At 45.9% G+C, this 57,671-nt stretch carries 54 protein-coding genes, 1 tRNA gene and 1 pseudogene (2 of these 56 cut by a window edge); 17 read left to right on the top strand and 39 right to left on the bottom strand.

Translation table 11 applies throughout. The features are described from left to right. Positions 1 to 439 carry the 3' end of a GerAB/ArcD/ProY family transporter gene (locus tag NSQ50_RS06630; RefSeq protein WP_036675894.1) on the top strand. 665 nt of this gene lie to the left of the window's left edge, so only the last 439 of its 1,104 coding nucleotides appear in the window; the start codon falls outside the window, past its left edge; its stop codon occupies positions 437 to 439. Positions 440 to 995: 556 nt separating this feature from the next. Here the strand turns inward: NSQ50_RS06630 and NSQ50_RS06625 are convergent. Then, positions 996 to 1,409: a zinc ribbon domain-containing protein gene (locus NSQ50_RS06625; protein WP_036679993.1), complete on the bottom strand. Its 414-nt coding sequence runs from the start codon at positions 1,407 to 1,409 to the stop codon at positions 996 to 998. Positions 1,410 to 1,695: 286 nt separating this feature from the next. Here NSQ50_RS06625 and NSQ50_RS06620 point away from each other — a divergent pair, with 286 nt between their 5' ends. Further along, positions 1,696 to 1,914 carry a PspC domain-containing protein gene (locus NSQ50_RS06620; protein ID WP_038569266.1) on the top strand — a complete coding sequence of 73 codons (219 nt, stop codon included), beginning with the start codon at positions 1,696 to 1,698 and terminating at the stop codon, positions 1,912 to 1,914. 60 nt (positions 1,915 to 1,974) lie between these two features. After that, positions 1,975 to 2,667, top strand: coding sequence for a PspA/IM30 family protein (locus tag NSQ50_RS06615; RefSeq protein WP_076224222.1), 693 nt, complete (start codon positions 1,975 to 1,977; stop codon positions 2,665 to 2,667). A gap of 28 nt (positions 2,668 to 2,695) precedes the next feature. Here NSQ50_RS06615 and NSQ50_RS06610 read toward each other — a convergent pair whose 3' ends face one another. The 4 genes and pseudogenes from NSQ50_RS06610 to NSQ50_RS06595 all read right to left on the bottom strand — a co-directional run. Beyond that, entirely contained in the window at positions 2,696 to 3,406 is a 711-nt protein-coding gene (locus tag NSQ50_RS06610) for a DNA alkylation repair protein (protein ID WP_036679998.1), read from the bottom strand. Positions 3,407 to 3,428: 22 nt separating this feature from the next. Continuing rightward, complete coding sequence (locus NSQ50_RS06605) at positions 3,429 to 4,046, bottom strand: DNA-3-methyladenine glycosylase family protein (protein WP_076224224.1); 618 nt, start codon at positions 4,044 to 4,046, stop codon at positions 3,429 to 3,431. 183 nt (positions 4,047 to 4,229) lie between these two features. Continuing rightward, the gene (locus NSQ50_RS06600) at positions 4,230 to 4,901 is read right to left on the bottom strand and encodes a vWA domain-containing protein (protein WP_256717063.1); all 672 of its coding nucleotides are present in this window, start codon (positions 4,899 to 4,901) and stop codon (positions 4,230 to 4,232) included. A gap of 111 nt (positions 4,902 to 5,012) precedes the next feature. Next, a pseudogene (locus tag NSQ50_RS06595) lies at positions 5,013 to 5,528 on the bottom strand (TerD family protein); the annotation flags it as partial. A 111-nt stretch (positions 5,529 to 5,639) separates the two neighbouring features. Here NSQ50_RS06595 and NSQ50_RS06590 point away from each other — a divergent pair. Further along, the gene (locus NSQ50_RS06590) at positions 5,640 to 6,296 is read left to right on the top strand and encodes a 3'-5' exonuclease (protein WP_036680002.1); all 657 of its coding nucleotides are present in this window, start codon (positions 5,640 to 5,642) and stop codon (positions 6,294 to 6,296) included. 70 nt (positions 6,297 to 6,366) lie between these two features. On the opposite strand, the gene NSQ50_RS06585 is transcribed toward NSQ50_RS06590, so the two are convergent. Then, the gene (locus NSQ50_RS06585) at positions 6,367 to 7,323 is read right to left on the bottom strand and encodes a 3'-5' exoribonuclease YhaM family protein (RefSeq protein ID WP_036680004.1); all 957 of its coding nucleotides are present in this window, start codon (positions 7,321 to 7,323) and stop codon (positions 6,367 to 6,369) included. A gap of 197 nt (positions 7,324 to 7,520) precedes the next feature. After that, positions 7,521 to 9,818: an FMN-binding protein gene (locus NSQ50_RS06580; RefSeq protein WP_076224229.1), complete on the bottom strand. Its 2,298-nt coding sequence runs from the start codon at positions 9,816 to 9,818 to the stop codon at positions 7,521 to 7,523. A 454-nt stretch (positions 9,819 to 10,272) separates the two neighbouring features. On the opposite strand from NSQ50_RS06580, the gene hemH reads away from it, so the two are divergent. Beyond that, a complete protein-coding gene (hemH, locus tag NSQ50_RS06575; protein ID WP_036680010.1) occupies positions 10,273 to 11,286 on the top strand; it encodes a ferrochelatase in 1,014 nt (337 codons plus the stop codon). A gap of 91 nt (positions 11,287 to 11,377) precedes the next feature. On the opposite strand, the gene NSQ50_RS06570 is transcribed toward hemH, so the two are convergent. The 18 genes from NSQ50_RS06570 to NSQ50_RS06485 form a co-directional block, all read right to left on the bottom strand. Then, positions 11,378 to 11,830 carry an IDEAL domain-containing protein gene (locus NSQ50_RS06570; RefSeq protein WP_036680123.1) on the bottom strand — a complete coding sequence of 151 codons (453 nt, stop codon included), beginning with the start codon at positions 11,828 to 11,830 and terminating at the stop codon, positions 11,378 to 11,380. Positions 11,831 to 12,188: 358 nt separating this feature from the next. Further along, on the bottom strand, positions 12,189 to 14,006 hold the full coding sequence (ade, locus tag NSQ50_RS06565) for an adenine deaminase (protein WP_076224241.1): 1,818 nt from the start codon (positions 14,004 to 14,006) through the stop codon (positions 12,189 to 12,191). Positions 14,007 to 14,240: 234 nt separating this feature from the next. Beyond that, the gene (locus NSQ50_RS06560; protein WP_036680013.1) at positions 14,241 to 15,473 is read right to left on the bottom strand and encodes a pyridoxal-phosphate-dependent aminotransferase family protein; all 1,233 of its coding nucleotides are present in this window, start codon (positions 15,471 to 15,473) and stop codon (positions 14,241 to 14,243) included. Positions 15,474 to 15,507: 34 nt separating this feature from the next. Continuing rightward, positions 15,508 to 16,764, bottom strand: coding sequence for a Zn-dependent hydrolase (locus NSQ50_RS06555; protein ID WP_036680016.1), 1,257 nt, complete (start codon positions 16,762 to 16,764; stop codon positions 15,508 to 15,510). After that, positions 16,761 to 18,155: an allantoinase gene (locus NSQ50_RS06550; RefSeq protein ID WP_036680019.1), complete on the bottom strand. Its 1,395-nt coding sequence runs from the start codon at positions 18,153 to 18,155 to the stop codon at positions 16,761 to 16,763. Before NSQ50_RS06550 ends, NSQ50_RS06555 begins: the two co-directional genes overlap by 4 nt. A 33-nt stretch (positions 18,156 to 18,188) precedes the next feature. Continuing rightward, a complete protein-coding gene (gene uraH / locus NSQ50_RS06545) occupies positions 18,189 to 18,593 on the bottom strand; it encodes a hydroxyisourate hydrolase (protein WP_036680022.1) in 405 nt (134 codons plus the stop codon). Next, on the bottom strand, positions 18,593 to 19,543 hold the full coding sequence (gene pucL, locus NSQ50_RS06540) for a factor-independent urate hydroxylase (RefSeq protein WP_036680024.1): 951 nt from the start codon (positions 19,541 to 19,543) through the stop codon (positions 18,593 to 18,595). The genes uraH and pucL overlap by 1 nt, the downstream gene beginning before the upstream one ends. A gap of 39 nt (positions 19,544 to 19,582) precedes the next feature. After that, the gene (gene uraD / locus NSQ50_RS06535) at positions 19,583 to 20,095 is read right to left on the bottom strand and encodes a 2-oxo-4-hydroxy-4-carboxy-5-ureidoimidazoline decarboxylase (RefSeq protein WP_036680026.1); all 513 of its coding nucleotides are present in this window, start codon (positions 20,093 to 20,095) and stop codon (positions 19,583 to 19,585) included. Between the two features lie 4 nt (positions 20,096 to 20,099). Continuing rightward, on the bottom strand, positions 20,100 to 20,636 hold the full coding sequence (locus NSQ50_RS06530) for a (2Fe-2S)-binding protein (protein ID WP_081382493.1): 537 nt from the start codon (positions 20,634 to 20,636) through the stop codon (positions 20,100 to 20,102). After that, positions 20,623 to 22,917 (bottom strand): xanthine dehydrogenase subunit D, encoded by a 2,295-nt coding sequence (gene pucD / locus NSQ50_RS06525; RefSeq protein WP_036680028.1) that lies wholly within the window; start codon positions 22,915 to 22,917, stop codon positions 20,623 to 20,625. Before pucD ends, NSQ50_RS06530 begins: the two co-directional genes overlap by 14 nt. Then, positions 22,904 to 23,851: an FAD binding domain-containing protein gene (locus tag NSQ50_RS06520; protein WP_076144444.1), complete on the bottom strand. Its 948-nt coding sequence runs from the start codon at positions 23,849 to 23,851 to the stop codon at positions 22,904 to 22,906. Before NSQ50_RS06520 ends, pucD begins: the two co-directional genes overlap by 14 nt. Positions 23,852 to 23,909: 58 nt before the next feature. Then, entirely contained in the window at positions 23,910 to 24,839 is a 930-nt protein-coding gene (locus tag NSQ50_RS06515) for an ABC transporter permease (protein ID WP_076144442.1), read from the bottom strand. 3 nt (positions 24,840 to 24,842) lie between these two features. Then, positions 24,843 to 25,985, bottom strand: coding sequence for an ABC transporter permease (locus NSQ50_RS06510; RefSeq protein ID WP_076144441.1), 1,143 nt, complete (start codon positions 25,983 to 25,985; stop codon positions 24,843 to 24,845). Further along, the gene (locus tag NSQ50_RS06505; protein ID WP_076144439.1) at positions 25,982 to 27,514 is read right to left on the bottom strand and encodes an ABC transporter ATP-binding protein; all 1,533 of its coding nucleotides are present in this window, start codon (positions 27,512 to 27,514) and stop codon (positions 25,982 to 25,984) included. Before NSQ50_RS06505 ends, NSQ50_RS06510 begins: the two co-directional genes overlap by 4 nt. A 109-nt stretch (positions 27,515 to 27,623) precedes the next feature. Continuing rightward, positions 27,624 to 28,784 carry a BMP family ABC transporter substrate-binding protein gene (locus NSQ50_RS06500; RefSeq protein WP_076144437.1) on the bottom strand — a complete coding sequence of 387 codons (1,161 nt, stop codon included), beginning with the start codon at positions 28,782 to 28,784 and terminating at the stop codon, positions 27,624 to 27,626. Between the two features lie 242 nt (positions 28,785 to 29,026). Further along, positions 29,027 to 29,605, bottom strand: a complete 579-nt coding sequence (locus NSQ50_RS06495) for an NTP transferase domain-containing protein (RefSeq protein ID WP_063829796.1) — start codon at positions 29,603 to 29,605, stop codon at positions 29,027 to 29,029. Then, positions 29,541 to 30,665, bottom strand: coding sequence for an XdhC family protein (locus NSQ50_RS06490; protein ID WP_052096844.1), 1,125 nt, complete (start codon positions 30,663 to 30,665; stop codon positions 29,541 to 29,543). The genes NSQ50_RS06495 and NSQ50_RS06490 overlap by 65 nt, the downstream gene beginning before the upstream one ends. A gap of 81 nt (positions 30,666 to 30,746) precedes the next feature. After that, positions 30,747 to 32,321 carry a PucR family transcriptional regulator gene (locus NSQ50_RS06485; protein ID WP_076224231.1) on the bottom strand — a complete coding sequence of 525 codons (1,575 nt, stop codon included), beginning with the start codon at positions 32,319 to 32,321 and terminating at the stop codon, positions 30,747 to 30,749. Between the two features lie 520 nt (positions 32,322 to 32,841). Here NSQ50_RS06485 and NSQ50_RS06480 point away from each other — a divergent pair. The 3 genes from NSQ50_RS06480 to NSQ50_RS06470 are packed head-to-tail and all read left to right on the top strand — an operon-like array spanning position 32,842 to position 34,480. Next, a complete protein-coding gene (locus NSQ50_RS06480) occupies positions 32,842 to 33,246 on the top strand; it encodes a hypothetical protein (RefSeq protein ID WP_340949314.1) in 405 nt (134 codons plus the stop codon). A gap of 41 nt (positions 33,247 to 33,287) precedes the next feature. Further along, entirely contained in the window at positions 33,288 to 33,605 is a 318-nt protein-coding gene (locus NSQ50_RS06475) for a transposase (RefSeq protein WP_036683594.1), read from the top strand. Next, positions 33,554 to 34,480: an IS3 family transposase gene (locus NSQ50_RS06470; RefSeq protein WP_143766314.1), complete on the top strand. Its 927-nt coding sequence runs from the start codon at positions 33,554 to 33,556 to the stop codon at positions 34,478 to 34,480. The genes NSQ50_RS06475 and NSQ50_RS06470 overlap by 52 nt, the downstream gene beginning before the upstream one ends. 28 nt (positions 34,481 to 34,508) lie before the next feature. On the opposite strand, the gene NSQ50_RS06465 is transcribed toward NSQ50_RS06470, so the two are convergent. From NSQ50_RS06465 to NSQ50_RS06450, 4 genes are all read right to left on the bottom strand, one after another. Continuing rightward, positions 34,509 to 34,730, bottom strand: coding sequence for a hypothetical protein (locus NSQ50_RS06465; RefSeq protein ID WP_340949313.1), 222 nt, complete (start codon positions 34,728 to 34,730; stop codon positions 34,509 to 34,511). A 765-nt stretch (positions 34,731 to 35,495) separates the two neighbouring features. Further along, entirely contained in the window at positions 35,496 to 36,932 is a 1,437-nt protein-coding gene (locus NSQ50_RS06460; RefSeq protein WP_370511397.1) for an amidase family protein, read from the bottom strand. A gap of 318 nt (positions 36,933 to 37,250) precedes the next feature. Continuing rightward, the gene (gene ggt / locus NSQ50_RS06455) at positions 37,251 to 38,828 is read right to left on the bottom strand and encodes a gamma-glutamyltransferase (RefSeq protein WP_076141108.1); all 1,578 of its coding nucleotides are present in this window, start codon (positions 38,826 to 38,828) and stop codon (positions 37,251 to 37,253) included. Between the two features lie 578 nt (positions 38,829 to 39,406). Then, entirely contained in the window at positions 39,407 to 39,784 is a 378-nt protein-coding gene (locus NSQ50_RS06450; RefSeq protein ID WP_036680049.1) for a PH domain-containing protein, read from the bottom strand. Positions 39,785 to 39,962: 178 nt separating this feature from the next. On the opposite strand from NSQ50_RS06450, the gene NSQ50_RS06445 reads away from it, so the two are divergent. The 3 genes from NSQ50_RS06445 to NSQ50_RS06435 all read left to right on the top strand — a co-directional run bounded on the left by NSQ50_RS06445 (position 39,963) and on the right by NSQ50_RS06435 (position 42,709). Further along, on the top strand, positions 39,963 to 40,130 hold the full coding sequence (locus tag NSQ50_RS06445) for a hypothetical protein (protein ID WP_162636617.1): 168 nt from the start codon (positions 39,963 to 39,965) through the stop codon (positions 40,128 to 40,130). A gap of 120 nt (positions 40,131 to 40,250) precedes the next feature. Then, on the top strand, positions 40,251 to 42,212 hold the full coding sequence (locus NSQ50_RS06440) for an ABC-F family ATP-binding cassette domain-containing protein (protein WP_076100964.1): 1,962 nt from the start codon (positions 40,251 to 40,253) through the stop codon (positions 42,210 to 42,212). A 29-nt stretch (positions 42,213 to 42,241) separates the two neighbouring features. Beyond that, positions 42,242 to 42,709 (top strand): ASCH domain-containing protein, encoded by a 468-nt coding sequence (locus NSQ50_RS06435; RefSeq protein ID WP_076147565.1) that lies wholly within the window; start codon positions 42,242 to 42,244, stop codon positions 42,707 to 42,709. Positions 42,710 to 42,810: 101 nt separating this feature from the next. Here the strand turns inward: NSQ50_RS06435 and NSQ50_RS06430 are convergent, their stop codons facing one another. The 4 genes from NSQ50_RS06430 to NSQ50_RS06415 form a co-directional block, all read right to left on the bottom strand. Further along, positions 42,811 to 42,963, bottom strand: a complete 153-nt coding sequence (locus NSQ50_RS06430) for a hypothetical protein (protein ID WP_155288093.1) — start codon at positions 42,961 to 42,963, stop codon at positions 42,811 to 42,813. 202 nt (positions 42,964 to 43,165) lie between these two features. Next, positions 43,166 to 43,783: an NUDIX hydrolase gene (locus NSQ50_RS06425; RefSeq protein ID WP_076147563.1), complete on the bottom strand. Its 618-nt coding sequence runs from the start codon at positions 43,781 to 43,783 to the stop codon at positions 43,166 to 43,168. A gap of 33 nt (positions 43,784 to 43,816) precedes the next feature. Next, on the bottom strand, positions 43,817 to 44,770 hold the full coding sequence (locus NSQ50_RS06420; RefSeq protein WP_076100966.1) for a TRM11 family SAM-dependent methyltransferase: 954 nt from the start codon (positions 44,768 to 44,770) through the stop codon (positions 43,817 to 43,819). 42 nt (positions 44,771 to 44,812) lie between these two features. Beyond that, positions 44,813 to 45,208 carry a winged helix-turn-helix transcriptional regulator gene (locus NSQ50_RS06415; RefSeq protein ID WP_244886429.1) on the bottom strand — a complete coding sequence of 132 codons (396 nt, stop codon included), beginning with the start codon at positions 45,206 to 45,208 and terminating at the stop codon, positions 44,813 to 44,815. A 115-nt stretch (positions 45,209 to 45,323) separates the two neighbouring features. Here NSQ50_RS06415 and NSQ50_RS06410 point away from each other — a divergent pair, with 115 nt between their 5' ends. Both NSQ50_RS06410 and NSQ50_RS06405 read left to right on the top strand, forming a co-directional pair. Then, a complete protein-coding gene (locus NSQ50_RS06410) occupies positions 45,324 to 46,007 on the top strand; it encodes an SDR family NAD(P)-dependent oxidoreductase (RefSeq protein WP_076147560.1) in 684 nt (227 codons plus the stop codon). 158 nt (positions 46,008 to 46,165) lie between these two features. Next, positions 46,166 to 47,521 carry a dipeptidase gene (locus NSQ50_RS06405; RefSeq protein WP_076147558.1) on the top strand — a complete coding sequence of 452 codons (1,356 nt, stop codon included), beginning with the start codon at positions 46,166 to 46,168 and terminating at the stop codon, positions 47,519 to 47,521. A 132-nt stretch (positions 47,522 to 47,653) separates the two neighbouring features. On the opposite strand, the gene NSQ50_RS06400 is transcribed toward NSQ50_RS06405, so the two are convergent. From NSQ50_RS06400 to NSQ50_RS06385, 4 genes are all read right to left on the bottom strand, one after another. Continuing rightward, positions 47,654 to 48,544 (bottom strand): cation diffusion facilitator family transporter, encoded by an 891-nt coding sequence (locus NSQ50_RS06400; protein ID WP_076141107.1) that lies wholly within the window; start codon positions 48,542 to 48,544, stop codon positions 47,654 to 47,656. A gap of 147 nt (positions 48,545 to 48,691) precedes the next feature. Next, a tRNA-Gly gene (locus tag NSQ50_RS06395) sits at positions 48,692 to 48,765 on the bottom strand. 64 nt (positions 48,766 to 48,829) lie between these two features. Further along, entirely contained in the window at positions 48,830 to 50,956 is a 2,127-nt protein-coding gene (locus NSQ50_RS06390) for a putative bifunctional diguanylate cyclase/phosphodiesterase (protein ID WP_076141106.1), read from the bottom strand. Between the two features lie 244 nt (positions 50,957 to 51,200). Continuing rightward, a complete protein-coding gene (locus NSQ50_RS06385; protein ID WP_170914180.1) occupies positions 51,201 to 52,160 on the bottom strand; it encodes an aldolase catalytic domain-containing protein in 960 nt (319 codons plus the stop codon). A gap of 238 nt (positions 52,161 to 52,398) precedes the next feature. On the opposite strand from NSQ50_RS06385, the gene NSQ50_RS06380 reads away from it, so the two are divergent. The 4 genes from NSQ50_RS06380 to NSQ50_RS06365 all read left to right on the top strand — a co-directional run bounded on the left by NSQ50_RS06380 (position 52,399) and on the right by NSQ50_RS06365 (position 55,124). Then, positions 52,399 to 52,641 carry a FeoA family protein gene (locus NSQ50_RS06380; RefSeq protein ID WP_036680093.1) on the top strand — a complete coding sequence of 81 codons (243 nt, stop codon included), beginning with the start codon at positions 52,399 to 52,401 and terminating at the stop codon, positions 52,639 to 52,641. Then, a complete protein-coding gene (gene feoB / locus NSQ50_RS06375) occupies positions 52,638 to 54,650 on the top strand; it encodes a ferrous iron transport protein B (protein WP_076141105.1) in 2,013 nt (670 codons plus the stop codon). Before NSQ50_RS06380 ends, feoB begins: the two co-directional genes overlap by 4 nt. A 44-nt stretch (positions 54,651 to 54,694) precedes the next feature. Then, positions 54,695 to 54,874 (top strand): FeoB-associated Cys-rich membrane protein, encoded by a 180-nt coding sequence (locus NSQ50_RS06370; RefSeq protein WP_038569228.1) that lies wholly within the window; start codon positions 54,695 to 54,697, stop codon positions 54,872 to 54,874. Between the two features lie 103 nt (positions 54,875 to 54,977). Further along, positions 54,978 to 55,124 (top strand): hypothetical protein, encoded by a 147-nt coding sequence (locus tag NSQ50_RS06365; RefSeq protein WP_169744741.1) that lies wholly within the window; start codon positions 54,978 to 54,980, stop codon positions 55,122 to 55,124. Between the two features lie 98 nt (positions 55,125 to 55,222). Here the strand turns inward: NSQ50_RS06365 and NSQ50_RS06360 are convergent, their stop codons facing one another. Next, on the bottom strand, positions 55,223 to 56,728 hold the full coding sequence (locus NSQ50_RS06360; protein WP_170914179.1) for a leucyl aminopeptidase: 1,506 nt from the start codon (positions 56,726 to 56,728) through the stop codon (positions 55,223 to 55,225). A gap of 106 nt (positions 56,729 to 56,834) precedes the next feature. Next, positions 56,835 to 57,671, bottom strand: partial view of an ATP-binding protein gene (locus NSQ50_RS06355; protein ID WP_038569226.1) — the 3' portion only. It continues 267 nt past the right edge of the window; 837 of the gene's 1,104 nt are visible here — the last part of the coding sequence; the start codon falls outside the window, past its right edge; its stop codon occupies positions 56,835 to 56,837.

Genomic DNA, 57,671 nt, shown 5'->3' with positions numbered 1-57,671 from the left:
CTTGATCATCGGAGCTCTGGGCCTTAACCTCATCTTATTGTTTTCCCTTACCGTTCTAGGTGTTTACGCTTCTGAACATCAATTTTATGCCGCTTATATTCTTGCTCAAAAAATTAATATTGCTAATTCTCTGCAACGTATTGAAGCGCTTATGGCTACAGCATGGATTATCAGCACGTACTTCAAAACAGCAGTTTATTACTATGCTTTAACCTTAGGTACAGCCCAATTATTTAAACTCAAAAGCCACCGTCCTCTGATCATACCCACTGGATTTTTGTTATTCGGTATGTCACAGCTGATTGCCAAAGACATCATTTTCTATGTGAAGGAGATCCCCGCCTACTGGGTAGATTGGGATTTCACCTGTGCATTTGTTCTGCCGCTTATGTTGCTAGTTGTGTATAAATTTAAGAAACGCCATGCTTCTAAGGTTTAAACGACACTAGATTATGGACAAGTGAAATTAAGATTGTAGATACGAATCCCACTTAAAGATCTAATTAAGCTCCGCTAAAATAATTGGGGAATTTCTCCCTGAAATTCTGGGATTTTCGTTCATTAGACTAATGATCAGGGAAAACCTCCCTAAATTTCAGCTAATTCGTTAGCAATTAAAGAAATTCCCCTTATTATTAGGGAGGAATTCCCTAAATTCGTTCATTTAGAGCGAATATTGGTTATTTCCAGGGAGTTTTTCCCTAATTAGTTTTAGGCCGGCTTCGCACACTCATAAACGCAGACAACACAAACGGCCCCCGCATACTGCTTATCGCACCGTCCAATAGATATCGTCCCCAACAGGTATCACACAAAATGAATATTCCGCCGCCCAACCTAATGGCATAGAATACTTTGTGTGCGTAGCCCATAGTCTATTGGCTACAGCAAGAATCCGCTTATAGCCTTTTTACTAAAAAGAAGCTGCCTCATAAGTAGTATTCACTACTTTTGAGACAGCCTCTTTATTCATAAGTTTCTTGTATGAAGTAAATCTATTCCTTCTTATCCAAAGAAATCGAGGACGGAGTTACATCACTGACAGGTTCTTTTGCCACTTCAAAAGTGGATCCGCAGGCCGGACAAAAGCGTGCCTCGATCGCCACATTCCCACCGCATGCTTTGCAATGCTTTACATCGGACAACTCAGCAATTTGCTGAAGGTTCGTCTCAATCTCAGCCTTCAATTCGAGAATACGATTGATATTAGTCTCGATTTGCTCACTTGGCAGTGGTCCTGCACCTTGAGTTACGGCTTCAAATAACAGTTTGCCCATAACCTGATACTGCTGGTCAATATCATTTTGCTTACCGTTATTTTGCAGCTTCAACCGGTTAATCTCCACCACTGTTTTTGCTTTATTCCCAGCCTCGCTTACCCCTGCTTTTACTTTGTTAAAAAAACTCATATTCAGCCCCCAATTCCGTAGTAGTCATATATAAGCATATTTCGACACCGCCAGAAGTATTCCTTTCTTTATTGTACCTAACTTCGTCCATGGTTTGTAGCCTATAACCGATTTACTAACCCTTTCCCCGCCTTCCTGCGGGAACGAACCTCGACTCAGGTCTGGTATACAAAACCGCCTCCAGGCCGTTTTTTCGCATGCAAAAAGATATTAGAATGAGTACATAAGCAAACGGGTTGCAGGATTCAATAACAATCACACCCATACGAGAGGAAGAAAACAATAAATGAAAAAATTATATCGTTCCCAAAGTGATCAGAAGATAAGTGGCTTGTGCGGAGGTCTTGCTCGTTGGTCTGGTATTGATGCTACAGTAATCCGTCTCGTTGCTGTTGCCGCAGCATTGTTCAGCTTCGGAACAGTACTTATCTTCTACGTCATCGCTAGTATCATCGTTCCTAAAGAACCTTTTAACAGCTTTTCAGATGGACATGATTTCTATTAATAAATCGTCGTTTAATACAAACTAACCCTAATCCAACCATAAAAAAAGGAGAGATAGAACATGAGTCTATTAAAAAGAATTTCCACAATTACTAAAGCAGCCCTACACGAAGGTTTAAACAAATTAGAAAACCCGGTGTTGCTGACAGGTCAGTATTTACGTGATCTTGAAAATGATATCGCTAAGGCGGAACGCAATGAGCGTGATCTGCAAGTTACAGCAAGTGTGTTGGAACGCCGTAAGCAAGAATATACTCTGTTAGTAGAGCAAAGTGAAGCCGAAGCCGTTCAAGCAGTTGAACAAGGAAATGAAGAAAGAGCTCGTCTGGCACTCATAGCCAAGTTACGGTACGTAGAACAGTTGGAAGAGTCCATAAATAGCCAAGTACAAACTAAGCAATCCCTTGCAGAGCTTGAGATCAATATCGCTAGAGCAAAAGAAGAGCGTGAACATCTCAAAGCGAAAAGAACTGAACTTATCGCTCGCGCTCAACAAGCGACAGAAACACTCAACTCTGCTCCACGTTCTTCTACGAAAGGTCTAAATGTAGGATCAGCTTCACAAGGTTTCGAACGAATGGAAGAAAAGATTTTCGAGTGGGAAGCATTGGCGGAAAACTCCAAAAATAAATTCAATACAGGCACAGGAATAAGTCCTTCCATCGATCCTAACCTGCGTAGCGCCGTTGACATCGAAATCGAGCGAATCCGCAACCGTAAAACCAACACTGAAGTAAACACTGAGAAAAAATAAATAGGACAACAAGCCTCTTACTACTCAGCTATTGAGCTGAATAAGGGGCTTGTTTTTTACTTCTTTTCATCCCGCGAATCCATTTTTTCGTTTCTGGATCCACACGATAAGACTCAGTGATTTTCTGCAAAGCTTTGTTGTAAGTGAAATCATCTAAGCTGTTGTTTCTCAAATAACTCATCGTAGGCTCTGGCAATTTCACATAACAAATCGAAAGCGCCCAAGAAACCGCCATTTTTACATAATAGCCTTCATGACTGACCTTATCGAGCAATTGTAAAATCCGGCTGATATACGCCTCTTCAATAAAGAAATTAAGCATCATTACCACAGCAAAACGGATTTCATATTCTTGATCTGACAATAGGTAAGGCATTATAAACTCCCACACCCGTTCTTTATTCTTTACGGTAAACTTCAGGCCTGTGCAAAAGCTATCGCATACGGACCAGTTATCAATTCTGGGAATAAAGTCTGCGATATAACGTAGGATTTCTTCAAGATCTGTCTTCACGTAGCCAAGCACCATACCTTGCAGCATCACTTCTTCAAAATAATCTGTCTCGGCATGCTCCAAATAGGCTCTCCAATCACCCTTTGCAATGATTTTGGCAAGCTTGCGCAGTTCCGGTAGCCTGACGCCTATAACATTATCTATCGTCGGAATTAAGGCCGCAGAAAACTTCTGGTAGTCCACCTCTGCCAAATTCAATAGCTGTTCTCTTATTGTTTTTTCCATAGTAGTACCCCTTACCTGTCCATTATTCAAATGAAATTTCCCATAAATATATAGAAGCTACAGAACCCAAAGGAGAATAGTTCAGCCGGTAATGTTCAAATTGATCTTTGGTAAGCTTATCAAGTCCATATAGCTTCATCATCCCCCGACGAATCGCAATATCTCCCCAGCTGACCACATCCCGTCGTTCCATAGAATGGATTAACATCATTTCTGCCGTCCACTTGCCAATGCCCTTTAACGTCATAAGTTTTTGTATAACCTCTTGATCTGATAACCCAGGCAATTCCTCCAGCTTAAAATCACCCTGAGCGACCAAATTGGAAATCTCATGGATACATAGTGCCTTTTTCATCGTCATCCCACAGCTTTGAATCTCATCCGCCGTATGTAACGCTAACTGCTGCGGAGTGATGTCTCCGAACTGAGCCAACATTCTGTTCCAAATGGTCCGAACCGCTTTTACTGAAATAAGCTGTCCTACTATAGCATAGATAAGCGCAGTAAAAAGATCCGGTATAATTACACGTTCCACTCTGCCCATCCGTGCCATAGCTGCGCCAAGTACTGGATCCACACTTCGGAGATAATCTATGTCTTCTTGCCCATAATCAAAAAACTTAGTAATTACGCTGCTCAAAGTGTTTCCTCCCGTATCTGATAGTGATGACCCTAATCCTAATATACAATACCTATTTGGCAGTGTACGGATTGTTGAATAGAATAGCAAGATAGCGAAACTGGAAAAAGCCATAACATCCCTAAGATAGGTGGTTATGGCTTATTGTAGCGCATAGGCTTATTCATTCTGAATAATGTATTTTTATGCTCGCAGGATTCTTTTTTCTTTCGCTGCCCTTAGCCACATGGGGAATTCATTCAGTAGCTGATCATACAGATCTTCATCAGTCACCTTTTCAATTTGGTCCAGATGAAAAAAATTGGCGTTATCCACCAAACGTCCCTTCATCGTATCAAGTTGCTTCAATACTTCAAAATCCGAGTTACCGATTCCGACAAACTGCCAAAAAATTGGTTGGACCGAAGCAGCCATAATCACATTTTTAGTGGATTTCACTACACCACCATCGTTAATAAATATGATAAATACCGGTGTAGAATCGGGTTCTTCCTCCGTATATTTTTTAATGATATCCTCCATTACTGGCGGTTCATTATTGCGGCCAAACTTATGAATGGTACGATTATTTAAAATATGTGTAAACACATATCTTCCTAAATCCTGCTCTGTCACAGGTGGCAGCCGGCTAAACTCCGTATCGTACACCCACACATCTAACGATTGGTTATCATCAAATTTGCAGGCAACGGCTAATATACGCTCAACTACTTCTTGAACGGTTCCATTATTATAAAGATTTCTCATAGATCCTGTAATATCCAGGACAACGCCTACCCTTGCGATGACTCCTGTCAGATTCTTTTTTTCTAAGGTGATCTGAACAATTTTTTTACGTAAATCAATAGAGGACAGTACATTCTTCTCTTCATAACGGATCGTCTCTAAAGGCAGGGTTAACTCAGCTGTGGCCGCTACCTCAAGGTTTCCTTCGTCTTCTTCAATAACGAGCCCATAGTTTGTACATAAAGCAGCCAATCCTCCCTCAAAGCCACTACCAATCGCACTGAATTTCCACTCTGAACCATAGCGATATAGCTCTCCAACCACAATAGCCGAATCCGTCGACAGGTCAGAGCCATACTCGAAAACGAATAATTCCTCACCGCTAGCAGCATCCACTAAGCGCAGATAAGGAGAGGTTACTTGCTTCATAGAGTGTCCTAATTTTTCTCCTTCATAGATCGTTAAAGTTAAAGCTATTCTAGTAATATCCTTAGGAAGTCGAGAAAGCGTAATGGCGATAGCCTCTTTATCCCCTTGTTGTAAGACAGAATGAGTTACAGCTTCGTCTATAGACAACGGATTGCCATAAAAGATAAAGTTCTCATCGCGTTCGCAACGGTTCTGTTCTGACAGTAAAAAAGCAGCAGAGTCTATGCCAATCCTAATATCAGCAGTCATCCACCCAAATTTCAGCAAAAGCTTGTTCACGTTTCTCCCTTTCGTAATATCCACCTTTTGCCCCTTTATAAGCCGCACTCTACCATCTCCTTATTTTTACTGAACAGCTCATTGTGATTCACTAGATTGTATTTATCATTTTACTACTTTAATATGAAACGTATATATGATAGATAAGGAGCTTTACGAATGGACTTTATAGCAATTGACTTTGAGACCGCGAACTCCAGTCGATCCAGCGCATGTGCCTTGGGACTTGTGGAAGTTAAAGCTGGAAATATAACCGCAGAGCATTCTTGGCTAATTGACCCGCAGCAGCGGTTTGATGGCATGAACATTTCGATACACGGCATCACACCATCAATGGTAATCGGCCAACCTACTTTTCAAGAGCTATGGCCCACCGTTGAACCTTTACTACACGGACAAATCGTCGTGGCGCATAATGCTGCTTTTGATATGAGCGTCCTGCGTTATTGTCTCGATGGAATGTCCCTGAGCTACCCAAGCTTTCAATACTTATGTACCTATTTATTAGGCAAAAAAATGCTGCCCGACCTGCCCTCCCATAAACTTAATGTAGTCTCCGATTTTTTCGGCATTACGCTAAAGCACCATGATGCCTTGGATGACGCACGCGCAGCCGCTGCAATTCTAGTAAAACTTATGGAGCAGGAGGAGCACTATGATCCTCTATTGCTCTCTGCCAGTCAAGGATATACTAGCGGAACGATGTTTGCCGGTGGGTATACCCCATTTTCGACTCGCGCGAAAAAGCCTGCTAAGAAACAAGGCACTAAACATAAACCCTCCATTTATAGCAGCCGCGCCACTTTGTCCAAATAACCAAAGAACATCAAAAACCCCCAACCAGCTCCTTTCTGCTGATTGGGGGTTTGGTTTTACAGAACATCACTTAAATCTTCAAACGATACACAGCCTTATTCTCTAGACCTCTGATGAACGGTGTCCATTCCTCGGTCTCCGGTGTGGTATCCAAAGCATCCTCCACCATTTGCAGCTTCGCATCCATCGCATCGATATGATGCAGAGCGACTGCCTCAGCTGTCTGTGGCTGAACAGGACTACCCCATTCGCCCAGATTATGATGTGACAATACGAGATGCTGTAACGCCATAACCTTTTCCGAATTCAAATCAATATCTAAACGGATAGCCGCTTCCGTGATCCAATTAGACGCCATCGAGATATGGCCAATTAATTTGCCCTGAACGCTGTATTCCGAGACAATCCCAAGCTGGGAGACCATCTCCTCCGGCTTCGCGATATCATGCAGAATGATCCCGGCCTTCATTAGATCTGGATTCAAGAACGGACGCTGCTTGCACAGAAAATCACCGATTTCCAGCATACGCACCATATGATAAGCAAGTCCGGCAAAATAAGCATGATGATGTGTTTTGGCTGCCGGATAATGCATCAATTTCTCTTCCACTTTACCCACACAAAAAGAGACAATTGAAGCAATTTCCGGATCCGAAATACTTGCCATAACCCCTTTAATCGTATGAATAAGGTCTACTGGACGAATTGGGGCAGAACGGATGAAATCCGTAAGTGCAACGCCATCCTCATCGTTAACCAACCTGATTTTAGTAATTTTTATTTGTAATTTCTCACGATAAGTATGAGCAATCCCGCGTACCTTCACAAGCGCCATAGGAAAAAAAGTTTCTTTATCAGTTGTGCTGGCATCCCAATATTTCGCGGATAATTGTCCAGTGGAATCCCCCAGGACGATGTCAAAATAATCTTTTGGAGGAGTGCCGTTCGTTTGTTTAATTGCCAGCTCTCTTAAAAGATAAAAGCCAACAAATTCATCTTGTGGAGCGAGCTGTTTAATTTGTGTCATGTTGGAGCCTCCTATTAATAACAGGCTTTCGGCCTGCTCTCTATATTAAACTTTAGACACTCACCTCCAAAATCCCTTTAAATCACTATACGATCTATTTTCATATTTATGTACAAGCCAAGAATATTTGAAAAAGGAGGCTACTCCCCGGCCATATTCTGGCACTGGAATATCCTCCTTTTATTATAAAACGATAATTATTTACCAGCCGATTCAAGTGCTGATTTAATAGCTTCTACCGCTTTAGCGGATATTTCTTTCTCTGCATCATTTTTTCCGAAGACTGCTGGACGGTAACCATATTTGTGCAGGCTATATCCGGTCGATGTCGACTCGATTTCACCTTTCACTGCCAGCTCCGCGTCCGTTAACTGATTGATTGTTCTTACACTTCCGTTTTTATCCAAATAATAAACAAGCATTTTGACAGGAACACCGTACTCTACATTCACCATAACATTTACAAGCTTATCGGCACTTACACCAATGAAGATTCCATCGAAATAAGCCGCTTTATTAGCTTCTACAACCTCAGCTTTTCCGTATGCTCTATCCACCGCAGTCTTTAAAGCCACGCTGCTGCTAGTTGCACCGGACACAGCATCTACTTCCTGCACGCCTTCTCTAGTACCTGCTGCGAGGAAGCTAGCCGTCAACTGAGGAATTGCTTTTACCACCTCAGGGTAAGCAGCGTTCCCTCTATCTACAAGGTTCATTCCTACACGATACAATGCTACATTTACGATTTTGCCGTTACGCAGGGTAACGTCCGCTCTGTTCGTTCCTTTATCATAAGCATCACCAAATGCAGTAAAGGTTCCGTCTTTATAGGTTCCTTGGACTTTGGATGCATTGGTCAAAGCATCTGTCAGTGCTGCTTTAGCTGCTGCCGACAATGCTTCTTGGCCTGTAATATCGGCCATTTGCACACCTTTTTCTAACAGCCCGGATGTGAGTGTAGCTACCCATCCTTTTTGTTCTGCACTCAGTTTATCGTCAGCAATCAGCTTGCCGTCAGCTCCAAACAGACTTACTTTAATGCCTGTTACCGCATCTGCATCAACATCAACTAGCAGCAGCACTTTAGATTGATTATCTACTCCGGCAAATTTGCCGTCAAAATATTGACCTTCAGCAGGAACCTTTAGCGCTTTCTCAAATGCTCTTTCTACAGCTTGGTTCCAGCTGTGACTACTTTCCGTAGCTCCGGAAATTCCGTCAACCTTTTCATCATAGTTAGCGATATATGAACCATTCGCTAGCAGCTTAGCTGTCATAGGAGCATTTGCTTTTACTACTTCCGCATAAGCTGTTGCCCCTCTGTCAATCAGGTTATTGCCAAGTCTAAACAGCTTCACATCAACCAACTTACCGTTGCGAATCACGATGTCAGCTCTTTCAACGCCAACACTTCTTGCCGTACCATAAGAGGAATAGAATCCGTCTACATAAGCAGATGTATTGTTGATTATTGCATTCTGCTCAGCATCCCAGAAAGCGTTAATCGCTGCTTTAAAGTCGGCTTCAAGACCTGCAACAGGTTGTGCCTCTGTTCCTTTGGCCAGCAAGGCCGGAGCTATAGCTGCAACCGCTGCCGCTTGCTCAGCTGTGTAAGCTTTCTCCTCAATGAAATCACCAGCGCTGTTCATAGGATACACTTTAACATCTGTGAGCTTGTTGGATTCGTAGGTCGCAAATACAGAATATTTACCTGTAGGATCTACGCCCATATGAACTCCATCAAAGTAAACGGCATTTGTATCTTTCACTGTTAGAGCTCTTTCAAACGCTCTATCTACAGACAATTTCCAGCCATTACTGGAGCGGGTAGCTCCCGAAACAGCATCAACTGCCGCTGCTCCATCTCTTGTTTTGCCAAGCAATCTATCCTTCATCAATCCATAAGCTTGCCATAAAGCACTATAATTGTTACGGGCATCTCTATCAATCAGCTTAGGACTGGTTCTCAAAAGCTCAATGCTAGTAATTTTGCCATCTTTAATTTCGATCTTGGCACCTTCCGTGCCTTTGGAGTATGCATCGCCATAAGCTACGTAAACTCCATCTTGGTATACGTTTTCATTAACTGTAACAGGCTTTGCTGTAGCCACAGGCTTAACAGTTTCTGCTGGTACTACTGTCGCTGCTGGTGCAGCGGTTGCTTTTGGGGTTGCTACTGGTGCTGCTGTAGCTTTTGGGGTTGCTGCTGGTTTGGCTGTTGCCTTTGGCGTTGCTGTTGGTTTTGCCGTTGGCTTTGGCGTTGCTGTTGGTTTTGCTGTTGGCTTTGGTGTTGCTACTGGTTTTGCCGTTGCATTTGGTGTTGCTGCTGGTTTTGCCGTTGGTTTTGCTGTTGGTTTTGCTGCCGGTGCATCCGCTTCTTCGGAGGCTGCCGATACTGCATCCACCTTCAAGTTTACAGCAGGCACATTAAGTGTGTAAGCAAACGGCGCTAACAATATAGCCGCGCTAACCGTTAAAGAAATTAGTTTTTTCAATGAAAATTCTCCTTTACCAAACCCCAGTGATATGTAGCTTTTTGTTAACCAAACCTTTTTCGTACGATGCGCCCCTTCTCTTCTTATGAAGCATAACTTCTCTCTTCATAAGAACTCATCCCCCCTCTCATGCTTTTGCACGCTCGATTTTCAATAAAAAAAATATCTTGAATCTATTTCACTTCTTCCTTTTAACACAAAGCTGCATAAAAGGTGAAATAATTCACATAAGTTATTATAAAAACACTTACACCCGTTTTCCATCAATTTCTGGTTTGATACTACCAGACCTTTCTGCGGTTCTTCTGTATCGAAAATCACACACCCTATAAGAAACATCACTATTTGCGATTAAAATTAATTTATACACGCAAAGTGATCTCAATAACTGTGCATTCAAGGTTAGCTATGCTATTTTAGAACGATCTCTTATATGGGAAAGGAGTTCTGTGCTTTGAGCAAACAGCCACCTATTGGAGTTATACTCGCCCAAATCGGCACCCCTACTGCACCAACTGCAAAAGCTGTACGGCCTTATCTGAAACGTTTTTTATCAGATCGCCGAATCATAGATTATTCTCCTCTGCTGTGGCAGCCTTTGCTGCGAGGCGTGATTCTGCGTTCACGTCCACGCCGGTCCGCTGAGCTGTACAGTCAAATATGGACAACCGAAGGATCACCACTGCTCCTTCATTCTTCAGCTCAGCAATCTGGATTGCAAGAACTGCTGGGTCCAAGGTATCAGGTAGAGCTTGGATTGGCTTATAGCGAACCCAGCATGGAGCAAGCGATGGCGAAATTCGACACGGCCGGAGTTACCCGAATTATCATTGTGCCGCTGTTTCCGCAATATTCGTCCACGACTACCGCATCCGTATTCGATCAAGCCAGCTTTGCAGCCTTAGGTCGCCAAAGCTCCACTGGACCTGTAACTAAACGTCTAATTCCGGCTCTAAGATTTATTGATGCCTACTATAATGAGCCCGGTTATATTTCAGCCTTGAAGTCACACCTGCTGCGTCAAATGGAGAATCTGAGCATAGAACCTGATTATTTTGTACTGACCTTCCATGGGATTCCCAAACGGTATGCGGATACCGGTGATCCTTATCCGCAGCAATGTATGGAAACCGCACGTCTTCTTGCTTCTGCTATGAATTGGGAGCCCGAACGCTGGCAGCTTAGTTTTCAATCACGTTTCGGGCGAGAAGAATGGGTAGGACCGTCTACAGCGGATGTTCTGGGAGAGCTTGCCGGACGAGGAATACGTAGACCTCTGATTTTTTCACCGGGTCTTGTGACCGATTGTCTGGAAACGCTGCATGAGCTAGCCATAGAAGGACGAGAACAATTCGAGGCTGGTGGAGGACAAGCAGAGGAATTTATGGCAATTCCCTGTTTGAATAACCATGAGGATTGGCTTGATTTTTTGGCTGAACTTGTAGAAAAAAATGCCCAAGGGTGGTAAAACAAAAAACCGTCTTGTCCACAGATCATCTCTGTTGCAGACAAGACGGTTAGCTATATCAATTGTTAAGCATGAAGAATCGAAAGGATACTTATGCTGTAAGCTGCTTATATTTCGTAGTCAGTTCATGGAACCACTGCTTGTCCTGTAAGGTCAACGCAAAATCAATCAGCTCGGCAATCTCACTCGGCTGTAAATCTGCTGAGTCATTAAAGGATACTTCAGCCATAGCTGTAGCTGCGCCATTCCCATCCTCTGCGTAATCATAAGAAAAACATAACTTAATGTCACTTTCCAGAAATTCATTACGAAGGAAATATAATACCTCACACATTAACACAGGTCTAACATGATCATCAAAGACACATTCCATAACCTTTGCCCAATATTGCTGGTTGTTGAGGTGTAACTTATCATTAGTTAAGAGATATTTCTCACCCTGAAAATCGGTGACAAATCTCAGTTCAAGCGGCTTCATCTTAAAAATAGTAGCAATTTGCTTCATGCTAATATTCAAAATATCTTGCGTTTCTAGTCTGATCATCTCTCCATGCACCTCGTCCCTCTTAGTTGGGTTATTCGAAACCTGCCATTATCTATAATTCTTTATATGCCATTATTGTAAAATTAACTCCATTAATTCACTTTAATTTTATCTAATTTAACATTATTATCGTCACCTGACTATGCTTTATTTATATTTTTTTAGGATTTCGCTCAGAAAAATGTTTCATTCTCTAAAAATCCGTTTAATATTATTGTTCATTACAATAAGATGTATAAAGATTACGCATCATGTGAAGCTTTTGCTTTCTTATATTTAAACAAAAAAAACTGTTCTGAATGGTCATTACAACCTCAGAACAGTTTTTTGCATTAGGATTATACTTCAGTTAATTTACTTAAACAAACAATGGCACTAACTGTATTCCCTCGGGTGAAATCCGCACGAGTCCTTTATCTGTGATACGTAACGTTGGGATAACCGCCAAAGCAAGCAGCGATAAAGTCATAAACGCGTAATTCAAAGTACAGCCGGCATCATACAACGCTTTGCTGATCGCAGCTGATTTCTCAGCAGCAATTTCAAATGGCTCTGTAGACATTAGGCCTGCAATGGCCAACGGGAATAACGTTTCTCCACTGGCTGTGATCATGCAAACCCCACCCTGAGCGTCCGCCACCGCGTTCGCAGCTTTAGCCATTAACTCATTATCATTGCCGATGACGAGTACATTATGACTATCATGAGCAACAGTCATTGCGATAGCAGCCGGTTCTTTAAAACCGATGCCTTCCACAACAGCCACTGATTTATTTCCTGTTCCTTTATGCCGTTCGAGCACAGCGATTTTACACAGACCCTCTACAGCATTTACATCCAGCTGCCCTGCCACTACAGGTACCGAAACTATACGTTCAATGGTCTCCACATGATTTTCTCTTACTTTAATAACTCTTGTAGTAAGTTCACCTGTTTCAATTGGAGCCGCGATAATGAAATCTTCGGCGGTAGGACGCTGTGGCAAATGAACCGAAGCCAACACTTCCTCTGGATAAGTGAATTTAGCAAGCTCTGCCGTCATTACTCCGTTCTCCGCAACTACTACACCTGCGGCAATTGTCAGCACTACATTAATATCCGCCAAATTCCCGTCTAAAAGGATGATATCTGCAAAAGAACCCGGAGTAATAGATCCGATATCCCGCGCTAAACCAAAGCGTTCAGCAGTATTAATGGTAGCCATTTGGATAGCCATTATAGGCTTAACACCTTGAGCAATAGCATCACGCAGGACGAAATTCATATGCCCTTCATCTCGTAAGGATTCCGAACTACGATCATCCGTTACCAGCATCATTCGGCGTGTATCTATGCCGTGTTCTGTATGGGCCGTAATTGTTTTAGCCACATCATGCCAAGCGGAACCCCGGCGCATTTTGGCATACATCCCCAGTCGAACGCGCTCAATCACATCGTCTGCCGTCACACACTCATGATCGCCAGTCACACCTGCCGCAGCATACACGGGCAGTCTCCAGTCGCTGGAAGGCCATGTGAAATGACCATCTACAAATCTGCCTGCCCGCAGCGTAGCTTGAATCTCTCCAAGCATTTTCTCATCGCCGTAAACAACGCCAGGGAAATTCATCACTTCGCCCAGAGCAATCACATCTTTGCCCCAAGTAAAAGCTTCGGCAACTTCTTCAGGACCAATTGAGGCACCCGTTGTCTCGAATTCCGCACCTGCCGCAGGCACACAAGAAGCCACCTGCATGTAAGCAGCTAACGGCGTACCCCGCATCTCATCCAGCATCAATTGAATACCCTTCAGCCCGAATACATTAGCAATCTCATGCGCATCAAAGAAACCACCTGTTGTGCCAAGCGGCAAAACAGCGCGGGAAAATTCAGTAACGGTTAGCTGGGTGCTCTCAATATGGCAGTGGCCATCGAGCAATCCCGGAGCTATATACTTGCCGTTCGCATCAATAACTTGCGTTCCTTCGCCAATCATATGTGTCACATCTTTACCAACATAAGCAATTCGTCCACCTTGAACACCAACAGACATTCCTTCTAGAATTTCACCAGAGCATACGTTGACCAGCTTTCCACCTGTAATTACCAGTGTTGCCGGTTTATCGCCTCTTGCCGTAGCCACAAGCTCAGGTACACAATCTGCTAAAGGCTTTCTTGTAAAAGTTGTCATCTTCATCTCTCCCCCGTTAGTATCCAAGTGTTGTCTTGATGTAGTGAATAGATCCGTAATCATAGAGGATTGCCTAACTATTAAGCCTAGGATAATATAGTTGCGCAGGTCTGTATTTGTAAGAAAAAACGGCTCAATCATCCCTGTAGATGATAGCCGTTTACTTATTCCCAAAGATTGTCCAAACCATCCGGACATGCCCCTGTTTTTACTCTCCCGCCATCCGCTCTATTCCAACGATTATCTTACTTTTGCCTCATATACGTCAAGTGCTGCCTGAACCCCAAACCCGCAAGGCCCCTTAAATCCATGACGCTGTAATGCGGCTTCCAGCGCTCCAAGCAGCCGCAACACGTTATTCTCACGACAGCTAAAACCCATCGTACCGATGCGCCAGATCCTTCCCTTTAACGGTCCAAAAGAACTGGCAATTTCAATTCCGAACCGCCCCAGCAGCAGCGAACGGACAGCTTCCCCATCTATCCCCTCAGGGATCAGCACACAGGTAACAACAGTAAGCTTGCAGGAAGGATCCCCGTATAGTTCTAAACCCATAGCTGTTAATCCAGCTACAAGTGCTTTTTCATGGAGGATATGTCTGGCGAATCTGGCATCCAGTCCTTCTTCAAGGGTAAGCCGCAAGCCCTCCCGCAGTGCATAAAGCATTGAGGTCATCTCTGTATGATGATTGAGACGTTGTGGACTCCAGTAATCCTGAAGCATGCCGAGATCGAAATAATTGCTGCGGACAAAAGATAAGTCACCTGGCTGGACATCACTTGTTCTAATCCCGCGTTCTACTCGTTTTCGGGTCATGAGCTTAGCTTCAGCACGATCATTATACGTTATCGGTGCCATTCCGGAAGGGACGGCCAGGCATTTCTGTGTCCCTCCAACGACGGCATCCAACATCCAAGCATCTGTCTCGACAGGAAGGCCCCCAATGGTTGCAACTGCATCAACTATGAATAAAGCATCCATCCCGCGGCAAGCTCTACCGATTTCCGCGAGTGGCTGCACACGTCCTGTAGAGGTCTCCCCATGAACCATTGCCACCACATGTGGCTTAAAAGTCTCCATAGCTGCTATCACTTCATCCGGCTCAAACACACTCCCCCATGGCTTTTCCAGCACGAACACCTCAGCGCCACATCTTTCAGCAATCTCATGCAATAGATGTCCGAAGCGGCCAAAGATCGGAATCAGCACACGCTCACCCGGCAGGATCAAACTAACCATCACGGCTTCAATTCCAGAACGGGAGGTACCATCGATAGGGTAAGCCCATGAATTACGAGTAGCGAACAGCTCCCGCAGCATTTCCATCGTTTCATTCATAATAGAGGTGAACTCTGGATCAAACTGACCCAGCACCGGAAAAGACATCGCCCGCAGTACACGCGGATCTACCTCGACCGGACCCGGAGTCATAATACAGCGTTGGGACGGCGACAAATCTTCGTAACGCTTCATGATGATCCTCCCTTAAAAGTTCGGCGAACTCTTTTTAATAAGCTAACTCATATAACATCGCAGTCAGAACCTCAAGCCCAGCCGCGAGCTGCTCAGGGGAGGTATACTCTTCCGGAGAATGGCTGATGCCAGCTCGGCTTGGCACAAATATCATCGCAGTAGGGCAACGCGGCGCCAATAGCTGGGCATCATGTCCCGCTCCACTTACCATCGTGCGGTACGTCTTCCCCTGTAGGCGGCAGATATTTTCCAGCATTGCAGATAGCTTCATATCCATAGGCGCAGGGACTGTGTGGAGCACGGATGTAGCCTCCAGAGTTACCCCACGTTTAACGGCAATTTCATTACATTCCGCAAGAAGCTTCTCACAGAAACGTTCCAATTCGTCCTCTTCACTATGGCGGATATCTAATGTAAAAAGAACCTCACCCGGGATTACATTTGGCGTATTCGGATTCACCTCAAGCTTACCCGAGGTTGCTACAAGAGGTTCACCAGCCGTTTTAGCAGAACTTTCAAGCACGTACAGCATTTCAACCGCACTAGCCAGTGCATCCTGCCGCATAAACATCGGTGTCGTGCCCGCATGATTAGCAATACCACTAACCTTGACCACATATCGTCTCTGTCCAACAATCCCCTGAACTACGCCTATCTGAGTGTCCGTCTTCTCCAGAATAATCCCCTGCTCGATGTGCAGTTCTACAAAAGCACCAATATCATTTCTAACTCCAGTCCGCTTAGAAGCTTTCTCCTCCGTTATGTCCTGTAAGAAGCTGGATTGTGCCATTGCTGCTTTTAACGTCACGCCCTCTGCATCCATACAGGTCTCGGCCTCGCTTCCGTCATACCTTTCCGTGACATGGCCCGAACCCCAATAAGCAAGCGGAAATCGGCTCCCCTCTTCTTCACAAAAAGATACGACCTCAAGCGTCCGCTGCGGCTGGCCAAAGTTCCTCTGCAAATCTTGAAGCGCAATCATAGCCGCAGCGATCCCATAGGCACCATCATATTTTCCGCCATTGACTACAGTATCGATATGCGATCCGGTTAAAATAACCTTTTGCTGCGGATCGCGTCCACTCAATCGTCCATATACATTGCCAACCTTGTCCACGGAAACTTCTAAGCCGAGCCCAGCCATTTTTTCCTGCAAAAAAATCTGCGCCCGGCTCCATTCCTCCGTATATAGCAGTCTAGTAACTCCTGGCCCAGCTGTGCTGAATGCCGCCAGCTCCTCCAGCAGGTCCAGCAGTTTCTGAGTCGATGCTTGAACTGTGGAATCATTCATAGGCTGTACTGCTCCTTCCTAATTCGCAGCCACTGTCCACCTCCCTCACTGATCACTCCTTCTTCAGAGGTATAGACCACATTCCCGCGGCAGATCGTAGCAACTACCTTGCAGGATAAAGTTCTTCCGATGTAGGGGCTGTGCTTGTGGCGATACAATAAATCCTCCGCAGTCAGCGTATAGGTTGTGCTTGGATTAAGCAGAACTAGATCGGCATCTAGACCTAGAGCTATAGCGCCTTTGCGATGCTCTATTCCAAACCGTTTTGCGGGTTGCCCTGCGAGCAGACGAGAAATTAACGTCACAGGCAATCCCCGCACATTCACGCCTTCATGGAACATAAGCTCCAGACTGCTCTGCGCACCCGAGATCCCACCCCACGCTGCAAAAAAAGACAAGTCCGGCTTCACCTTCAATTCCGTTGGACAGGGGGAATGATCCGAAGCAATCAAATCGATTTTGCCTTGGGCCAGCATCTCCCATAACTTCTCCTGCTCCACCGCACTTCGCAGCGGAGGCGCACACTTCGCCACAGGGCCTAAAGCCTTCATGTCATTTTCAGTGAGGACCAGATAATGTGGACAGGTTTCGGCCGAAACGTCCAGACCTCGTAGCTTAGCTTCATAGATTTTCTCAATGGCGGCGGCCGTGCTGATATGAACAAAATGCAACCGGCAGCCCGTACGTTCACTGTACAGCAGCGCCCTGGACACTGCCTCCAGCTCTGCTTCAGCAGGGCGGCAAGCCGCAAAATCACTTGCGCTGGTTCTGCCATTTCGCACTGCATCTGCGGTCAACACCGCCGTGATAGCCTCACTTTCTGCATGCAGCGCCAGAATCCCGCCCAGAGAAGCGATTCGCTGCATCCCTTGATAGAGTGTATCCTCATCCACTTCACGGAATCTGCCTTCGCCCTCCCCTCCAGGATTGGAGAGAAAGGCTTTAAACCCAGTGACGCCAGCGGCTGCCAAAACTTCTAAATCATCCAGATTGCCGGGAACGAGCCCACCCCACAGCACATAATCAACGGCAGAGTTTCCAGCCGCAGCATCCACCTTTTGACGAAGTGCAGCCTCGTTCACAGTAGGTGGATTGCCGTTAAGCGGCATATCTGCATAGGTTGTGCAGCCGCCAGCTGCCAACGCCGCAGAGCCGCTGCGAAAGCCTTCCCAATGTCCAAACGTTGGTTCATTAAAGTGGACATGCATATCAATCATACCGGGGAGGACATAGAACCCATCTGCGTCGATGACTTTGGTTAGCGGCGCAAGCGAAAGTTCCTCTCCAAGTGCGACAATCTTACCCTCTGATACTGCAATATCCAGCTTGAGTACCTGATCGGGCAGCACTACATTCCCGTTCTTAATCACAAGTTCATAGGATTCCTTCATGAGCTGCCACCTCCTCCGGTCGTCAACTTTCTCCTAACTTCCCCGGTACGTACTATATCCACCAGGAGCTACTAGCAAAGGTACATGGTAGTGTTGCATGGAGCTCTCTATATGAAAGCGAATAGGTATCTGTTCTAGAAAAAAGGACATCTCACGTTGAGTATCTACTGAGCTTTCTGTTACTCCTATGCCAGCTGCTGACGCTTTGGCATCAGCTCTACGGTAGTAATCGCCAACCATAAACAGCAGCTCGTAACATCCAGCCTCCAATTCGTTTCCCTCCAGCAGCGGAGCATCCAGCCTCCCGTCACTGTTCGTGACTTCTTCACACAGTAGCTTGCTCATCCCATCCGTAAGCTTCCAGAGCTGAAGCGTCAGACCTGTAGCAGGAATCCCCCGCGACAGATCCAGCACATGGGTGGTAAGACGCCCGCTCATTACGCTGTCTCTCCGGCCAGATCTGCACGGCTGACAGAAAAGCCCTGAAAACCATAGGGTGGACGAGGTTCGGTGAAGACTCCACCTTTAGTTTCTTCAGGCTCAACAATGGTTTCCCAAGTCCGGTTATTGGACTCAAATGAAACGGTAGCCAGCTGTGGAAAACGGGACAATACGCGCAGCCCAATTTGATAAATCAACGATTGGATTGATGGACTGTTCAGCTCATGAAAAGCGCTATGGGCGATATCGCGAACCTGCTCCGCAGCCACATATTGGCCTAGATCTCCATCCAGAGCATGCTCAACACCACTGTAGGTCCAGTTAATATTCAGAAAAATATAAAGCGGACGGTCAAAGCTCTCGGGCAATGTTGTGTACTCATCACGGACAAATCCATAAAACGAGCTTCCACTCACTTTTATCAGCTGTAAATCCTTCAATCGGCATTCATGAGCGATAACCTCAGTCCCATTCTCTCCACGTTTTATAGTTAACGAAGCCGAATAAGATTCATTATTGGAGTGACGCAGTACTAAATGACTCTGTTTAAGCCCCTCACCCCCGGGGACCATCACCTGTTCAAAAGGTAACCGGTCTGCGGAAACTGAAACTGCGGTGACATGATCGTATTTATCGAGAAAACGGCTGCTTAAAAGCTGCAGTAGCCCCTCCGTTGTGCTTCCAGTGTAGTCCGCGGTATTGCGCAGGATAAAATTTTTCATAGAATCGGTAGCAACAACCATGGAATTATCCCCCTCTGAAAAAGAAGGAAGAAACGCTTCGCCCGTGACCGCGAATGTAATATTATGTGCGAATATAATGTTGTCGCAGCCCGTGAAGGAAGATTCGGGAACGGGGGTAACGGCCAGCGGTTTAGCATAGGTACGATAAGTTAGCACATCACTTTTTCCATAAAACATTGTACGTCCGTTAATTGGTTCCAGCATGGCTGACACCCTCCCCGTTTATGATGAATGAATGAATAATTAAATAATTAAATCACTTAGGCGAAATCTCGTAATTGTACCGACTTCAGAAAAGGCTTGAACCCATTCCTCCTGAGGGGAACGCTCTACTCGCACTCCAATGGCGCTGATAATGTCATCTTTGTTTTTGCCACGAACAGCTAGAATAAAAGGGAAATGAAATTTGTCCGTATACTTTCGATTCAGATCATTTAATAGATTGAACTCTTCCGTTGTTAGCCGATCCAGTCCAGCTCCCTGCTGCTCTGAGGCAGACAAAGCCGTAACTTGAAGCCTAGTCGCCAAATCTGGGTGAGCTTTTAATAGTCCCTCCATTCGGCTCCGGTCAGCACTCAGTACGGTCTGCATCATTGTGCTATGCAAATGCTCTAAAGAATGGAACGGAATCTGCTTATACGCCTCCTCTGCTACCCACGGTGAATGTTCAAAAATGCCGCCTAGATGCTTCACAAAATCCGTTATACTCATGGCATTTATCTCTTCCAACGTAAACCTGCCTTCAGAAACGACCATCCACTCAACCTCCAATAGCTTTGTTAACAGCTCGTAAAATGCCACCGTACCCCGTACAGCGACAAATGTTACCCGATAAAGCTTCTTCCACTTCAGCCGGAGTAGGATGCGGGTTCTCTTCCAGCAGAGCAACCACCGAGATAACCATCCCTGGTGTACAATAACCGCATTGGAACCCCCCCTCTTCTAAAAAAGCCCGCTGAACGGGATGCAGGCCTACTTCACTAAGACCCTCAATTGTTGTAATTTCCGCACCTGAGCATTGATAGGCCATAACCAGACATGAATTCACTGGACGTCCATCCACCAGCACCATACATGCCCCGCAGCGGCCAATCTCACAAGAACGTTTTGTGCCGGTCAGCTCCAAATCTTCACGTATGACATTTAAAAGCCGACGGGAGGGTGGAATCTCCATGGATATCGCTTTCCCATTAAGATTGCAATTAAAGGTGAACCTCTCTTCTGTGAAGGCTTCCTCAGACGAAGCTGGGATTGGGTTCTCTTCATCTAGATTGTGATCTGAATTATGACTCGGCATGGATGTTCACCACCTTTTGTGGAATAAACGGTGTAGACTGCAGCCATTCGGGATCAATGGGCAGCTTGGTTACACGCTTCCCTACAGCCTGAAATATGGCTGACACGACTGCCGGAGCTAAATTGACGGAACCCACCTCTCCAATGCCGCGAGGACCGTACGTGTCATGATCCGGCAAATCCTCTATCGGCTGCACCTGAATGCTGCCATTCATGTCGGCAATGGTCGGCACCAAATAGGTGTCTAAATTTTTGGTGACATAGCTGCCGCCTGACATCACAGCATCCTCTGACAAAGTGAAGCCTACCGCCATACTGCTGCCACCTTCGATCTGCCCGAGATAACCTTGCGGATTAGCCACCGGTCCCGCCGCTACCGCATGATATTGGTCCAGTACACGGACACGTCCAGTAAGCAGATTAACTTCCACGCGGACTGCGATTGCAGAATAGGTGTATAGGAAATGTGCCCCCACTCTTTTAAAGGGTGTGGTTGGATAAGTAAACTTTGTATTACAGACAATGGGTTCTGAAATACGCTGTGCCAAGTCCTTGTAAGTCAGAAGTAGACCGCCGTCTTTTAGCCAAATGCCGCCAGGGCCGAGCTTCATTTCATAGTTATCCAGCTCTGGCTTTATCATCGCAGCTGCCTGCAGCACTCGAGCGGTGAAGTCTGGACGCAGCCGTTTCAAGGCCATCCACATCATGCTGGTTGATCGGGAAGCCGTACTAGATCCGCTATCAGGCACAACATCCGTATCGCCAATGACGATGCTTAGATCCTCTGCCGCCAAGCCAAACTGTTCAATCAGCATTTGTTCCATTGTTGCGATTAACCCCTGACCAAACTCCTCGTAACCAAACACCGCCTCAATCTTGCCCTCTAGCGTCAAAGAGAGCCTGCCACCCGCCGGATCGGGAATACCATAACCAAGTCCTGCACCATGCATAGCTATAGCAGCACCCGTTCCAGTTACGATCCAAGGTTCCACAACACCTGAATCACTGTCTGTAGATGCGGCCTCAGTCATAAGAGGCGAACCCGCCAGCGCTTCCCACACCTGAAAGGCACCATCGGTCTGAGCAATTTCCTGACCCAGTGGCCCCAGATCTCCATATTTACGCAAATTGCGGCGGCGTATTTCCCACGGATCGATCTGCAATCGCTCAGCCAACCGATCGATTTGTCCCTCCAAAGCGAAAATCGCCTGATTGCCGCCAAACCCGCGAAATTCACCAGATACACCGTTATTGGTATATACAGCAAAACCCTTCACATCCACATGATCGATGATATAGGGGCCCATCACATGTTCTGTCGCAAAGTTGAGCACCTCCGCCCCCAGTGTTGCGTAAGCTCCCGTATCCGAAATAATTCTGACCTGATGTGCCCTGATGATTCCTTCGGGGTCGCAGCCAGTCTTCATGGTGATTTTCATGGGATGGCGTTTTAGTCCTGCACGTACCGATTCAGCTCTCGAATTATGCAGTCTTACCGGACGGAGTGTCCGCAAGGCGAGCAGCGCTCCATACGGCTGTACATTCAGCTCGTCTTTTCCTCCAAAGGACCCGCCGATAGGACTCGAGATGACGCGAATATCTTCTTGAGGAATAGCCAGAATTCTGGATAGCTGCAGGCGATCCATCAACCCATGTTGTGTAGCTGAATATACGGTAAGCCGTCCGTTATCCTCTGGGATAAACAGTCCACCTTCAGTCTCCATATAGGTGTGCATTTGGCGTGGTGTATAGTAAGTCTCCTCTACCACATGACAGCAATCCGTAAATACCGTTTCCGGCTCCCCTTTCCGATATTCCGTATGATGAAGCACGTTTCCCTCGGCATGCAGCAAAATTGCGTCCTTTTTCATCGCCTCTTCCGGATTCTCCAGCAAGGGTAGAAGCTCATAATCCACTTCGATAAGAGATAAGGCGTATTCCGCAATTTCGTCCGTCTCAGCCGCAACTGCCGCAATCGCATCGCCAGTGTAACGCACACGGTCACTGCAAAATACCGGTTGATGCGGCAAAGCTATGCCAAAGCCGTTAAGTCCGGGCACATCCTCATGAGTGATTACAGCGTGTATACCAGGGACTTCAACGGCCTTCTCAATGCGTATGGACAAAATACGAGCATGTGCCTGCTCACTGCGGAGCACGCGGCCGATCAACATTCCTTCTGCCCTCATGTCGGTCAAATACTGCAGCTTACCGGATACCTTGCCCTCTCCATCAGGTCGTGTACGCCAGCGGCTACCGCTGGATTCCTTATTCAGCAGCATTTTCCCTCTCTCCTTTCGTCGGGTTATTCACCTCTAAACTCCGTATATTCATAGCCTTCCACAGCTCAGATACAACCAAATTCCCAGCAGTCTTTTTCTTGTAAAGTTCTGTTGCAAAGGAATCACTATACGTCTCAAAGCTGTTCTCAACCCCTTCATATAAAGAAGCCAACAGCTCATCTGTATACCTCACACCTTCAAGCATAACTTCAGCCCTACTTAGTCGCTGTGGCCGCCCAGAGCCCCCACCTGCGGCGATACGCACCTCACGGAAACGGTGTTCCTCATCGATTGATGCTGAGATTGCTACCGTTACAAGTGAAGGGGTGAACGCTTCCCTGCGGCCAACCTTACGAAAAATTTCTAGCCTATCCGTTAACGGACTCTCTAAGCGAGTAGGTGAGATGCGAATCTCAGCCACAAGATCCGCCGCAGGTTTTATCCCGCTCCAGTGATTGTTTAGCCACTCTATCAAAGGTAGTGCCGTCATAAATTTGCCGTCAAAGGAGATTAACTCCGCGTCATAGACCAGTAACGCAGGTAGAATATCTCCGAAGCCAGAAGCGATATTGCCCCCGAGCGTGGCAAGATTACGCACCGACGGAGCCGCTATGCAACGTGCAGCCTCTTGCAGCGCAGGAGCTACGGCCTGCAAATGCTCATTACTGCGGCACTGGGAGAGTGGAACAAGAGCGCCCAGAGATAAGTGAAATTCCGTTAAGGTAATGTCGCCGAGATTTGTAATTTGCCGAAGATCAATCAGCTGTTTGGGCATATGAGTCGTTCCATTTTCCCACCCTGTTCTCAGCAGTGTTCCCCCTGCAACATATCGGGCACTGTCTCCAAACGCCGTTTTTCTCTCCCAAGCTTCGTGCAGGCTGCGGGGTTGAATTACTTCAGGTAGCCTTCCTTCCTCTTCCCGTATAGCTCCCATACACTCCGCCTCCCTTTTTGAGTACCAGATTGCCGCTTCCCTTCTCGTATAGCCTGCCTTAAAACCTTTGTTCCCGAATATAAGGAACTCCGAGCGCCTCCGGTGTGCCGGATGGTTTGTTGCGATTGCGGTACCCCAGGTACATCAGGACCAGAATGGTCACAAGGTACGGAATCATTTTGAGAAAATAGGGCGGAACTGCACTGCCCAGCAATTGAATACGGAAGCCAAGTGAATCCAATGCCCCAAAAAAGTAGGCGCAGAACAAGGCACGCAGCGGATTCCATCTGGCGAAAATCACCAGCCCTACCGCAATCCAGCCCCGGCCGGCTGTCAGCCCTTCATTCCAGGTTGGCGCGTAGGCCAATACCATATCCGCTCCGGCCAGGCCGATGAGAGCAGCACCGGTGATCACATAGCTGTAGCGGATAAGCTGTACACGGATCCCCATCACATCTGCGGTAGCCGGACTGTCTCCGACTGCCCGCAAATGCAGGCCCCATGAAGTGCGGTGAATTAGCAGATGCAGAGCAAGCACTAGCAGCAGGCTAAACCAGGTTAGGTAGTCCATGTTGCCGAATATTTTTCCGATGAACGGTACATTTTCCAGCCAAGCCAGATGCAGCTTAGGGGAGGTTCCCGGCAAAGGAATGCCGCTGATCGGTTTACCAAGATAAGCGCTCAACCCACTGCCAAACAGGGTCATCGCAAGACCGGACATCGTATGATTCGCCCGCAAGGTCACACAGAGAAAAGAATGCAGCAAACCAAGTACAGCCGTTATAGCTACGGTAGCCAACAGAGCCAGCAGCAGGTTTCCGGAGCGAATATACACGATACAAGTGATGACCGCTCCCATCAGCATCAGACCTTCAGCCCCAAGCTGTATAATGCCGGCTCGTTCATTTAGAATGCCTCCCAGCGTAGCCAGCAGCAGCGGGGTCCCTGCGGAAATAGCGGCAATAAGTAGCTGTGTTGTAAAATCCATTGCCTATCTCCCCCCTTTCAGCTGAACCCGGCTACGGCGAATGCGGAAACGATAGATCATATCGCCAGCAATCAAGAAAAACAGGATGGAGCCCTGCAGCATTTCTGATATCGATGAGGGCAGCCCGATGGTTTGAACACTATATCCGCCAACAATTAAGCCACCGAATAAAATAGAAGTAACGATTAGACCGAGTGGATTCAATTTGGCCAGCCAAGCCACAATAATGGCGGTGTATCCATACCCCGGTGAAATGCCCTGCATCAGCTTGTGTGTAACACCGGAGACCTCCGCCATGCCAGCGATCCCGGCAAGCCCCCCACTGATCAGCATGACGATAATAATATGGCGCTTGATAGGAACCCCCGCGTATCTGGCTGCAACAGGATTGGCCCCAATCAGCCGGAGCTCGTAACCCCACTTGGTAAAACGAATCATTAAGTAATAAATCACAACGGCGATAAGTCCAAATAACAATCCAATATGCAATCTTGTACTTCCGAGAACAGGCAGCGATTGAGCCGCAGTAAACATAGGTGATCCCGGGAAATTAAATCCTTTAGGATCTTTCCAAGGTCCGAATACCACGTAATCGAGCGCCAATAGGGCAACATAATTCAGCATTAATGAAGTGATTAGCTCATTCACTCCAAAATGTGTCCGCGGAATAGCAGTCAGCAATCCCCAAAGCGCACCCGCGGCAATCCCGAACAGCAGCATTAAGCTCAGGGACCAGAATGAAGGTAAGTCAGGAAAATAAATCGTGACCGCTGTGGCCGCCATAGCCCCAACAGTTAACTGGCCTTCTGCTCCAATATTCCATACCGAAATGCGGTAAGCCACAGCAATCCCAAGCCCACATAGAAGAAGCGGGATCGCTTTAACCATCGTTTCCGTGAGCCCATACGCAGTGCCAAATGCGCCACGGAACATTTTTTCATAGACCAGCACCGGATTCATGCCATTCGCCGCAATAAATAGGGCACACAACAATAGCGCTAAAATTATAGATACAATAGGTGTCCACCAAGGAGAACGGATGCGGCTGGCATCGTATTCGAAACGTAGAGAGAATCGTTTTCCGGAGTGGGAGGGGAGGGATTCCAGTACAGCTGCTGCGGTATTTCTTCCATTCTCCAGGCTCATACGGCGCTCTCCTCTCTATTATGAATACCAGCCATTAGTAGTCCTATGCTCTCTCGATTCGCTTCCTCATGTGTACTCTCACCAATAATTGAGCCGTTATAGATCACTAGAATCCGGTCGGACAACTGAAGCAATTCATCTAAATCCTCCGAAATTAACAACACGCCACTACCTGAACCACGCAGTTCCATAAGTAGGTCGTGAACACCAGCCGTGGCACCTACATCCAGCCCTTGTGTCGGATGAACGGCGACCATCAGCTTCGGCCGATGACTGATCTCACGTGCAAAGAGCAGCTTCTGCTGATTACCACCTGACAACTGTTGTACTGGCGTCTCCAGCTCAGGTGTTTTGACATTAAAGCGCTGGACCAGCTCCTGTGACCACAAACGGTTCTTCGCGGACTTCAAGAAACCAAATTTGGAGTGCTCCTCTGAGCGGTAAGACTTAAACAAAAGATTATCCACCGATCCGAGGCGTCCAGCTAAACCGCTCTTCATCCGGTTCTCCGGCACGTGGGAGATTCCTGAATCAATCGCCCCTCTAACCGAAGCGGATTTCACCGTCTTTCCATCAAACGTGATTTCACCACTTTTCCAGCCTCTAAGACCAGTTAACACTTCAGCCAGTTCCTTTTGCCCATTGCCAGCTACCCCAGCTACGCCTACAATCTCTCCTTTACATACGTTCAGAGAGAAGTGATCCAGTGCTTTTCGCCCGTGATCGGCATATACGTCCACATCTTTCACTTCTAATAAAGAATCCCCTTCAGTGGCTTCCCGTTCTTGACGGGTGATGGTTACTTCCTTGCCCACCATCAGACGAGCCAGCTCCAGTTCATCTGTATCTGCTGTGGTCAGCGTGGCGATCATTTTTCCTTTGCGCATGACGGAAATCCGATCGGAGGACGCCATAACCTCTTTCATTTTATGAGTAGTCATAATGACCGTTTTTCCTGCCTGCTTCATGACCCACAGCGTTTCAAATAGCTGTTCCACCTCTCCCGGGGTCAGTACAGAGGTTGGTTCATCCAGAATAATAATGTCAGCCCCGCGATACAGCGTCTTAACGATTTCAACACGCTGCTGCTCACCCACGGACAACTGCCAGATCGGGCGATCCACCGGGAAATTCAGTCCAAACCGTTCCGCTAATGCCTCGATCTCCTTGTGTTTCTTCTTCATCCACTTACGGCCGCGCCAGAAAGACGACTTTTCGCCAAGCACGATATTTTCTGCTGCTGTGAGGCTTTGCACCAGCCTAAAGTTCTGAAACACCATACCTACACCCAGCTGCGCAGCATCTTTAGGAGAACGGATCTGAGTACCTTTCCCATGAATGAAAATTTCTCCTTCGTCTGCTCTATACACCCCTGACAGCATGCTCATCACCGTGCTCTTTCCGGCCCCATTCTCCCCAAGCAACGCATGAATCTCACCCGCATTTGCCGAAAAGTCGACTTGATCACTGGCGGTTACCGAGCCGAATTTTTTCACAATCCCCCGCATTTCAACTGAAGTTCCCCGCATGGCCTGAACCCCTCCTTCCTTCAAGTTGTAGTACGGGTGGGGAAGTTTCCGCTTAACGGAACCCGCCCCACCCATAGATTGTGCACATCTTATTCCCTATTTTTAAACATTATTGCGGGATAGTTCCTTCCACACCCTTTACGAGCCAGTTCATGCCCAGCACTTCCTCCAAGGTCAGCTTCTGACCCTCCTGAACCTTCACATTCCCTTGATTATCTGAGATCGGACCTGTGAAAACCTCCAGCTCACCACTGATAATTTTGGCTTTGGCGTCTTCGACAAGCTTTTTCACATCATCTGGGATCTTGTTCCCGAAAAGAGCCAGCTCCACCATACCGTCAGCCATATCACCGGAATATTGCTCGCTCTTCCAGGTTCCATCCATAACTGCCTGCACAGCTTTTACGTAATACGGCCCCCAATTCCATACCGGGTTCGTCAAATAATTGTCCGGAGCGTATTTGCTCATATCCGAGTCATTCCCCCCGGCAAAAGCCCCTCGTTCAGCAGCAGCCTGCAGTGTTGCAGGTGAATCCTGATAGGCCAAAAGCACATCCGCACCCTTATCCAGCAAGCTGATTGCCGCTTGACGTTCAGTCGTCGGGTCATACCATGTATTCGTCCATACCACATTCACCTTTACATCAGGATTGACACTTTGTGCTCCAAGGGTAAAAGCATTCAAGTTATAAATCACTTCGCTGATCGGAAAAGCGCCCACATAACCAAGCTGATTGTTTTTGGTCATTTTTCCTGCCGCTATGCCGCTCAGATAGCTGGCCTGATAGTTTTTCCCGAAGTAGGTTCCCATGTTCTCTGCGGTTTTGTAACCCGAAGCATGCAGGAACTTCACGTTGGGGAATTTGCCCGCTACATTTAATGTAAAATCCATATATCCGAAGCTCGTTGTAAACACGATGTCGTGTGATTGTGCAAGCTCGGTGATGATTCGTTCGGCGTCAGCACTTTCAGGGACATTTTCTACAAAGTCAGCTTTAATCCCTAGCTCCTTCTCCATATACAGCCGTCCTTGATCATGTTGGTATGTGTAGCCGCCATCCCCTGGAGGTCCGATATAAACAAAAGCAACCGTCGGTTTCTTTGCAGCCGGTTCTGTTGTTGCAGTTGCCTCTGTTGCCGCTGTAGTTGTCGCTGGTGCCTCCGTTGCATTTGTAGAAGTATTATTATTGCTGCCACACCCCACCAAAGCCACCGTCATTAGAACCATTAATGCAAGACAAGATGTTATGAACTGACCCCTTTTTTTCATAATTCTCCTCCTCCAAATCATCTCTCATCATGGCTGCAACCATTAATGTACTTCTACTATACTTAGAGGTGGCCTTGGCGTAAATTTATATAACATACGTTTGTATATGAATATAAGAATCAGAACTTTTTTTGTGTGTAATGCACTAATTGGTTTTGGTATGGTGAGTTTCGTGTCATATTATATGACCAAAGGTGGAAAAGGAACACTGTTTCAGATTACTTTTCAGACTATTCTTTACTTCACTTTCCATTTCTCAGAATCCATTGCTCCTGAATCTCACCAAAATCTTCTTTTGTATCTGCGTCCATGAAATAATGGGCAGACTCAGATTCCAGAACAATCCCCTTATAATCAGGTGAACGCAATATCCCCGCCGCTCCTCGATCTCCATCTAATCCCTGTAGTGCTGGAAACAACGTCTTCGAGAACAAAGCCGGGGGCATAGCCGACCCATTGCTGACGCTAGCGACATAATCCATCTCCGGAGATTGTTCAAACGTTTGTATTAGACGGTTCACTAATGCTGTAGTAATAAATGGCTGATCCGCAAGCGCCACAACTACTGCATCGGGCTGTAAAGGTAATACCGCATTAAGGCCACAGCGCAGTGAAAAAGACAATCCTAGATGTGCGGTTAAGCAAGTTTCGGTACGTCTGGATGCTTGCGGTTCAATCGCGGGTGGCAGCCATTCCAAGTTGTCATCCGCACGCACTACCACGATTAGCGGTTCTAGATTGCAACGATCCAATTCACTAAGCGCGACGCTCCCGAGTGAGACCTCCTGCGACAATTTCAGTGAAACCTTGGACACGCCCATCCGCCTGCTCTGCCCCGCTGCCAAATATATTCCTGCTACCTTCAATACTATCCGCTCCTTTGGGCAGCTCTCGTGAGCCCACCCTTCTAATTTGAATTATTTCCGCTATAATACTGACCGCAATCTCCTCCGGACCTTCTCCTCCAATCGGCAACCCTACAGGTGCATGCAAAGATGCAGGAGCCTCAAGCCCTTCCAGTAAAAGAGATATCCGCGCCTTCGAACCGATAATCCCTATATATAGAGGAGCAAGCGGAATCACACTCTCCAGGAACTGTCTATCCCGCCCAAGTTGATGACTGCAAATCAATACATAATCCTCCCGAGCTACGCCCAATCGCTGAACAACCTCCATAGGGGAACAAATTACTTGTTCAGCTCGAGGAAACTTATTGTGTAAGCTTCCTTCACGCCAATCCGCAACCGCTACCCGAAAGCCAACTCTGTCAGCAAGTTCCGCAATAGGAACCACATCACGTCCCCCGCCAAAAATCACAAGCCGCGGTTTGGGCACGAAAGACGTATGGAATGCTGTCAATTCTGCTGGAGCGGCCATAAAGCGACCTGCCGCCAGGCTTTCTTTTGCCGAGTGGGATAATTTCGGATGTTTCTTGCTCTGCGGCAGTACAATGTCTGGATCCAGCTCCAGCTTATAGATAAAACCTTTCTCCACTGCTTCGCGGAACAAAATTAGCTTCTCTCCCCTAGCCAATCTGTCACTCGCCTGCACTAAAAGCTTGTAGAGCTGACCCTGCACGGGTTCTAGCACTACTTTGATTTTGCCTCCACAGCCGACAACCTCACCCCAGGACAGATCATCCGGAGACAGCATGTTGTATTCCACAATTTCGGGCAGCCCTCGTTCCCAGATCTCAGAAGTTCGCAGCTGCAGATCGTTTTCCAGACAACCTGGACTCAGGCTCCCAATCGTACCTTCTTCAAAAAACAACATCACCGCTCCGGCTTTACGATACGAGTGTCCCTCCACCTCTATCAGCGTTGCCAGCACCGCAGGCGCCTGATGGGTTTGAATATGCATTGCGATTTCATGTGTATTCACGAGGTTCCCCTCCTCCGTGTTTGCATTTCAACCCAGAACTTAGAACTTAGAACTTAGAACTTAGAACTTAGAACTTAGACCTTAGTCCCTTCCGAGCATCCTCCGAAACATGAATACTAACTTCAACCTCATTAGATCATTTATTTTTTTAAAATCGACGTCCAGCAGCTCACTAAGCTTCTCGATCCGGTAGGTAGCCGTGTTTCGATGAATAAACAGTTTCTTAGCCGTCTCATTAACATGACCATCGTTCTCTAGATAAACTTCCAGCGTCCGCAGCATTTCCCTGACATACTCCGGTTCTCGGTTAAGCAACCCTCTAAGACTTCCATTACAATATTTCTCCATAACCTCTGCCGGAATTTGCCCGAGTAGCAGGTTAAGCTCAAGCTGCCGGTAATGCACAACATTCCCTTTTACCCCCCCGCCCTGAAGCATTCCCATACAATCCTTTACCTCCGCAAAAGCCTCCTTCAGCCCCTCCGGCTTCGTTTTACAACTGCTTATCGCAGCTCGCGGATAATATCCCTTATCAAACTTCATGTTGTTAAAACAAGCCTGGATTATATCCCGGAATTGTTCAGGACGCTGACGATCTCCCGGATATATAGACAAAAGTCCTTGATCTATGATCACATGAATTCCCTTTACTTCCCGCAGCCCGGGATGTTCAAGATATTCTTCTTTTAGTCTGAGCAGCTCCCCTTGGCGTTCTTCCCCAGTCGCAGCTGTATCGGTCAATAAGAGACAAAATGGTGATTGAAGCAGCTCAATCTTCAAGTCGAGAGCAGCCTGCGCCAAATCTGTGTAAGATAAATTACCGCTCAAACAACGTCTCAGCAATCCGCTAAACTCCCTGTGTTCTGCCTGTTCAAAATAATCTTCGTATCCTGAATGAATATGATATGAAATAAGTTCAGCTCCCTGAACGAACAAACTTTCTTCCATTGGGAGCAATAAAGGGTCGATGGCACAAAACAATAGATATCCGGAGCACTTCTCTCCTTGCAAAAGTGGTGTACGGTAGCCCACATGATCTCCAACACGAAAGCGCTGATTCCGTTTCTGCCACGGCCACCCCTCCAGCAGCTGTGAAGGATGGTATTCAGAGTTGTTGTAGATCACACCCCCCCTTGCGCTAACCACCACAAGTGAATGGCCAATCACTTCAGACACCGAATCAAACAATGGACGGCTGCGGACAGATCTTAGGGCAAATTGCATCAGCTTTTTCTGCTTCTCCATAATGTTCTGCAGAACGTGAGTGCTGCGGCTAAGCTCGGCGCGAAACAGACCATTCATCTGATCCGAAAAAGTAAACTCGAAAGGCAGCTGGATAAGCGGGAAGTTAAGACTCTCCGCTTCTGCAACCAGTTGCTCTGGTACTTCATCCCAAAATCGCCCCAGCTTAATACCCAAGGCCGAAGATCCCCGGCGATTCAAAGTCTGCAGCAAGGCAGAGGCTTCCTCCATATTGTCCTTTATCAAATAGGCTGTCGTCAGCAGCATCTCGCCTTCTTTGATCCAATCCGAGATATCGGGGGCATCCATCACATTAATTGACTTCACAATTCGATGTTTCCCTTTAGACCCAGCGATAAGCTTCGCCTCGGACAAAGGATAAATGGACAACGCTTCTTCAACCGTAAGATGCATGCCACCCCTCCTTATTAGGATCAATAGAACCATTTCTGATTTATAATGTTATTTTATGTAACATTATAATTAAAATGAACCGTGTTGAATAGAGGGAAGTTAAATTTTCATGATTTATATGTTAATAAACTTAACACAAAATGAACATGGATCATGAATTATGAATTATTAATTATTAATTATTAATTATTAATTATTAATTATTAATTATGAATGATGAATGATGAATGATGAATGATGAATTATTAATTATTGAAATTTAGCTCATATCGTTCATGTGAACTGTATAAGGGGATTGGAAAATAGTAGGTGGAGTTGAGGGAGGGCTTTCGAGTAAAAACAAGTTTTTACGGGTTCACGCGGGAGTCGGAATAGGGAGTCGGAATAGGTGGCAGGGTATTCTCAGGCTATTCGAATTGGCCATCGGATCGAAGTCGCAGGCACACCAGCGCTGCAAGACGGGGAATTGAGCGGTGTATGAGATCCGTACGAGCAGAGATAATACCACCCCACTATAGCTGTGGCGGAGGTACAAACTATTATAGATCCACTGCTGCCGGTAGAGGTGAAAGGCACTTTTGCCCTTCTTTTTGGCTGTTTGGCCGGAATTGCCGGGATGAAGGGCCTTTTTGCCCTTCTTTTTGACTACATAGGCGTCTTCGCCACATTCTGCGGGATTTATACTGTTGTTTTTAGTTACTTATGCTACTTTCCTGGGTTCTACGGGATTTATACCGTTCTTTTCAGCTACTTGAGCCATTTCCCCGGATTCTGCGGGATTTATACCGTTCTTTTTAGTTACTTATGCCACTTTCCCAGATTCTGCGGGATTTATACCGTTCTTTTTAGCTACTTGGGCCACTTTCCCAGATTCTGCGGGATTTATACCGTTCTTTTTGAAGCTAGAATAAAAAGTGGACAGTAGTTAACAGACTGGCGATAATGAGTCCACGGAGGTGTGTTCACATGGGAGAACATCGACAACGGTATAACGAAGAATTTAAAAAACAGACAGTGCAGTTCATTCAAGAGCAAACAAAGACAGTGGGCGACTTGGCGGAAGAGCTCAACATCCCAAAAAGTACCCTGCATCAATGGATGAGCCAGTATCGAGAACTAAAGAATGAACCGGCAGCTAGCGTGGATCGAGTACGGGAACTCGAGGCACAGTTGAAAGAAATGAGCCGTCAACTTCAAGAAAAAGATAACAAGATTGCCGATGTGGAAGAGGAATTAGCGATCGTAAAAAAAGCAGTGCACATCTTCAGCAAACCAAGGAACTGAGATTCCAGTTTATTGAAAAACATCGCTCCGAGTTTCTCTTGGAGAAGATGTGCATGACCCTACATGTGTCACGGAGCGGGTACTACAAGTGGCGGACAGAAAAAAACAGTACGCATATGCTTCGTAAGGCTGCGATAATGAAGCGAATTCAGTATCATTTTGCAGACCATCAAAAGCGGTATGGGAGTCCGAAGATCACCCGCCTGTTACATCAAGAAGGTTATACCGTTACCGAACGCACGGTGAGTGTGTACATGCGACATATGAAGCTTCGCTCCATTGTCTCCAAAACGTATCGCGTACAGACCACTGACTCCAATCATGACCATCCGATTGCCCCGAATACGCTGAACCAGCAATTTAAAATACTCAAACCCAATTCAGTATGGGTTACCGACATTACGTACATTCCTTGCCGGGGAGGGCGCTTGTACCTGGCTAGTGTAATGGACCTTTGCACGCGCGAAATCGTGGGGTGGCGCTTGGAGAACCATATGGAAACTAGCTTAATTTCGGGCGCCTTACAAGATGCTTACGAAGCTAAACAACCGGAAAAGGGTCTATTACATCACTCCGATAGAGGTTCTCAATATACTTCTCATGAATACAGGCAGCAGTTGAAAGCGTATGGCATGGAGTCCAGCATGAGCCGCAGAGGTAACTGTTATGATAACGCCTGTATCGAGTCGTGGCACAGCATTTTGAAAAAGGAGCTCATTTATTGTAATCCACGATTCAAAACTAAGGAGCAAGCCTACCAGACACTTTTTCAATATATTGAGTTTTATTATAACCGCAAGCGAATGCATGGCGCGCTGGGGTATCTTTCTCCAGTTCGTTTTGCTGAGCAATTGACTAGAATGTCTGTTGCGTGACTGTCCACTTTCTTGACAGAGGTCCATTTTAGCTACTTGGGCCACTTTCCCAGATTTCTACGGGATTTATACTGTTCTTTTTAGCTACTTGGGCCACTTTCCCAGATTCTGCGGGATTTATACCGTTCTTTTTAGTTACTTGAGCCATTTCCCCAGATTCTGCGGGATTTATACTGTACTTTTTAGTTACTTGAGCCATTTCCCCAGATTCTGCGGGATTTATACCGTTCTTTTTAGCTACTTGTGCCACTTTCCTGGATTTTGCGGGATTTATACCGTTCTTTTTAGCTACTTGTGCCACTTTTCTGGATTTTGCGGGAGTTATATCGTTCTTTTTAGTTACTTAAGCACTTCCCACGATTTCTGCGGGATTTATACCGTTCTTTTTAGCTACTTGTGCCATTTCCCGGTTTCTGCGGGATTTATACCGTTCTTTTTAGCTACTTGTTCCACTTTCCTGGATTTTGCGGGATTTATACCGTTCTTTTTAGTTACTTAAGCACTTCCCCCGATTTCTGCGGGAGTTATACCGTTCTTTTCTCTCCAGCGACGTATTCACTTAATTCAACTGGTCTTACACAACACAATCGAGCGCTGAATTTATCTTTTTCACTCTACCACTCCAATATTGAGCCAACTTAAGCTACCTTAGTTTTTAAAGCAACTCCACTGGGCTCCCCGGTGTAAATAAAACTAAGAGTAGGAGGGAATGACATGTGTATTTCGTTAATTTGTGAATCAATAAGTGAGTGTGGCGTTAGAGTGTATTGCTAGAATGTAATCCTAGAGTGTAATCCTATAGTGTATTCCCAGAGTGTATTTCTAGAGTGTAATCCTAAAGCGTCTTCCTAGAATGTATTTCTAGAGTGTATTCCAAGAGAGTAATGGAGGAGTATCGGTTAACAGTAACTAGAAAAGTAACTAGAAATGTAACTAGAAAAGTGTCAAGATATGTTGTTCGTAGCTACGGTCTGTTTAGTATCGCTGCTTTTTCAAGACCACTGCACTCAGCCTCTCAAGACTGCTGCCACACTTCATTCACCCAAGAGAGTAACCGGAGATCCTGACCATGTCCGGCAATAACGGATAATCCTAGTGGCAATCCACTTGTGGAGAGCATAGGTAATGTTACCTGAGGCAAACCCGCCAACCCAGCTATGCAACTCAACATCATCGCACCACTACGATTCACCTCCAATTGGCGCAAATCCCCTCCACGCAGCGGCGCTGGTCCCGGAACTGTCGGAATCACAAGACAATTGTCCTCTCCTAGCAGCAGGCGCAAATGATTAGAAATCTCTTTTTGCTTACATTGTGCAACGCTATGATCCTCTTCCGCCAAACTGGCAGCCCACGAGAATCGCGCTGCAATATCAGGCCCAAAGACTGGTTTCTCGTTCTCAATCCAAACGCCATGAGTTTCCCAAATTTCATTCCCCTGCAATTCTCTAAAAACATCCATCCAGACCTTTAACCCCTCCAAAGCAATCTCTATCTCCATGAGATGATCTGCCCCGGATCGCAAACACCTTAATCCCTCCGATAAAATAGCTGCATTCTCCAGATTAACCAAAGCCCAGCAGTCAGTAGCAACAAATAAAGTACCCATTTTATTTTTGTCTTCCATATTCTTTTTTACCTTGTTTTCCGGGCCAATCTCTAAAATTTTCTCCGTACTCTTCTCAGTACTCTTCTCAATACGTTTCTCCAAAATCGTTTCTAAACTTTCCTTCTGGCTCTTTTCTAAATTATTTTTATCAGTCTTCACCATGTCTCCCTCTAAGTTGTTCTCTAAATTTTCCAATACATTCTTCTCTATGCTCTTCCCTACAGTTTCTTCTAGACTACTTCCTATTTTCTTCGACGTCTTTACAGATGTACTCCCAGCCACAAGTAACACTTCCCCTACCTTCTGGAGCACATCCAAGCGATCCGACACCCAGCCAACTGTATCAAAAGCCGGAGATAATGGAATAACACCTTGAAAATCCACAGCTCCATGCGTTGGCCGGAAGCCATATACTCCGCAATAAGAGGAAGGTACTCGAATTGAGCCACCGGTATCTGTTCCGAGCGCAAAATCAACACTACCAGAAGCTACCGCTACTGCCGAACCACTTGAAGATCCGCCTGGGATACGACCTACAGCACGCGGATTAATCGGCGTTCCATAATGATGGTTCTCGCCGCCCAGACTATACATCAGCTCATCCGTATGGGCAGCACCACGAAGTGTAGCACCCGACAACAGTAAACGATGTACAGCCACCGCATGCTCCGTGGACGGATGGTGGCTACGCAGCCAATCAGGATTACCTGCAGAAGAGCTGTGTCCAGTTACAGCGAATACATCTTTTACTGCAAAGGTCAGTCCATCCAATATCCCGCTTTCTAAACTCTCAACCGTAAGCTCAGGATCTATAAACGCACCATACCGATTATCCAAAACCATAATTCCCCCTCCTCCCTAGACCATTACTTTTACCCTTCCATCAGCCTTTCGGATCCCACGCTTCTCCTACGATTCCTCCAGCGTTCCTTCCAATTCCTCATCTTTCCTCCTACGACCCATCAGCAGCTTTTCCATCCATCATTCCACCTACGATTCTTCCATCAGCCTTTCGGATCCCACACCATCCCGCCTTCGATTCCTCCAGCAGTCCTTCCAATTCTCCATCTTTCCTCCTACGACCCCATCAGCAGCTTTTCCATCCATCATTCCACCTACGATTCCTTCAGAGTCCTTCCAATCCTTCCATCACACCTATACCTACCACCCAATCGCCGCACCATCGCAGCGTCGGTCCGTTCCCCCACTGCGGTATCCATTGTCATCTATCGAAATCATGTGAGCGTGACCCATAATCCCATCATAGTCATCTACTTTCCGGACAATATGACCGGCTGCGGCCAAATCTGCCAGCACCTCATCAGCTACCCTGCTCTCCACCTTTAGCTCTTGCGTAGGCTCCCCCCACGTTCTCCCCCACACAAAACGCGGCTCATTCACAGCCGTTTGTGGATTCATGCCATAATGCAGCATCCGTGTGAGCAGCAAGGTTTGAGTCTGTGGTTGACCTTCGCCACCTTGCGTCCCGTACAGAATCGCAGGTTTGCCCTCGCGGCAGGCCATCGCTGGCATCAGTGTGTGGAAGCTGCGCTTATGCGGCTCAAGCGTATTGATGTGCCCGGGGTCCAGCGAAAAAAACGAACCTCGATTCTGCAGCAGAATCCCAGTATCCCCAGCGGCCACGCCCGAACCAAATTCAAAATACAGACTCTGAATAAAAGAGACCGCATTCCCGTCCTCATCCACAACCGCAGCATAAGCTGTATCACTGCCGATAGGCTGACTTGTCAGTTGCGCAGCTTTTTGCATCGAGATAGTAGACGCTAATTGTCCTGCATAACGTTTATCCAGCAGCTGCTCCAAAGGAATAGCACTAAAATCCGGATCTGTAAGCACCCTATCCCGATCGCGGAAGCTTAGCTTCAACGCTTCAACAAGCAGGTGATAATATTCATACGAACCATGCCCGATTGCTTCAAAATTGTAATGTTCCAATAAATTAAGACTCATTAGTCCAGTGAAACCTTGAGAATTAGGCGGCACTTGATATACCGTATGCCCGTGATAATCCGTATGAATCGGCTCGACCCAATCCCCCTGATGATCCGCAAAGTCATCCCGAGTCAAATACCCGCCAGTTGCCAGCATATAGTCACAGATGTCCTCCGCAATCTTCCCCTTATAAAAAGCATCCCGCCCACCCGCCGCCAATGTCCGCAGGGTGGCCGCCAGCTGTTTTTGCTGGAATCGCGATCCAGCACAAGGAATCACGCCGCCTGGCGTGTAAATCGCTGCCGCCTCCGGCGACAGCGCAGAGCCCGCAACAGCCGTGTTATTCCGCTGATCCGGCGACAGCGGAAATCCCTCCAAAGCATAACCAATGGCAGGCTCCAGTACCTCCGCCAGCATAAAGCGGCCATACTTACTCAGTACGGCATCCCAACTGTCCGCCATCCCCGGCACCGTAATGGCGCTGCGAATCCCCCGCCGCGGGATGAAAGCTTCCCCGGCATAGCTGCTTCTGCGGACTCCGTACCCGGAGCGCCCGCTTCCGTTATAGGCCCGAACACGCGCCTCTTGCGTGTTATAGGTCAACCAAAAGGAATCTCCGCCTAGCCCCGTCATATGCGGATATACAACAGCTAGTGTCGCACTGATCGCCACCGCTGCATCAAAGGCATTCCCCCCTTTTTCCAACATACGTGCACCAGCAGCCGAGGCTAAATAATGGGGGCTAACTACCATAGTTTTTGTGCCTATTACGGGTTTCTCCGCCATGTTCCGTCCCCCTATCTTTTACGGGTTTCTCCGCTCCGCCATGTCCCAACTCCTTATTTTTTGCGGCGGGTTTCTTCAACATATTCAATCTTCCTATCTTTTGCGGCAGGTTCCTCTGCGAGCCCCCTATAACTTCTGACTTAATTAGTGTCATTTAACATTACACGAAAATCCTTTGTCAATCGGTTACGCTGAAACGCAAAATAAACCTCTTCTTTTTGTGAGCTATGCACAAATAAGAGGTCATCTTTGTTTAATCTTGTAGATTCACACCTACGAATATTATAAAATCATTTTAATTACAGGGAGCCGCATACTGCCATGGCGTACTACCGTAACCTTTTGCCGCCATATGGCTGTCTATCTCGGTTATGTCTCTAACCTATTTCCTCCAATAGCTACCTATCCCGAATATGTCTAGTCACCTTTTGCACCCAATGACTACCCATCTCGAATATGTTTAGTGACCTTTTGCCACCAATGGCTACCTATCTCAAATATGTATAGCTGCATCTAACCTTAGTAATCTTAGCCACTTTTAGAGGGGGGCTTGTGCTTTGAAACACCGAATAAACAATTTATTTTAAAATATATTGCGATAACACGGCCTGCACCTCGTAAATATTTACGGATTTATTGAAGGTCTTCTTCACCGGAAGCGTGCTGCTGGAAATGTAGATACATAGCTCCGCATCCAGGTCAAAATGCCCTGCCGTCTCCACGGAATAATGCGAGATGCTTTTGTAAGGGATCGAATGATATTCTGTTTTCTTGCCCGTCAGACCTTGTTTATCCACCAGAATAAGCCGCTTGTCCGTAAAAATGAACATATCTCTAATCAGCTTATAGGCGCGTTCGATTTTCTCCTGAGGAGCAAGAATTTGTGCGTATTCCCGCTGGACCTCCGTAAGATTTACTTGTGATGCATTGCCCATTAATCCGTCAAAAAGTGCCATATCTCTTCCTCTTTTCATCCGTTAAATTTAGCCACTTGCCCCCCACTACAGAACCATATTATTCTATTTTTCATATTCTATGCTGTGTAAAAATACTCTCTGACATCTTTTTACTTGCTTATTTTCTGATTTTTGATTACACTGTCATTAAATTTACTAAGAGAGGGGTGTGGAAGGAATGGATCACAATTGGACCAACAGTGTTATGAGTCGGCTACCTAAAGCGATAGCTGGCATTGCTCATGTAAATGGCGATAACGGGAGAAGTCTGTCCATTTGTATGAATTTAATAACACTACACAATTGTGAAATGCCTTTCCTGCCATCACCCGGACGGATCAGTTAACCGGAGAATGATAAGGCCGTGGGGAAATTTCCCTACGGTCTTTTTTTATGGTTTTTTACAGGATTTCGGAGCCATTTAGGGTACTGGCGGTGCGAAGGGCATTCTTAAAGGAGAATATATATGATCATCCAATGCCAAAATGTTCAAAAATACCACGGGGCACAACTCGTGCTGAATAGCATTACCTTCGATATCCGCCAAGGGGAAAAAATCGGCCTGATCGGCCGCAACGGCTGTGGCAAAACGACACTATTCCACCTGCTGAACGGGGAGGAACGCCCCGATGAAGGGCAAATCTCAATACGCAAAGGCAGCGTAGTAGGTCTGTTAGCTCAAATTCAAGAAGTTAACGAAAAAGAAACCGTATATGATGTTCTGCAGCGCAGCTTTGCCGAACCTTTGCAATGGCAGCACCGCCTGCGGGAGCTTGAGCTGGAAATGTCCAGCTTTAACAGCGGAACGGATGAAACCCTCTGGAATCGGCTGCTGAAAGAATATGGCAGCTTGCAGGATAAGTTCGAGGATGCCGGAGGTTACGAGATCGAATCCTCTATTCAGCGCGTAGCCTCGGGTCTCGGGATCGGAACCGGACAATACAGCCGATTGTTCGCCTCTCTTTCAGGAGGAGAAAAAACAAAAGTCGGACTAGCGGAGCTGCTGCTGCGCCGTCCAGACATCCTTCTATTGGATGAACCAACCAATCATCTCGATATGAACGCCATTGAATGGTTGGAGCAATTTTTACAGAGTTATGATGGAACAGTGCTTGCGATCTCCCATGACCGTTACTTTCTGGACGCTGTAGTCAAGAAAGTGATCGAGATTGAGGATGGCGAGGCCTTTACCTTCCATACCAACTACAGCGGCTACCAAGTGGAGAAGGAAACACGACTTCTTCAACAATTTGCCGATTATCAAGAGCAGCAGAAAAAAATAAAACAAATGCAGGAAAGCATCAAACGTCTCATTGAATTTGGCAATCGCGGGACACCTCCTAACCCTTCCTTTTACCGGAGAGCAGCATCCATGCAAAAAGCACTGGATCGTATGGTGAAGGTTAAACGTCCTATACTGGAGCGCAAATCGATGGATTTGCAGCTACAGCAAAATGACCGTTCCGGTAATCAGGTTGTCATTTTGGAGGATATCGGAAAAGCATATGGTCAGCGAAGCCTTTTCGCAGAGGCAAACGAAGTGCTTCGCTACGGAGAGACTACGGCACTCATCGGCGGTAACGGGGCAGGTAAAAGTACACTTTTAAGAATTATTTTAGGACAGGAAACCCCGGACAGCGGAAGCTGTACACTCGGCTCAAGAACTGTGGTCGGCTACCTCGCACAAGAGGCTGTTCCTGAAAATAACAAACAGTCTGTACTCCGCTACTTCCGCGAAGAAGCTGGACTTGAAGAAGGTGAAGCACGCGGGCAGCTTGCACGTTTCCTATTTTATGGTCCCGATGTATTCAAAGACATTACGAATCTGTCCGGTGGTGAATGGACCCGCCTGCGTTTCGCTGTACTAATGCATCGCAAGCCAAATCTGCTGATTCTGGATGAGCCGACCAATCATCTGGACATAGATTCTCGTGAAGCACTCGAAGAAGCATTAGAGGAATTTCCAGGCACGGTTCTGGCGGTATCTCATGACCGTTATTTCATCAATCGCCTATTTCACAAACTATGGTCCATTGAAGACGGGCGGTTTGGAGTGTTCAACGGAAACTATGAATATTACAAGGAAAAACAAGCTGAAAAAGCATTACTAGCTCCCTCTTTTGCGGATCAAGCTAAACCTGTCTCTGCAGAACGAACAAGTTCACGCCTTGATAAGCCTCAATCTAACGATTCAGGGAAAGAAACCAACGCTAAATCCACCAGTTCCCGTAGGAAAAACACCACCTTCGACTGGGAAACGGCCATTGCAGAGGTAGAGGAACGCCTTGGCGTGATCGATGCTAAGATGTTAGATCCCCTGATCAGCAGCGATGCAGCTGAACTTGCTGAGCTGCAACAAGAACGTGATGCGATACAGGAACAGTTGGATGAGCTCTATACAGGATGGATGGAGACAACTGGTCTATAGAATAGATTGATCTATAAGGAGATGAGCATATGAGCAACAAAGAGAAGATTAAGTTATTGTGGAAAGAATACACCCAGCTTCATCCACAAGCAGCGGATAACTATGACGCCTGGGCCTTTGGTGACAGTCCCCAGATGGCCGATGAGCTGCTCGATCTGGTGATTCGTGGGATCAAGACAGGAACTGCTTCAAATTATGATATATTTGAAACTTGTGACGAGACGTTTCCGCAAGTTGGCGGTCACAGTATCGTGCTGGATGGATCTGGTGATCCGCGGGCAATAATTGTTACTACAAATGTACAAATTATACCTTTTGATGAGGTTAGCGCTGAGTTTGCCTATACTGAAGGAGAAGGTGACCGGACGCTTAAGTCATGGCGTCATGATCATGAGCAGTTCTTCACCAGAGAATCCTTAAAATTCTTAAACAAACCCTTTGATCCAAAGATGAAAGTTGTTTGTGAGAACTTTAGAGTGGTATATACAAAAGACTAAGATCTTCAGAAAACGCAAAAGGCTGTCTCTTCCACAAGGAAGGGACAGCCTTTTGTGTATACTATAAAATCAACAGAATTAGATCCTCATTAATTTATGGTTTAGTGCCAAAATCCCAAAATCCAGCCAATAACAGAGATCCATAACGGAATGCTGATTAAAATACCCCAAACCAGCCCAGTGGCAATATTGCCTTCTGCAGGACGCACCACATTTTCCTGTTTCAATGGAATGCTCAATTCTTCTTGTTCCATGCGATCCCCTCCTAAAATATCTTATCGTCACAGTAGAGGAAAAAATGTAGACCGCTCGACCCAAAAAATTAAAATTTTGAATTTTGGTAGATATAAAGGCTCAGCAGCCAAACCGTTGTAAGTGCTTACATATTAGTCATTAACCAAATTTTGAATAATTAAAAACTTAAATTTGCGGAAGTCATACAGTATATGCAGATTCTTAGTCCAATATTACTACTTTTTCCGGATTTCGTAAATATTCAAACATCGTCCGAATCTGTGCCTCTGTATTCCGCTCTGCTGAAAGCTCAGGCAGTTTATCTTCAGCAAAAAACGAAACTTCGCTTGTCTCTACCCCTTCCATTGCCTCTCCGCCCACGATGCGGCATAAAATAAAGAACTTGTACACGTGATAAGGCTCCGGCGGATGGTTATGAAATTTCTTATCCAGTACAGCCAGTAAGCGAACTGCTTCTGCCTCAAAACCCGATTCCTCTTTGATTTCTTTCACAACAACTTCGCTCGGCGACAGCCCAATGTCCCCCCAGCCACCAGGAAGCGCCCAATTCCCGTCCAACTTCTCTCGAACAAGTAGAATTTTATCCTCCCGGAATACAACACCACGGACATCAACTTTTGGGGTAGCATAACCCCCTTCACCCGCAAAGGAGAGTCTAATTCTCTCCTTGCTTTCGAAGGTATAATTAGCGAGGATATCTACACTGAGCTCACGCAAAGCTTGATACCGTTCTATATCATAAACATCCTTAGCATAAGTTAATCCAGTCTGTGCGATGGCCTGAATTTCTTTGGCCCACGTTAACCATTTCTGCTCCATTGCTGCACCCCTTTTTCGGTACCTTGATTAGGATTACTGGCAAAGCATTAAATGACGCGAGAAGGCTCCTTTTTTAGCTTCACAACGGTCTATGATTGTAAATCCAGCTTCAGTGATCATCTCGTCCATCGGTTCAATCGCAACGATAACCACCCGATCTGCAATCCGGCGCGTATTCACTAGAATCGCGAACTGCTCCTCAGGTGTAATACTAGAATATAGATTATATGGCATATCTACAATGGCTACATCGTAATGATCAGTGATATCCGCAATATCCCCGAGCGTAACCTCACTGGTGAATCCAAAATGGGCAATATTTGTTCTCGCACCGATAGCAATCATAGGGTTAATATCACGTCCAACCATATCGATTCCCATTGACAAGGCTTCTACCATTACAGTTCCAATACCGCAGCAAGGATCTATAGCACGTATACCTTCAGGATTCGGAATAGCCATATTAACCGCGGCACGGGCAACACGTGTACTAAGCGCGATAGAATAGCTGCGTGGCTTCTTCATTTGGCGGAACCAAGTTGCCTTGTTTTTATGATAAGATCCGAAGTACCAGCGTCCACCCAGCGTAACAATGCCGTATACCAGCTCCGGATGGTTAACATCCGCTTCTCCTTCAATCCGCAACCCAATTTCCCGCTCGATCACTCTGCGCTCATCATACTCTATTTTGTCTGCAGGGCCCAGATCGTTGGTCTTCACAAAAATAACCTTAAACGTCTTGCCGCCAAGCTCCACCTGCTCCGTTTGATCATAAATCTCAGGCAGACTGTCCCCTTCATACATTACATCTATCCGCTCTTTAATGAAGGGACTGCGGCTGACATCCACCTCAACCTCACTCTTAAAAAGAACAGTCGGCACCTGCTCACCAAAAAGACATCGCAGCTCCATCTGACACAGCGATAACTCGTCCTCTGAACAGGTGTAAGTATAAATAAATGTGTTTGTTCCACTTTCCTTATGCAATATAATCCATCCTCTATCCCAGTGAATTGTTCTGCTGTCTTGTTACTCCTGTGTGTCGTGCTGGTGGTCATAATCTATACGCGCTTTGGCGATCTTCCCATTGTTTTTGTTGACCCAGTCCACAAGCGAGGTTAAAGGTCCCAACAATGATTCTCCTATGCTCGTCAGACCGTATTCCACAGTCAATGGGACTGTAGGCGTCGCTTTACGCCAAACTAATCCATCCCGTTCCAAATGGCGCAGGGTCTGGGTCAGCATCCGTTGTGATATCCCTCCAGAGCGCCTTTGCAACTCTTTGAACCGCAAAGCTTCAGCACCTAAATTGACTATGATCAGTACACTCCATTTATCTCCGACCCTGTCCAGAATCTGGCGGGTAATGGAGCAATCCTCCAGCATCGGCATGAACCGGGTGGGTTCTTCCTTTGAATGTTCCAACTGTGGTTACCTCCATGTAACTTAAGCATGTAATAGTGCCTTCTTGTCCCTCAAGCCTATTCAGCTTATCATGGTTACTGTTAGTAATCAACAACCGGAAAGGAACTAATAAATCATGAAAAAGACCATTGCCATCATAGGTGCTGGACCCGGCTTAGGACTCTCAATCGCCAAAAAATTCGGAGCCAACGGATTTCAAGTGGCATTAATCTCTCGAAATGAAGAGAAGCTGAACTCCCTTGTTCAGGAACTGCAAGCACTGAATATCGAGGCTGCTGCTTTTCCTGCCGACGTATACAATAAAGAACAAGTAGCCACAGCCTTCGATAATATCAAGAAAAAATACGGCTTTATCGATGTGCTCGAGTTCAGCCCGACAAGTGGAAATTACCCTCCTACTCCTGCTTCACAAGTAACAGAAGAAAATGCACAGGATGCCTTTCAGGCACTGGTTGTAGCCGCTATCCGCAGCGTAGCACAGGTCTTGCCTGAGATGCTGGAGAAACGCAGCGGCGCACTGCTGTTCACAACCGGATTGTCCTCCATCTATCCCATGCAGATGATGGGTAATGTAGGCATTGCGCTTAGCGGATTAAGAAACTACGCACTTAACCTGCATGCAGATTTGGCTCCACAAGGAATCTATGTAGGTCATTTAGCACTTGGTGTATTCATTAAACCCGGCACCGCTACAGATCCAGAACTCATCGCTAATGTTTGGTATGAGATGTATATGAACAAAAGCAAAGCTGAGGATACTTTTCCCCAAGGTGTGACACCGGCTACAATCATCTGGTGAGAGGTTTGCCCCATCGCTTTTGATCCATAGTGAGTTCTCCAGTATAATGGTTCCTATAGAATGCTAAACAAGACGGTCACGCATGGCCAATAAGCTTATGCCCAGGCGCTTACAAAGCCGGTTTTGCGCAGCAAAACTTAAGGAGGTACATACTCACTATGTCATACGAAACGTATTTTTCAACCCACCGGGATGAACATCTCGAAGAACTAAAACAATGGCTCAGAATTCCAAGTATTTCTGCCTTATCTGAACATAAGGACGATGTACTGAAGGCAGCCCATTGGCTGACAGACACCCTGAAAAAAGCCGGACTTGAGAACATTGAGTTGCATCCGACAGCGGGACATCCCGTTATATATGCCGATTATCTTCATGCTCCAGGCAAACCAACTATTCTCGTGTATGGTCACTACGATGTACAACCAGTAGATCCATTAAACCTATGGACCTCACCTCCATTTGAACCAGAGATTCGTGATGGCAAGCTTTATGCACGCGGAGCAACAGATGACAAAGGACAAGTATTCGTTCACCTCAAAGCCATTGAGGCGATCCTGAAACAAGAAGGTACTCTTCCTGTGAATCTCAAGCTTTGCATCGAAGGTGAAGAAGAAATCGGCAGTGTGAATCTGCCTCCGTTCCTTGAAGCCAATAAAGAAAAGCTCGCTGCGGATGCGGTGTTAGTCTCCGATACATCCCTATTGGAACGCGGTCGTCCTGCCATCTGCACTGGGCTACGTGGTCTAGCTTCCCTTGAAGTTGATGTAACTACCGCTTTGACAGACCTGCACTCTGGTTCTTACGGCGGTGGCGTTCCGAATGCATTGCATGCCCTAGTATCTTTGCTAAGCTCGCTTCATGACGACAAAGGACGCGTATCTGTAGACGGATTCTATGATGGCGTTCCTGAACTTTCCCCAATGCTGCGGGAAGAATTCGTGAAGCAAGGTGTGAATGAAGATAAAATCCGCGAAGGTCTTGGATTGGAATCGTTATACGGCGAAGAAGGTTATTCCTTTGTAGAACGGATTGGCGCTCGTCCTACGCTTGAGCTTAACGGCGTATACGGCGGTTTCCAAGGGGAAGGCAGTAAGACGGTTATCCCTAAAGAAGCACATGCGAAGATTACCTGCCGCTTAGTTGGCGATCAGGATCCACAGCATATCCTCGATGCCGTTGAAGCACATCTGAAGGCTAATATTCAGACCGGAGCGAAAGTGCATGTTAAGCAAATGGAGAAGGCACGTGCCTTTAACATCGATCCGTCGAATCCTATTCTGCAAACTGCAGCAGACGCATATGGCAAAGTATATGGAACCCGTGCCCTCTTCACCAAAGACGGCGGCTCCATTCCGATCATGGAGAGCTTCTCCCGTGTGCTGGAAGCACCTGTCGTTCTGATGGGCTTTGGTCTCGATGATGAGAACCTGCATGCACCGGATGAGCATTTCAACCTAGAGAACTTCGACAAGGGATTACTCACCATTGTTGAGTTCCTAAAGACTGTTTAAGCTACACAAGCTACAAACAAATAAAGCCAGGTTCCCTAAGTTGGGAGCCTGGCTTTTTAGTATGCGGCCAAACAAAAGAGCATCATTGCTTAGTCCATTTATAAAACCACCATACCATTGCTATCACAAATATTAGCCTTCATGTAATATAGGTTTGTTAGCCAACTGTTCATGTTCGGGTTCAATGTGAATCAACACCTGGGCACGTTCAAATATGCCTTGAATGGCTAGTTCAATTTCGTCGCATAATTGATGCGCAGTAGCAACACTCATTTTAGAAGGAATCACAAGGTGAAAGTCGACATACTCTTCTGGACCAGATCGGCGGGTACGAAAATCATGAAATTCAATATATCGCCCTTGAAATAACTTTATGACATGTAATATTTCATTTTCTTCTGCCTCAGTTAATCGTGCATCCAACAGCGGAGGAAATGACTCCTTTAGAAGCTTATAGGCTTCACCCATAATATACAGAGCCAACACAATCCCAATGACAGGGTCGAGTATCGTCCATCCAGTGAGGGTAACCAATAATAAACTGAATGCAACACCCAAAGAGGTGAAAACATCCGTAAGCAAATGCAGAGCATTCGATTTCATAGCCACAGAGTGAAGTTCGTCTGCCTTCTTTTTAACCTTGCGTGAAACCATATAATTGATCCCCGCTCCGACCACCATCACAATAATGCCCAAAAAGGGAAGTTCGATCGCGGTTGGATTCATTATTTTATGAACACACTCATCTATAATCCAGAATCCAGCTACAAAAATAAGCAACGTTTCAATCGTCCCTGAGATATTCTCCACTTTGCCATGACCATAAGGATGAGTTTTATCCGCAGAACGACTTGACCATCGGACCGAGAAAAAAGCAATCAACGAAGCAACTAAATCTAAGGAGGAGTGGATCGCTTCCGAGATAATTGCTACTGAACCTGTAAGTACTCCGACTATAAGCTTTAAAGAAACGATAAATGTATTGCTAAGTACAGATAGGAACGCAATCTTTGCACCATTCAAAATTTTCACAACCTTTTCTTAAAAGTACGCTATATTAAAGTTTTTCCATTAGGCAAATAGTATAAACAAAAAAAATCCCACCAACCAATATAGGCTGATGGGATATAAAAAAACCCTTGCATCGCAAGGATTTGGAAGTTTGAATTATGGAGCGGGTGATGGGAATCGAACCCACGCTATCAGCTTGGAAGGCTGAAGTTCTACCATTGAACTACACCCGCACTAGAAAGTGAATACAAGAGTTATTGTATCATCTCTACAAGTAAAAATCAACATTTTTTTAGTTTACAGGGAAGCGCCGAGGGGTGCCTTTTTTAAAAATATCGCCTCAAACTCTGCTGGTTGAATAGGTTTGCTGAACAGAAATCCTTGAGCTTCATGACAATGCTGCTCCCGCAGAAATTGCAGCTGCTCCTTGTTCTCCACACCCTCAGCCGTAACCTTCAGCTTCAAATGATGCGCCATAGAAGTGATTGTAGAGACTATAGCAGCATTGTTGCTGTCCTCCATAACCTCTGATACGAACGACCTGTCGATTTTCAATCTGTCGATCGGCATGTTCTTTAGATAATGCAGGGAGCTGTAGCCTGTACCAAAATCATCAATACTGATGAAGACACCAAGCTCTTTCAGACGTTTCAGCTGATCAAAGGCTGTTTCTTTATCCAAGGTCATACTCTCAGTAATCTCAAGGTCGACATAACACGGATCTAATCCAATGTCGGTTAAGATGGTATGAATCCTCCCTGCTAGATTGGGCTGAAGGAATTGCCGCATAGATAGGTTGATGGAGACGCAAATCGGCACATAGCCGGCCAGCTGCCATTTTTTATTCTGCAGACAAGCTGTTTTGAGTACCCATTCCCCAATCGGAACAATGAGTCCACTCTCTTCAGCTAACGGGATAAATTCCGCAGGAGAGACCAGACCACGTTTCGGATGATTCCAGCGGAGCAGAGCTTCCATTCCTACGATCTCTTCCGTCTCCAGCAAAACCTTTGGCTGATACACCAGAAAGAATTCATTGCGTTCAAGCGCTCTGCGGAGGTCATTTTCCAGCTTTAGACGTTCCTTTGCTTTCATCTGCATAGCTGGAATATACCGGCGAATCTCCACTCCCTGTTCCTTGGCATTATGTACCGCCGTATCAGCATTCTGAATTAGATGTTCCGCAGTTTCACCGTCACCGGGATAAATACTTAACCCCATACTAAGCGAAATATGGTACTCCCCCGACTCTAAGGCAATAGGTACCTCAAACAATCGATGCAGCTCCGTAGCTCGAACCAAACATTCTCCAAGACTTGCTCTCTCCATCATAAGAAAAGCGAACTCATCCGCCCCCATACTATAAAGCTCTTCAGTAGATTTAGCCTCATTCACAAGGCGCTCAGACACCAGCTTCAGTAAATGGTCTCCGGCAAAATGGCCCAGGGAGTCATTTATATTCTTGAAATGATTAATATTCATAATAGCTAACGCTGAGAATTTATCGCTCGTTTTCTTCTCTCCAGCAATAATCATCTCTTCTACACGCTGCGTCAGACGACGTCTATTGGGAAGTCCCGTTAAATCATCATGATAGGCTAAATAATTGATCCGCTCCTCAGCCAACTGCTTTTCGTAAAAGGGTTCTTCAATCGTCAGACGATATACTCCGGTAAGCAGCAAGTAGTAAGCAACTCCGCTACACACCATTCCAAAAAGATCATCTATATTGCCACTACTGAATGGACTCATAAAAAAGGCTTGGCCCAAAGAGAAAAAGATAAGTGCTCGAATAATAATAAGCAGTGAGGCTGACTTTTCACTTTTTTCAGGAAATACAATAACTGCAACACCTGCCAAGTAAACAAAAAGAACTGCTAAATCAGCAATCTGCTTCAAAGGATTCATCCAAGGCTTAGTTAATAACTGAGGCAACGCCGAGTGGCTGAGAATAAACAAAACAATGGAAAGCACAATCAGCATGAAGGCTATTCTAAACAATTTTCTTTTTTCAGAGACAGACACGGGCTTATCTTCCCTGCTAAAAATAAACAACATTCCTAAACCGCTGATTAGTCGTGAGAGGGTTCGCAGCCACAACGATTCTTCAAAAGTTATGAATGATGAAATCAACGGGATGCCCACAAAACCCAGTGTATGCAAGAAATCAATAATACATATTCCACCAAAAAGAGCAGCAGCATATAATCTTCCTTTAGATAATCTGCTAGAGAAGAATAACCAGCCCTGTGCAAATATCGCAAATCCAAAAGCAACATTACAGCAGCCGACAATGAGATAGAGAGAAGAAATAATATCCCAATCGTCCAATCGGTTAAGCGATGTATGGAAAATTTGAATTAAAAGGAACAGCAAGGCGCCTACAGCAGCTGCTTGAATTGTCTTTTTCTCTTCTTGTCTCATAAGTCCCTCGCGTCTGAAAATAATATCTATTAATTAACATTCAAGTATAGTTATGTCCTATGTATAAATATCGGCGGGATAGGACTTTTAAGTTACATTTCTTTTATGGGCATTCAAATGGAAGGCGCGTTTATAAGTTATATATTCATAAATCTTGCATAAATATAAACCATTTTCTGCTAGCAGGCAACCAAAAAAGCACTTCCCCCTACGAAAGGGTTCAGTGCTTCTAAGAAACTCAGGTTTATTTGTCACCAAAGGTTACTTCTGGTGTTGTAAGCTTATCAAAAAAATCAACGGATTTATCCTTGTCTGCAGATGCACGAAGTGCCATTGCTGAACGTGGATGCTCATCAAGTGTACCTGTGATCATATAAGGAATGATATAGCCCCACTCCTCTTTCTCACGCAAAGGAATCATCAGGCGTTCAATAATATCAAGCACAGGGCGCAAGGAGTAACGTGTATTCTTCAAATGAGTTACTAACAGCTCTGTAGGGCAATTTCCTGCAGCTCGTCCCATCCCATAACAAGAAGCATCCAGTAACTCTACACCATTCTCAGCAGCAATCAACGTGTTGGAGAACGCCAACTGAAGATTATTGTGAGTATGTACGCCTAGACGTTTGTTTGGCAGATGTGTCTTGAACTTCTCAACCAGATAATTCATGTCATTGTGATCCAAGCTGCCGTATGAATCTACAATATATACCACATCAACAACGCTCTCACGGATCATTTCAAAAGCTTCCAACAATTCATTCTCCATAACATTAGACAAAGCCATAATGTTGATCGTTGTCTCATAGCCTAGATCATGGAAAGTTTGTACCAATTGGAGGGCTTTCTCTACATCTTTGCTGTAGCATGCCACACGAATCAAATCCAGCATACTTTCGCTGCGGGGCAAAATATCATTCTCATCCACGCGGCCGATATCAACCAAAGCAGATAGCTTGGTGTGACCTTTTTGCGGAATCACTTTACGCAGGAAATCATCGTCCAGAAAACGCCATGGTCCGGCACCCTCTGCTCCTTTGAGCAATTTTGGTGAATTTTTATAACCGATTTCCATATAATCAACACCAGCTTCATTCAAGCCGGCATATAAGTTTTGTACAAATTCCACACTAAAATCCCAGTTGTTCACTAGGCCCCCATCTCGGATGGTGCAGTCAACAATCTTACATTGATTAGTCTTCATAATTATCTCCCTTCAACTATTGCAATCATTATAACCGCGAATATAGCTTTACTATGCAATTTATATCGTATAATCATACTTTAATGAAGAATAAAATGTAAAGGAATTTCATCTTCTTCTCCTTAATGCTATTACCACATCGTGTCAGCGACAATGATCACAGTAAATAAGCCCTAAAAATGCTACATTACAAGAAAATCATTGAGATTGATTATCAGTCTCTTTTGGAGGGATAAAAATGGCTTCTACCTCTTGCTCATTGCTGCGACTACAACCGGGTTCGACCGGATATATTCATAAAATAGAAGGAATCAATCCTATCCTACGCCGTCGTCTGGCTGATCTTGGAGTGTCCGAGGGTGTGAGCATTCGCCTGAAAGGAAAAGGACCTTTTTTAGGACCTATTACCTTAGAGTGCAATGGACAACTGTTCGCCATCCGCCGGAAGGAAGCTTCATTGATTGAGGTGAACGTGTCTTGAGTTCAATAGCTCTTGTAGGTAACCCCAATACAGGTAAAACCTCTCTTTTCAATACGTTAACCTCCTCATACGAATATGTTGGTAACTGGTCAGGGGTAACGGTAGAAAAGAAGATCGGCAGCCTGAAGAACGGCGCTGGCAAGCTCATTGATTTGCCAGGTATCTATTCCTTGCACCCACTCTCACGCGATGAGGGGGTTGCTGCCCAGTATCTAATAGAAGAATCTCCAGAAGCCTTAATTAATATCGTGGATGCTTCACAGCTGGAACGAAATCTGCTGCTCACGCTTCAATTACTTGAGTATGGCAAACCTACCTTACTCGGACTGAATATGATTGACGTCGCTAATGCACGTGGAATTCGCATCAATCATGAAGTCTTACAATCACGACTGGGTATAACTGTCCTCCCGCTTGTTGCAAGAACGGGAAAAGGCTGCGCACAAGTCCTCAGTATTTTAGAGAAATCCTCTGCGATTCCCGCTGTAAAGTTCAAGTTGAACTACGGTGAGATTGTAGAGCATGCAATATCTTCTATAGAAAAGGAATTACTTCCTATCAAGGACTTACCAAATCACCGCTGGATTGCTCTACAGCTTATGGAGCAGAATCCGGTTATTCTTCATTTTCTGAAGACACGTATGGACACCACTCGCCTGCTAAACATCTGTGAATCCTGTCAGAGTGAGCTACAGATCAAAAAGCTGGCCCTGACGCTCCCCCAATGGATTCGCTCACAGCGGATGGATTATATCCACTCCATTTGTGAGGTTGTACTTGATACAACAACGCAGAAACCTCATAACTTAACAGAAAGATTAGATTCCATATTGACGCATCGTTTTCTAGGACTGCCCTTATTTATCTTCTTTATGTATGCTCTCTTTAAGACCACATTTGACTGGGTCGGCGGACCTCTATCAGATCTCCTCGATGGCCTGATCTCCGGACCGATTAGTGATGGAGCCAATTCCCTGCTTCAGACGCTTGGAGCATCCAGCTTCACGCATGCCCTGATTGTCGATGGATTAATTAGCGGTGTAGGGGGCGTCCTCGTCTTTGTCCCGCAAATCTTCATTCTCTTCCTGATCATTTCCTTCTTGGAGGATTCAGGATACATGGCTCGGGTTTGCTTATTAATGGACAGCACCATGGAACGTATGGGACTAAACGGAAAAGCATTTATTCCATTCATCATTGGCTTCGGCTGTAATGTACCTGCCATAATGGCGGCGCGCAGCATCGAACAGCCCAAAGACCGCATGCTGACCACCTTGCTAATGCCGCTGATGTCCTGTTCTGCGAGACTGCCTGTTTACGCTTTATTCGCAGCTGTGTTTTTTCCGGCGCAAGAGGCCGTATCAGTTCTGTCCATGTATGTGATGGGTATTGTGTTTGCTCTGATTCTTTGTAAGGTATTCTCTAAATATTTATTCAAAAATGAATCCTCAGTTTTCATGATCGAGCTTCCACCTTATCGTATGCCGCAGATCAAGACCTTATCGCGCAGCACTTGGGAAAAGGGCAAGGGTTTCCTGCGAAAAGCTGGAACTATTATTCTTGCAGGCTCAGCAATTATTTGGTTTATGTCTTATGCCGGTCCTGGCGGGTTTGATGTGGACATGGATCACAGCTTCCTGGCTAAGTTTGGGGGTATGATCGCACCGCTACTGGCACCGCTTGGTTTCGGAACATGGCAGGCTGGCTCTACGTTGGTTCCGGGATTTTTGGCAAAAGAGGTAGTAGTCTCTACCATGAATATCATCTATCATGCACCAGATGCTGCTGGTTTAGAAAATCAAATCTCTCAAGTCTTCACACCGCTAAGTTCGATCAGCTTCATGGCCTTTATCCTGCTTTATATTCCTTGTTTGGCTACTGTAGGGGTTATCAAAAAAGAAACAGCGTCTTGGAAATGGACCTTCTTCTCCATGGGGTATTCTCTCGTTCTGGCGTATATCGTATCTTTAATTATTTTTCAAGGCGGACGGTTATTAGGATGGTCGTAGACTTGTAAATTATAAGATTCTCATGATGAAAGTGGGGTACCATTATGATAAATGTTGTGATTGTCGCCTTAATTTTCGGTTATTCTGGCTGGACCATCTATCGACATGTGCAAAAGGGAAAGCAGGGCGCTTGTGCAGGCTGTGATAAAGGAAAAAGCTGCTCGGCAGCATCGATGGATTCCCCGCTTTCTTGTTGTTCAACACCGGTTAACAACAAGAAGTAGGCTTGTAAAATGGGCAATAAATAGTGATTTATCGTTTAGCCTCCTTAACTAACGGGTATGTTTGTTATAAGCAACTACAGACAATACCAAGGAGGTAATTCCTATGAATACCAAAAAGACATTATTTACAACGGTCGCATTGGGAGCAGCATATTTACTGAAGAATAAGGGAACTCGCGATAAAATTATGAACGGCATTCAATCTTACACTTCCCAATCGAAGGCCAAAAAATCCAGTCGTACTGTTTAAGCTTCTGCTCTTGGATTTCAATAAAGGGGTGTTCCCTAAACCAGACTCTGGTTTAGGGAACACCCCTTGTTGTTTAGAACGGACAGCTCCCCGGATGTTTAGATCTCGCTTTCGCTCAGCAGCCACTGAATGATAGAACGAACCATGACACCTGTTGCTCCCTTAGGATTAACTCCACGTTCTTTAGATACATATGCAGTGCCAGCAATATCTAGATGAATCCATGGCAAGCCCTCAGCAAACTCACCTACAAATAATCCGCCTGTAGTGGCTCCACCATATCTTCCAGCAGTGTTACGGATATCGGCAACCTCGCTCTTTAGCATCTCACGAAATTCCGGGTATGCCGGAAGCTGCCAGACCTTTTCCCCTGAATAGCTTGAAGCGGCCAGAAATCGCTCCAGAAACGCTTCATCATTAGTTACAGCACCTGTTGCTATATCTCCCAAAGTGGACAACACAGCGCCTGTCAGTGTAGCTACATCGATAATACGTTTCGCTCCCCATTCCCGAGCATAAGTCAGCGCATCTCCCAGGACAATTCTGCCTTCAGCGTCGGTATTCAACACTTCTATCGTTCGTCCGCTCATGGAGGTAATAACATCTCCAGGCTTAAAAGCATTGGCCGATGGCATATTCTCCGCAGATGGAATAACCATAACGACATTAATTCGTGGACGTAAGCGGCCAAGCGCCTCCATTACTCCGAGTACAGCCGCTGCCCCGCCCATATCACTAATCAGCTCTTCCATACCTGGTGCTCTTTTTAAGGAGATCCCGCCGGTGTCAAAGGTAACTCCCTTCCCTATAAGCCCCACTACGTTATCCCAATTCCCTATCCCCTGATAACGGATGACGATCATTCGTGGAGGGTTTACACTTCCTTTTCCGACTGCGAGCAATCCGCCCATTCCTTTTTGCTCAATTTCCCGTTCATCCAGCACCTCAGAAGGAAAGCCATATCGCTCAGCAACCTCTATAGCGGCCACAGCAAGGTCTGAGGGGGTCAATAGATTACCAGGCATGTTGGTCAAGCTCCGCGCCAAATTCGTGGCCTTACCGAAAGCTAGCCCCTTCTGAATGCCTTGAGTCCAATCCCGTCCGGCATTACCCTCTAATTTCTCTTTTATAGTGAAAACAACTGCTGTTGGGCCTGTATAAAAAGACTGCACCTGCTTATAGGTAGCCCGACGATAGGAACCTAGCATTAGCCCCTCCGTCAGCGCATAAGCAATAGAAGTCACATCCTTCTCTACGGTAAGCTCCTGTAATTTGTCCGGCACTTCAAATACCAGCTTGAGCGCCTTCAAACGAAGCGCTGCACGGGCTGTCTGAGCCCCCATTTGCCTTAGATCCTCAGTCGTGAGAAGTTGGTCCCCCCTGCCAACCAAAATAACAACAGGACAACCAGATGAATTCTCAGCAGGTAGTACATAAGTCTGATTAAGCTTGCCTTTAAATAGACCTGCCTTTCCCAATAGGCGAATTCTGTCATCCCAGCCCTCGGAAAAGCCTCCATTCTCGACCTCAGACTCAGAAATAATAAGGATAAGGGCATCACCCTGCACATTGTTGGCAACACCACTGTTGTATTCTATATTCATTGTGATTACCTCCATTTGTTTCCCAAAACCAACACCCATTGTAACATAACAAAGGCTGATCTCCGCATCTGTATTATCCGCAGGGATCAGCCTCTTATTACTTATTCTAATGGATTAATGGCAAAGAGATCACAAAATGAGTACCCTCGTTAACTCTGCTGCTAACAGAAATGCATCCGCCATGATTTTTGATGATGCGGTCACTTACGGAAAGACCCAATCCTGTACCATTCTCTTTGGTAGTAAAGAAAGGATTAAATAACCTGTCCAGTGTACGAATATCCATTCCTTTACCGTTGTCAGATATGAACATACGGACCTCAGAGCCTTCTCTGCGGGCACCAACCTCGATTTTCCCCATGGAATCATCTTCTCGATCCGCTACAGCCTCCATTGCATTTCTAATCATATTAAGCACGACTTGCTTCATCTGTTTGACATCGCCAGAAATCACCATGTCCTCTTGAAGAGGATGAAGATTGATCTGGCAGCCTTTCATTAAAGCTTCGCTCTCTGTAAGGAGAACAACCTCCTTGAGCAATGCCGACACGGGTATCATCCCCACCTGCGGAACTGACGGCTTAGAGGAGGACAGAAATTCATGGATTATATCGTTCGCACGATCGATCTCGGCCAATATAATCTTGGCATATTCCTCTTTCCCCAGTTGGTGCAAGTATGGATGAAGCAGTTGAATAAATCCCCGGATCGCGGTCAAAGGATTCCGGATTTCATGGGCAATAGATGCGGATAATTTGCCTAGCATAGCCAAGCTATCGTTCTGGTAAGCCGTTTGTTCGATTAACTTATAATCCGAGATTTCCTTGACAGTGAACAAATAACATCCTTTCATTTGCTCTCCGCAGCATAAAGTAACCTTCCAGTAACGGCCATACTCGTCTAGAAACTCATAATTTGATTTTCCTTTGTATACCATCTCTCT

It is taken from the genome of Paenibacillus sp. FSL R10-2788, assembly GCF_038003885.1.
Classification (GTDB): domain Bacteria; phylum Bacillota; class Bacilli; order Paenibacillales; family Paenibacillaceae; genus Paenibacillus_AQ; species Paenibacillus_AQ odorifer.
The sequence above is the reverse complement of the archived record's forward strand: the minus strand, read 5'-3'. Positions and strand labels throughout refer to the sequence as shown.

Excerpts from the sequence above, each read along its gene's own strand:
- NSQ50_RS06585 (WP_036680004.1), bottom strand. The coding sequence starts at position 7,323 with ATGACACAAATTAAACAGCTCGCTCCACAAGATGAATTTGTTGGCTTT.
- NSQ50_RS06560 (WP_036680013.1), bottom strand. The coding sequence starts at position 15,473 with ATGAAGCGTTACGAAGATTTGTCGCCGTCCCAACGCTGTATTATGACT.
- NSQ50_RS06505 (WP_076144439.1), bottom strand. The coding sequence starts at position 27,514 with ATGCGGGGAACTTCAGTTGAAATGCGGGGGATTGTGAAAAAATTCGGC.
- NSQ50_RS06620 (WP_038569266.1), top strand. The coding sequence starts at position 1,696 with ATGAAAAAATTATATCGTTCCCAAAGTGATCAGAAGATAAGTGGCTTG.
- NSQ50_RS06530 (WP_081382493.1), bottom strand. The coding sequence starts at position 20,636 with ATGCCGAGTCATAATTCAGATCACAATCTAGATGAAGAGAACCCAATC.
- NSQ50_RS06570 (WP_036680123.1), bottom strand. The coding sequence starts at position 11,830 with ATGATCAGACTAGAAACGCAAGATATTTTGAATATTAGCATGAAGCAA.
- NSQ50_RS06520 (WP_076144444.1), bottom strand. The coding sequence starts at position 23,851 with ATGGGAGCTATACGGGAAGAGGAAGGAAGGCTACCTGAAGTAATTCAA.
- NSQ50_RS06440 (WP_076100964.1), top strand. The coding sequence starts at position 40,251 with ATGATCATCCAATGCCAAAATGTTCAAAAATACCACGGGGCACAACTC.
- NSQ50_RS06435 (WP_076147565.1), top strand. The coding sequence starts at position 42,242 with ATGAGCAACAAAGAGAAGATTAAGTTATTGTGGAAAGAATACACCCAG.
- NSQ50_RS06500 (WP_076144437.1), bottom strand. The coding sequence starts at position 28,784 with ATGAAAAAAAGGGGTCAGTTCATAACATCTTGTCTTGCATTAATGGTT.
- NSQ50_RS06445 (WP_162636617.1), top strand. The coding sequence starts at position 39,963 with ATGGATCACAATTGGACCAACAGTGTTATGAGTCGGCTACCTAAAGCG.
- NSQ50_RS06555 (WP_036680016.1), bottom strand. The coding sequence starts at position 16,764 with ATGAATGATTCCACAGTTCAAGCATCGACTCAGAAACTGCTGGACCTG.
- NSQ50_RS06450 (WP_036680049.1), bottom strand. The coding sequence starts at position 39,784 with ATGGCACTTTTTGACGGATTAATGGGCAATGCATCACAAGTAAATCTT.
- NSQ50_RS06410 (WP_076147560.1), top strand. The coding sequence starts at position 45,324 with ATGAAAAAGACCATTGCCATCATAGGTGCTGGACCCGGCTTAGGACTC.
- NSQ50_RS06460 (WP_370511397.1), bottom strand. The coding sequence starts at position 36,932 with ATGGTTTTGGATAATCGGTATGGTGCGTTTATAGATCCTGAGCTTACG.
- NSQ50_RS06590 (WP_036680002.1), top strand. The coding sequence starts at position 5,640 with ATGGACTTTATAGCAATTGACTTTGAGACCGCGAACTCCAGTCGATCC.
- NSQ50_RS06495 (WP_063829796.1), bottom strand. The coding sequence starts at position 29,605 with ATGGGCGTGTCCAAGGTTTCACTGAAATTGTCGCAGGAGGTCTCACTC.
- NSQ50_RS06550 (WP_036680019.1), bottom strand. The coding sequence starts at position 18,155 with ATGAAGGAATCCTATGAACTTGTGATTAAGAACGGGAATGTAGTGCTG.
- NSQ50_RS06380 (WP_036680093.1), top strand. The coding sequence starts at position 52,399 with ATGGCTTCTACCTCTTGCTCATTGCTGCGACTACAACCGGGTTCGACC.
- NSQ50_RS06385 (WP_170914180.1), bottom strand. The coding sequence starts at position 52,160 with ATGAAGACTAATCAATGTAAGATTGTTGACTGCACCATCCGAGATGGG.
- pucD (WP_036680028.1), bottom strand. The coding sequence starts at position 22,917 with ATGCTGCTGAATAAGGAATCCAGCGGTAGCCGCTGGCGTACACGACCT.
- ade (WP_076224241.1), bottom strand. The coding sequence starts at position 14,006 with ATGAAGATGACAACTTTTACAAGAAAGCCTTTAGCAGATTGTGTACCT.
- NSQ50_RS06370 (WP_038569228.1), top strand. The coding sequence starts at position 54,695 with ATGATAAATGTTGTGATTGTCGCCTTAATTTTCGGTTATTCTGGCTGG.
- NSQ50_RS06365 (WP_169744741.1), top strand. The coding sequence starts at position 54,978 with ATGAATACCAAAAAGACATTATTTACAACGGTCGCATTGGGAGCAGCA.
- pucL (WP_036680024.1), bottom strand. The coding sequence starts at position 19,543 with ATGCTGGAACCAATTAACGGACGTACAATGTTTTATGGAAAAAGTGAT.
- NSQ50_RS06425 (WP_076147563.1), bottom strand. The coding sequence starts at position 43,783 with ATGGAGCAGAAATGGTTAACGTGGGCCAAAGAAATTCAGGCCATCGCA.
- NSQ50_RS06390 (WP_076141106.1), bottom strand. The coding sequence starts at position 50,956 with ATGAGACAAGAAGAGAAAAAGACAATTCAAGCAGCTGCTGTAGGCGCC.
- NSQ50_RS06515 (WP_076144442.1), bottom strand. The coding sequence starts at position 24,839 with ATGGATTTTACAACACAGCTACTTATTGCCGCTATTTCCGCAGGGACC.
- NSQ50_RS06610 (WP_036679998.1), bottom strand. The coding sequence starts at position 3,406 with ATGGAAAAAACAATAAGAGAACAGCTATTGAATTTGGCAGAGGTGGAC.
- NSQ50_RS06475 (WP_036683594.1), top strand. The coding sequence starts at position 33,288 with ATGGGAGAACATCGACAACGGTATAACGAAGAATTTAAAAAACAGACA.
- ggt (WP_076141108.1), bottom strand. The coding sequence starts at position 38,828 with ATGGCGGAGAAACCCGTAATAGGCACAAAAACTATGGTAGTTAGCCCC.
- NSQ50_RS06510 (WP_076144441.1), bottom strand. The coding sequence starts at position 25,985 with ATGAGCCTGGAGAATGGAAGAAATACCGCAGCAGCTGTACTGGAATCC.
- NSQ50_RS06360 (WP_170914179.1), bottom strand. The coding sequence starts at position 56,728 with ATGAATATAGAATACAACAGTGGTGTTGCCAACAATGTGCAGGGTGAT.
- NSQ50_RS06405 (WP_076147558.1), top strand. The coding sequence starts at position 46,166 with ATGTCATACGAAACGTATTTTTCAACCCACCGGGATGAACATCTCGAA.
- uraD (WP_036680026.1), bottom strand. The coding sequence starts at position 20,095 with ATGGTCGTTTCTGAAGGCAGGTTTACGTTGGAAGAGATAAATGCCATG.
- NSQ50_RS06615 (WP_076224222.1), top strand. The coding sequence starts at position 1,975 with ATGAGTCTATTAAAAAGAATTTCCACAATTACTAAAGCAGCCCTACAC.
- NSQ50_RS06485 (WP_076224231.1), bottom strand. The coding sequence starts at position 32,321 with ATGCATCTTACGGTTGAAGAAGCGTTGTCCATTTATCCTTTGTCCGAG.
- NSQ50_RS06625 (WP_036679993.1), bottom strand. The coding sequence starts at position 1,409 with ATGAGTTTTTTTAACAAAGTAAAAGCAGGGGTAAGCGAGGCTGGGAAT.
- uraH (WP_036680022.1), bottom strand. The coding sequence starts at position 18,593 with ATGAGCGGGCGTCTTACCACCCATGTGCTGGATCTGTCGCGGGGGATT.
- NSQ50_RS06430 (WP_155288093.1), bottom strand. The coding sequence starts at position 42,963 with ATGGAACAAGAAGAATTGAGCATTCCATTGAAACAGGAAAATGTGGTG.